Below are 54,253 nucleotides of genomic sequence, written 5' to 3'. Positions count from 1 at the left end.
TAAACATGAAGTTTCCGTTCACCAACGTGGACGATCCCGACGAGACCCCAAATTATTTTCTCGAAAATGATCTTTGGAGTTCAGTTGAAGACTCACTCATTGAACTGGCAGAGATGGATCACAAAAACAACTTTTACCCCAACGTCAGCCCTCTCTTAACCGAGTTTGGCTTACTACAAGAATATTGGAGACTACGAGACTATCTCACCCCCAATTTCGTTGATCCTGACGACATTGATTTTGACGACTAGTTTTTCTATCAACGCACTCAAAACACACTTACGTTAGTAATACCACAAACAGATCCAACAACCGTCGGGAAATCACCTCCCGGACGGGCCAGGTGTTTTCCTGCACCTGGAGAAAACCTCATGTCGAACGCACCTACGCAGTCCGCAAGCTACTACAAGTTCCCTGTCGTTTTGACCCCTGCGGCATGGCTCGAATCGGTACACGTCGAAGAACCACGTCACGACTCTGAAAGTACTAGCCGGTTGGCAGAGGTTGTCATGGCAGCTTACAGGGAATTGCACCTGCAGCCTGATGCCGAACAAATCAATTTCGGTCTGTATCGGTTCCCTCCAAAAGGCGATCGCTTTGAAAGGGTCTGGCTGGATCTCACGCTGCGCCTGGTCGTCGCAACGCCGGGCATGATCTATCTGCACATCGCACTCAAGGACGAAAAATCAGAGTTCTGGCTTTGAGTCCACAACCCACTCCCCAACCCTAAGCCCGACATCGTCGGGCTTTTTTCTCCCAGCGAGTACCAGCCTCGCGGCAGTTACTCGCTGTAGTACGGAGTAACCCATGATCAATATCCCGGGCCAGTTGGCCATCCAGACCATCACCGGTCGCAACGGAGACTTCAACGTCGGGCGCCTCTCAACCTCGATCGGTGAGTTCGTCATCAAAGACGCGCTACTGGAGCAGTACAACAAAGGCAAGTACCGGGGCAATTTCGCGATCACAGGAATTCGGCCTGCGCACTACTCAGCAGGCGGTCGCCTGGTTGTCGAGATACGAGCAGTGCTTGCGGGCATGTCACTTGACGATGTGGACAAGCTGACGATTGAAGACACTGCTCGACTGACCACCAATGAACCGGACCCACTGGACGAAGAGACACCGCGCTCCGGCACAACACAACAGCCTCGAAAACACCGACCGGCCGCACCGGCCACAAGCTTTCAACCATCTGCTGATAACGCGCCATTCGGCATGGAGTCTTCCAGCACGACCGCCAACGACGATGACGCTGGGCTCTTCGGCACCATCTGGCCGCTCGGAAAAACCGTCAGGCTGGACACCACCGTCGATCGTCAGCGCCTGCGCGCCCAATGTACTCGCCTGGGTGAACTGGGCTACGTCCATGACTTCAAGCAGCAAATCTGGAACTGCCAATCTCCGACATAGAGGAAACCTCATGAATAACCGCTACCACGACCCTGATGTATCTGACGCACTCTTGCTGACTTGCTCTGCTCTGCGGGAAGTTGGATTTGACGAAGTGGCTGATCTTTTCCGAGAAGCACTCTTTGAACGTCAACTCGTAGATCCGGCGCTGGAGGCACTGCAAATGCTCGTTAAGAACGCCTCAAACGCTGATGACGGGCAGTTCGCCAATGAAACAGCCTACCGGCTGTATCAAAGACTGAACCGTCAGGGGCTCTCTGCGCAGAAGTCCCAGCACCAAGGAAACACTCCATGAATCCGATCTTCTCTGATCTCGGCGAGCACATCCTGCTGACCGTCGAAGACCAACTGACCAACAACGAAGTGTCCGATGATGGCGAGATGCGCGAGCACTTCATCGAAATCGGGCTGACCGAAGCGCAGGCTGACGCGGCCTTGCAGCTGCGCTCCCTGTATCAGGTCAACCTCTACATGATTGGTCAGTCACCTCTGTTCCAGGGGGACAAGACCACTTACTTTGACCCACACACCCGCTCATTCAAGCGCGATCAATAACCCACCATCCATTCACCCCGAGGGGCAGCATCCTGCCCTTCCAGGGCTGGGCTGCCCTCCGATCAGGAGGCTGCTCAATGTCCACCCCATCACCCACACAGCTGTACCAGGTCGACGAATGTCCTGACCTGTACGTTGATACCTGCGTCTGCGATGAACAGCGCAACCTGGTCTTCTTCTCCGCCTGGGGCCGCGACACGGCCCTGCAGGAGTTCCTGGCCAGGCTGACCCTCGGCTCAGCCGAAAACGGTCTGGATCAGTTCCACATCGTTGTCGACGGCCGGAGCCTTCCGGTCTTTCCCAACACCGAGCTGCTGGAAAAGCGCACCACCCGCCAATTCCGCGGGACGTTATTCGGCAGCCTCTTGCACCTTTGGCTGTTCGACCGGCGCTGCGCTCAACCCGACCGTGCCAATCACTTCGCCTACGCCCTCCTCGAGGACGGCCAGGCACCTCAACAGCAGCTCTGGCCACTGGTCACCGAAACCTGCCCGTTACCCCTGCTCCAGCATTGGCGCGAGCCCGTGCTGGAGGTCCTGAATCAACACGGCATGTTGCAACCGCTGCCCAAAGGCCAGGGCTCGATCAGGGCCTGGCGCCTGTCGCTGAAACTTGACGTGCTCGAACCCGTCCTGGGCGATCTGATTCGCCAAAGACAACTCACCACCGAAGCCCGGGATTAATCCCGGATCACACCTGACTCAAGGAGGCCTGTATGGCTTTGATGTTCCCGCGCCTCGCGCGCAACTTTGCCCGCAATGGCTACTACCCCACCGACGAAATCACCCTGGAGCGAACGCTGCAGGCCCTGGCCCCCTCTCCCACCGGCAGAATGCGGATCTTCGATCCCTGTGCCGGCGAAGGCGTGGCCCTGGCCGAAGCCGCGCATGCCCTCGGGCGTGACAATGTGGAGACCTTCGCTGTCGAATACGACCGAGAGCGTGCCGATCACTCCAGGACACTGTTGAGTCGCGTACTGCACAGCGATCTGATGGACACCATGATCTCGCGCCAGGCCTTCGGCCTGCTCTGGCTCAACCCACCCTATGGGGACCTGGTGGCCGACCACGCTGGTGCTTCGCAGTATCAGGGCAACGGTCGTCGTCGACTGGAGAAAGCCTTCTACCAACGGGCACTTCCCCTGTTGCAGTACGGCGGTGTTCTGGTGTTCATCATTCCGCACTATGTCCTGGACGATGAGCTCTGTGGATGGCTATGCAACCACTTCACTGAACTGCGGATCTATGCTGGATCAGACCCGACCTTCAAGCAGGTGGTGATCTTCGGTATCCGTGTCCGACGCCAGGATCTGGCCCGGCCACGGGAGGTTGCCCAGGTACGCGAACGTCTTCTGACGATCGGCTCTGACCTGCGGAACGCCGAGACGCTCCCGCTCAGTTGGCCATGGGAACCGTATCGGGTGCTGCCGGCAGCGACCGACCTCGAACACTTCTACCGAATGACGCTCGAACCGGACCAGTTCCAGCTGGAGGTCAAACGACTGAAAGGCCTTTGGCCGGACTTCACCTTGCACTTCGGTCAAAACGGAGTCCCAGCCAGACCTCCCGTACGAGCCCTATCACGCTGGCACCTGGCCTTGGCGCTGGCTGCCGGCGCGATATCCGGTGTAGTGCGATCGAAGTCCGGACGAACCCTGGTACTGAAGGGCGACACCTACAAGGATAAGGTCCACAAGACCGAGTTCACCGAGGATGAGGACGGTAACGTTTCTGAGGTACGGATCCTGACCGACCGTTTTGTGCCCATCATTCGGGCATGGGATATGACGCCAGGCTCCTGCAACCACGGGCATGTACTGACCATCAGCTCGTCCCCGAGCACCATGGCCGATCCGGAAATTCCGGCAGTGGCTCCAGCACCTCAAGCCGACTCCGCCTCGTTGTTCCGCCTGGGCCAACTGATACTGAGCAGCTCCGTGCAACACCTCGTGGAGCACGGTGCGCTCAACACTACTTCCTACCTTCGGCGTCATTTGTCGGGCGATTGGGGGGAGTTGAGCGACGACGACCGGAACAGCAACCAACGTGCGCTGAACACAGGCGATCGACTGCTCTCCGCCTATGACATCGACACCGCCGATGAAAACAGGCTCTGGATCATCACCGAGTCAGATCGCAGCGTAACCACCATCCTGCTGCCTTCCGACTACTAACTCCACCATACGCCAACAAGGCGTTTCCTCTACCAACCCGCAGGGTATGCACCATACCCGCCAGGGTGTCGTGCGTGCCCTGTTTCCGCCTCCCGGGAGAAACACCATGAACGACCTGTCCCAGGGCTCTCAAGCCCCTCTTTCATCCCTGACCATCGGCCTGACTGAATTCATTGATGAGTTCGGCGACGAGCTGCTGGACTCCCTCAACCGCTCCAATCCACCGGTTTATGCCGGCAACATAAACGCCAATCGCCAGCTGGTGATGGACGGACTCAAACGCCGTCCATTCCCAGCACAGGCCGATGTCGTGCAAGCGGTCTGCGCGTTACTGCTCGATCGCAACGAACAGGCCGCGATCATCAACGCCGAGATGGGCACCGGGAAAACCATGATGGCCATCGCCGTGGCGGCGGTCATGCACAATGCCGGATACCGCCGAACTTTGGTCATATCACCGCCGCACCTGGTCTACAAATGGCGACGCGAGATCCTCGAAACCTTACCGAACGCGCGTGTCTGGGTGCTCAACGGACCTGACACCCTGGTCAAATTGCTGAAGCTGCGTGACCAACTGGGCGATGCCTATGACGGACGACCGGAATTCTTCATTCTTGGGCGCGTGCGCATGCGGATGGGGTTTCACTGGCGCCTGGCGTGCTGGCCACGTCGGTCTGCCGGCGGACGCCTACTGGCTGGCTGCCCCGATTGCGGCCAGGTCCTGGAGGACCTGGAGGGCAATCTGATCACCCTGGATGAATTTCACCGAGAAGAACGCCGGCGAAGCTGTCCACGCTGCGCCGGCCCGCTCTGGACGCTGATACGCCCCGGGAAAGCGGACACCGGGTCCCGGCGCTCCACCATCCTGAAGTCAATGTGTCGGATCCCGACCATCGGCCCAGTCCGTGCAGAACGGTTGCTGAGCGACTTCGGGGAGGACTTCCTCGCATCGATGCTGATGGATAACGTCAGCGAGTTCATCAACCTTATGGACGCCACGGGCAACTTCATCTTCACCGACCGCCAAGCCAAGCGCATGGAGCGCGCCACTGCCAACATCGAGTTTGGCTTTGGCGAAGGTGGCTATCAACCCACCGAGTTCATCAAACGCTACCTGCCTGATGGTTTTTTCGACCTGCTGGTGGTGGACGAAGGGCATGAGTACAAGAACAGTGGATCGGCCCAGGGCCAGGCCATGGGGGTGTTGGCAGCGAAGGCGCGGAAAACCGTGCTGCTGACCGGCACCTTGATGGGCGGCTACGCCGATGATCTGTTTTACCTCCTGTTCCGGATCCTCACTCGAAGCATGATCGAGGATGGCTACCGACCGAACGCCCGGGGCAGCATGGCTCCGGCGGCCATGTCGTTCATGCGCGATCACGGCGTACTGAAGGATATCTACACCGAGCGGGACAACGAGTCGCACAAAACCGCCAAGGGCAAGAAGCTCTCGGTACGGACGGTAAAGGCCCCGGGCTTCGGCCCGAAAGGCATTCATCGTTTCGTGCTGCCCTACACCGTGTTTCTGAAACTCAAGGATATCGGCGGCAACGTGCTGACGGCGTACCAGGAAGAGTTCGTCGACATCGCCATGTCTGCTGAACAGGCCTCGGCCTATCAGCAACTGGCCGGGAAACTGACCCAGGCGCTTCGCCAGGCTCTGGCGCGGCGAGACACCACGCTGATGGGCGTGGTGCTCAATGTGCTGCTGGCCTGGCCGGACTGCTGCTTCCGACCGGAGATGGTCAAGCACCCGCGCTCCAGGGAAACATTGGCGCTCGTCCCTCCGATTTTCGGAGATGACGATCTGATGCCCAAAGAACAGGCGCTGGTTGAACTGTGCCTAGCGGAGAAAGCCAAAGGTCGCAAGGTACTGGCCTACACCGTCTACAGCGGAACCCGCGACACCACCTCACGCTTGAAACGGTTGCTGGACCAAGCCGGTTTGAAGGTGGCGGTATTGAGGGCTTCAGTTGACACCCAACGGCGCGAGGATTGGATTCTCGACCAGGTTGATCGCGGGATCGACGTGCTGATCACCAACCCGGAGCTGGTGAAGACCGGGCTGGATCTGCTGGACTTTCCGACCATTGTGTTCCTGCAGACGGGGTACAACGTCTACACCCTTCAGCAGGCAGCACGGCGGTCGTGGCGGATCGGGCAGAAGCAGCCCGTTCGGGTGGTATTCTTCGGCTACGCAGGCAGCTCGCAGATTACCTGCCTGCAGTTGATGGCCAAGAAGATCGCGGTGGCTCAAAGCACGTCGGGAGACGTGCCGGAGTCTGGGCTTGATTCGTTGAATCAGGATGGGGATTCGGTTGAGATGGCTCTCGCAAGGCAACTCATTGCTGCATAGCTCATAGCCACCTTCGGGTGGCTATTTTTTGACTATCTTATTAATATGATATCTTCAACTATAGCCCGAGGATACACAATGAAAACAGAACTATTTGAATCCTTGATAACACACCTTGGAAAGACATACCACGACTTAGTAAAGAGTCAACTAATAGAAAAAAACTCTCTTCGCCCCAGTCAATATGAGGATACAGAAACTTTTGAGATCGAATCAATCCTCGGACTCGAACTAGTTTTCTCACCAACGACATACCGTTTTGAAGAGCTATATGTGCGCCTGAGGAATGACACAGGCATTGACCTGCCAACATATACTGATCAACTCCCGGCACCACTTAATTCCATTAGAGAGCGCAAACATGCCCACCAGTTGCTTGGCAGCCCAATCTCGACCTCTGGCCTAACAGAATCTAAGAGCGATTTGTATCAGCTTGACCAAGGACTAAACCCTGCAGTGCAACTGAATCTGCAGTACGGAGTCGATTCAATCCTAAAGGTAATCGTCTTCTCACTGTATGGCGCATAATTCACCCGACCTACCACCCTACCACTAACTGAAATACATATTGTGGGTAGCCCAACACACATTCCAGTTCATCCTTCATGTTTGCCCCACCTTTGCGAAAATGGCTGCAAGAGCCGCGGTCGCCTGCGCGAGCCTGCTGCTGTGTTGCCGCTGACCGAAAACTGACCCAATAGGGGGCAGCTTTGCATCGGCACAGACACATATCAAAAGTCAGCGTTTGTTTGCTTTGGCTAGCACGTGGCTCCGGCGGGTAGGAGGAGCGGATGTTAGGAGGGGAAGGGAGGTGAGCAAACAATGCGGCATCCCATCATTTTTTTTCTGATGCAAAGTGATGTTTGAGTGTAGCCCGCAGGGCCGGGCTCCATCCCCACAGGCTACGAAAAAACACCACTATTTCAAATTGATTGCCTGCTCTATCCAGTCCGCGAGGTTCGCATCAATGTCGTTATAAGCGTCGGCTGCCTTAGGGTTGAAAACCAATGGTTTGACGACCTTGACTCCTATTTTGAATGTTGTCTGGTCGAAAGGGTTGGCGCCTTGAGTTGACTTGCCGGTGTTCGGGCATGAGAGGTTGTGGATATACACCCCCAGCAAAGCCTTGCCATCATCCCAGGCTTTCTTGATTTCATACTGAACCCAAGGGCGCTTGGACGTATCCTTGCCAATCAGTACCACGACGCAGGATTTGCCGCTCATGTTGTCGTTGATCCATTTCTTGATCGACGCATCACCAGCGTTTTTTACCTTTTCCCATTCGTTGACCGTGACTTCGGCGTTACCTTCAATGACCCCCATGTTGCGGATCTGCTGAACGCGCATTACGTCGTTGTCGAAATGGAAGCTGTAAAACACCTTACGTTTGGCCATGCTTATCTCCCTAGACGGTTAAGAATTGCGATGATCTTGCTAACGATCTCTTTGTGTTTTATCTGTGTATCGCAGATCTCTTCGATCAACGGAAGCATCCACTCGACACCTTGAAAGAGAACCGGTTTCTCGGAAATTTTTTTCCACACCGTTTGAGCTGCAAAGCCGGTGGCACCTACCGGGATAATGATGCAGCCCCTTTCTATCGCGATCTCTGCTTCACGAATGACGCCGCTGGCTTCGATGATCTTGCCTTCCACGTCGCGCTTGTTACCAAACACGAAGATGGCAACGCCTGTAAGACCGATCATGCGCTGACGGTACTGCTCCCATAGCTGTTTAAGGTCGGCAGTCTTCGTGGCCACCTGCGGAAATGGCCTCATTATCAATTGGTCTTCAGAGAATTTTTCAGGATTTGCGTAGATCGCTTCCAGCGCCCCATTGATCACAGCACTACCAACGCCCCAGCCAAAGCCATTCACAACACGCAGGTTGTTTTTGACTAGTGAGGCAGAAAGGGTATGTATGAACTCCTGAGCCTCCTGCTGGCCCCAGTCACCGAAGTCTTCGGCGCTACCAGATATGAACACTGTTTTTTTCAGGAAGCGGCTTTCGATTTCCTGCAGGATTGCAGGGACGTCCTCATAGTTGTCAATGAGCAGCGACTGGATGCCGTAACGCTTCAGGTCATCAACGCGAAGCTCCTGCTTCCGACGCTTATAGGCCTTGACTTCGTCGTCATCCTTGGGGTCGATGGGCTCGCGACGAACAAAGCAGTAGTGATTACGTTTGGTGGTAGTGTGGAGGCGGCTGAGGACGTAGTCTAGGTTCGGATCGGTGAAGCTAAACCCGATGAACAGAAAAGTCTTCGAGACAAGATCACCGCTCAAGGCCGTAACGAACGCCTCGTGCGTGCGGTAGTAACGCTCATACTGTTCTTTGTAAAGAACGGCGTCGTTAGGGTGATGGGCATCACCGTGCATCTTGTACACCACCGCATCCCGCTTAGGGCGGGTGGTGTTGAGTTGCGCAACGCTGTGTTTAACATCTGGAATCTTGTAGGCGCGTTTTAGCGCGTCCTCGACGAGAGTATCGTAGTTGGTCGTCCAGTACGTACGGACCGGCAAGCGAGCCAGAATTTCATGGGTTAATGATGGCTCAGCCTGTTCGGAAAATTCCTCGAGAATTTTTCGTGAGAGCTTCGCCGCCCCCTTGAGCTTGTTTACGTGATATTGGGCGAGAGAGATCAGATCATCCTCTTGCTCAATTTTCAGATCAAGCTCGTCGGCGATGTCTCGCAGCAGCTCCTTCCAGTCTACAAAACCGGCGCTCTTGGACATACCTGCACCAGCGAATACTGCGGCGTTGTCCTCACTCAAATCTTTAACAAATTCTTTGATAAACGAATTGATTTCACCTGAAAGCGCCATCTCTACTTCCTTGTGAGGAACATGCTTAAAAAAAAGGGACACAGCCACACACGTCACAGGACACAAGCGTGATACGACCTTTTTCGCTGCTGCTACACCGCTGAAGGCCTGTGCGCGTAGGAATGAGGCAGAAAACCTGTAACGGCCTTTTAGCATCACAGAGACTACCCCTCACCTCCAACTGGGCGCAACTGGCGTTTAGCATTTACGAGGGGCTCTTGTTGTGGTCTTAAAAAACCGTAGGGGCTGGAAAACCTATTTCCTACTGCACCAACTAGAGGGGTTTGAGAGGGTGTCCACGTTTCCGCGCGAGGACGCCCATGAACCTACCACGCCCTACTCGTACCACCCTGATTCTCAGTCTCTGCCTCATCGTCCTGGCAGGCCTGCTGGGCTACGAGCACCATCAACTATCCATACTCAACAACAGCCTGGCCTCTACCGCCGACAAGGATTCGCTCGATGCCATCCTGACGCGACTGGGCAAGGTCGACGAACGACTGGACGCCGTTGACGGCAAGCACCTAGTCTCCAACGATGATTTTCGTTCGGGTCAGCAGGCGCTATCCAACCGCATTGATGCCGTTCAGGCTTTCGCCAAACAAGCGACCGAGACAGCCCAGGACCTCTCTCGCAACGCTGCCTCCGCAGGCGAACTGGTCATGCTCAAGGCCAGTATCGAAACCGTCGACAGTCGCCTCCAGGAGCTGAGCAAGTCCCAGGTCAAGCCATCCCCCGAAGCGGCTCCTAAACCGAAGGCCGTTGCTCGAAAAGCACCTCCAGCGCCAAAGCCCCACTCCAGCGCCATCACGCCACAGACTCCGCCCTTCACCGTGGTCGGCATCGAATACAGGGGCGGTGAACGATTTCTATCCGTAGCGCCACCAGGTAGCACGCAGTTGAGCCAGATCTACTTGATCCGGCCGGGCGATGCCGTGGCGGGCACTGCATGGCGGCTCAACGCCCTGGACGGCACATCCGCGCGCTTCGACGTCGCCGGCACTCCGCAAACCGTAACCGTTGCGCAATAGGACCTCGACATGCATACCTCCATCACTTCCCACAGAAAAATGAATCATCTGGCCGCAATACGGTTCTTTACCGGTTTGGCCTCGCTCGCATTTGCCTATGGATGCCATGCTGCTCCAGCCCCTACAACGTCCACCGTACAGGCCTCCGTCGAGTCCAAGAGCACATCCGAAAGCAGTAACCAGACCGAGCTGGCCCGTGAGTGGGGCCTGACACCTCAGGAGTGGACCCGTTACCAGACCGTGATGGATGGCCCGCGCGGCATTTACTCGCCCGGCCTCGACCCGCTGACAGCTCTCGGTATAGAAGCCACCAGCGCTGAAGAGCGTCGACGATATGCTGAGCTGCAGGTACGGGCAGAGCGCCAGCGGATCGACAAGGAGTTAGCCTACCAGCGGGCCTATGACCAAGCATTCGCACGGCTGTACCCCAGCGAGAAGGTCATCCAGATCTCCTCATCCCCAAAAACGGCTCCTGCTGGTGGCCAACAGGCGCTGAAGAGCGATGGGCGCCTTGCCGTCTTTGTCCAAGACAACTGCACAACCTGTATCGCACGAGTAAAAGATCTCCAGGCACAGAAGCAGGCCTTCGACCTCTATTTCGTCGGCAGCCAGGGCGATGACGAGCGGATTCGTCGCTGGGCGATCCTCGCCGGCGTCGAACCGACCAACGTCCGTAATCGACAGATCACCCTGAATCATGATGCCGGTCGTTGGCTCGGTCTCGGCCTCGGCGGCGATCTTCCTGCAGTAGTTCGCGAGGTGAATGGGCAATGGCAACGACAGTAGCCCGGGCGGCAATGGCCGGCAGTCTGCTGCTGGCCAGCGCACTCGCCAGTGCGTCCGAGATTCCGCCACCGGCCTATCAGCTGATTGCCCGGCCGGCTGGCGTGCCTTCTGAGGTTCTGTACTCGGTTGCACTCCAGGAAAGCGGTACTCGCATCCGTGGCCAGATCGTCCCCTGGCCTTGGACACTGAACGTCGCCGGCGCCGGCTACCGCTTCGCTACCCGGAGCGATGCCTGCCGGGCGCTGATCATTGCCATCCAGACCGCCGGCCCTGCTCGGGTCGACGTCGGTCTGGGGCAAACCAACGTCGGAGCCAACGGACACCGCTATAGCAGCCCCTGTGAGGGGCTCGATCCGTACAAAAACCTCTCCGTAACCGCGCAGATCCTCGCTGAGCAAAAATCCAAAGGCGGCGACTGGATCACTGCGGCCGGGCGCTATCACCGCCCTGCCGGCGGCGAACCGGCAGCACGGTATCGCCGTGAATTTGCCAAACACCTCAGCCGTGTTACCGGCATCAACCTTATGGCGAACAACCCATGATGAAGCGACTGCTGAACCTCACAATTTTGCTATGCCTGACCTCGCCCTTGGCGGCAAATGCGGGCTCTCTGACGGTTGTCGAAGATCGAGGTGGTGTTTCCGCACTGCCCTACTACCAGGATCTGGTGCCAGAACCCGACGCTCAATCCGCCCCCTCACCGAACCCTGGCGTCCGCGGTGCCGGCGCCTTTCCTGTGCGCTCCCCTCAACTGACCCCCGGCGAAGCGCAGGGACGCGTGATCAATGCCCCGGGGCTCCAACCCATGTTTGTTGTGGGTGACGACGAGCGCTCCAAGGCCTGGCTCTCGCAGCGGCACAATCAACTGCAGCAAATGCAGGCCGTGGGACTGGTGGTCAACGTGGAGAGCGCCGAGCGCTTTGCCGAGGTACGCCGCTGGGCAGGTGATCTCCAGGTTGTACCGACGCCGGCAGATGATCTGGCTGGGCGCCTCGGCATCCACCACTACCCATTGCTGATCACTGCCACAGCCATTCAGCAGTAGGAGCGCCTGATGCCACCTCGGACTCTCACCATGGTGATCCGGCAGCCTGAAGATCCCCGGGCCTGCCAACTTCTCCTTGAGCAAGTGGCTCATGTGGTCTGGCTCTACGGTGGCCGCGTGACTTCGACTGAACATGGGGACGCCATCGCGCTCCGTCTGAAGCTTGCCGAGAAGCTCCCAGCCCATGAGGCCGAACAGGCCAGGCAGGAGCTGGCCAACCAGTTCCCTAAACGAATTCGACAACCGTAAGGATGTAGAACCATGGCCAGCACCTTCACCATCGAAGCGCTGCTTAGACCTGCCGTTGAGCTCTACACGGTACTGGTCTGTGTTACTGCGGCCCTACTGTGCGTCTTTGCGCCCTGGGCAATCGCCCTGACGCCTTTGTTCGGGGCGATCGCCGCTGCGGGGTTCCTGATGCTGGGCTACGTCCGTCTGAGACAGGCCCTGCTTGTGCTGCGCTATAGAAGAAACATCCGTCGCCTGCCGCACTACACGATGACAAGCAAAGACATACCGGTCAGCAACGAGCGCCTGTTCATCGGAAAGGGCTTCCGCTGGACGCAGAAACATACCCAGCGATTGATGGACACATATCTGCCCAAATACGCCGAGTATGTAGAACCGACGCATCTGTACCAGTTGGCTCGTCGTATTGAAGAGCGGCTTGAGTTCGCGCCCTTCCCACTCAAGCTGCTGACCAAGGCCACCGCCTGGGATGTTGCGCTGAACCCTGTCCGCCCGCTCCCGCCGGTTGGCGGGTTGCCCCGCCTGCACGGTATTGAACCCTACGAAGCAGACGTCAGCCTGCCTCTGGGTGAGCGTGTCGGGCATTCCCTCGTACTGGGCACAACACGGGTGGGTAAGACCCGTCTCGCCGAGCTGTTCATTACCCAGGACATCAGGCGAACTCGTAGAAGATCCCGACGTCGCGTTCAAATGGGACGTCGCGTACAGCTCGTCCATAGAAGCCAGCGCATTACAAAACAAGACGAAGAGATGAACCTCGACCGCGAGGTGGTGATTGTCTTCGATCCCAAGGGCGATGCCGATCTCCTGAAACGCATGTACATCGAGTGCAAGCGCGCTGGCCGACTGGACGAGTTCTACGTGTTCCACCTCGGATGGCCGGATCACTCTGCGCGCTACAACGCCGTCGGTCGCTTCGGCCGCATTTCCGAGGTTGCGACACGGATCGCGGGTCAGCTCTCGGGCGAAGGTAACTCTGCAGCTTTCCGCGAATTCGCCTGGCGGTTCGTGAACATCATCGCGCGCGCTTTGGTGGCCCTCGGTCGCCGGCCGGACTACGAGCAGATCCGCCAGCACGTAATCAATATCGACGCGTTGTTCGAAGAATACGCCCAGCAATACTTTGCTGAGCACGATCCCAAGGCCTGGGAAACCATTGTTGCGCTTGAGGGCAAGATTGATCGCAAGCAACTCAGCTTCGCAATGAAAGATCGGCCGCTGCGCGTGATTGCGATCGACATGTACGTCACACAAAAGCGCATCGCCGACCCGGTCATGGAAGGCCTGCGCTCAGCAGTTCGGTACGACAAGACGTACTTCGACAAGATCGTCGCGAGTCTGCTACCGCTCTTGGAGAAGCTAACCACGGGTCGTATCGCGGAACTGCTCTCTCCCGATTACATGGACCTGGATGACCCGCGCCCGATCTTCGATTGGATGCAGGTCATCCGCAAACGCGCAGTGGTCTATATCGGCCTGGATGCTCTCTCCGACACCGAGGTGGCCGCTGCCGTGGGCAACTCCATGTTCAGTGACCTTGTGTCGGTCGCTGGCCACATCTACAAATTCGGTATCGACGACGGCCTGCCCGGGGCCAAAAGCGGCAAGGTGGCGATCAACGTCCATGCAGACGAGTTCAACGAGCTCATGGGCGAGGAATTCATTCCTATGATCAACAAGGGCGGCGGTGCCGGCATGCAGGTCACCGCGTATACCCAGACCATGAGCGACATCGAGGCGAAGATCGGCAGCCGCGCGAAAGCTGGCCAGGTGATCGGTAACTTCAACAACTTGTTCATGTTGCGAGTGCGCGAGACCGCAACCGCCGAGCTGCTGACCAATCAGTTGCCGAAAGTTCAGGTGTTCACCAGCACGCTGGCAAGCAGCGCAAATGACGCGATCAACGGGAAGGCAGCATTCACTTCAAATACACACGACCAGGTCCAGAGCGTCAGCGTCCCGATGCTTGAACCCGCGCACATCGTCGGGCTACCCAAGGGGCAATGCTTTGCACTCATGGAAGGTGGCAACCTTTGGAAGATCCGCATGCCGTTGCCGGCGAACGACCCTGACGAGGTTATGCCCAAGGACCTCCAGGCCTTGGTCGAAGGCATGCGCAACAAAGGAGCTGGAACAAATAGCGACTGGTGGCAGGCGCCAGGGTTTCAGTCGCTGAACGAGTCGTTACCCGATGACCTGCTGGACGACTTCCGGCAGATGGCCAACGGCGAGCGAGCCGCATAAGCAAGCAGACGTAGAAACAGGGCACTTTCGGCCCATGGAACCAAACAGGGGAGCGATATGGCAATTTTGAGCGACGCATTACGGGAGCAAGTCGAGGCGCTGGGCTGGAAGGTGCCAAAGGGCGTGGAAATGCGTTTGCACGTTGTGCCTGTTGGGCAACTGCCGGGCCAGCGTGCATCGATCACCGTCATTGCCGAGAAAGGCACTGCTCCTGATTTGAGTTTTCTCCAGGAGCCGGGATTTTCGATCATGGCAAATGACGCGGCGGTGGCCGCTATCCAGTTCGCCCTGGACGATGATGACGGCATGCAGTTCCTGCGGCTTTGGAACGGGGGGGATTTCGATGTGATTCGCCGCGAGTGGCCCGAGGCTCCCGAGGAAGTTTTCATCGGCGCCGATCCGTTGCACAAACCCTCGAAGTAAGCAGGAAAAGCCATGGCCGACATCGCCGAGAAAGCCCAGCAGCAGCAGGAAGGTCAGAAAACCCTCCTGGGCATGTTGTTCTCGTTGCCCTTCCAGTTCATCGGGGTCATGTTCGGCTCCTTGATGGGCGCGATCCTGGTCGAATGGATATGCCTCTACGTGTTCTGGCCAGATGCCGGCTGGCAGCATGCACAGCAGATGTTCGAGCACGAACTGAGCTGGCTGTCCCAGGACTTGCTGCACAGCGTCGTCGTCCAAGAGCCTGGCCGAACCGCAACCTGGCTGGCTCAGCGGGTGTATGACTGGCTGATGGTGAAAACTGGCCTGCAGGACAGCATCAATGCGCTGACACAGTATGCCCGCACCACGTCTGCGCAGAAGGTGGGCTACTTCAACCTCCGCTACGAGATCGGCTGGGCGATGATCAAGTTCCAGGACTACGGCCTCGCAGCGCTTTATACCGTGCTGACCTTCTGCGTTCGCATGGTGATCCTGACGCTCACAATCCCGCTGTTTTTGATGGCAGCATTCACCGGCCTGGTAGACGGGCTGGTCAGGCGAGACCTGCGTAAATTCGGCTCAGGGCGAGAATCCAGCTACCTCTATCACAAAGCACGTGGAACGATTATCCCGATGGCGATTGTGCCGTGGACGATCTACTTGGCCATCCCCGTTAGCATCAGCCCACTGCTGGTCCTGTTGCCGTGCGCCGTCCTCCTGGGCGTGTCCATCTACATCACTGTTTCAAGCTTCAAGAAATACCTTTAGGAGTTGCAAATGCAGTGGACTCAAGAGCAGCATCCCATTATTCATTCGAACAGCGACAAGCTGCTGGTCCAGGCATTTGCAGGTACCGGGAAAACCACCACGCTGGTGGGCTACGCCAATCACCATGCGTCAGTAAAAATGCTGTACCTCTGCTACAACAAATCCGTCGAGCTCGCAGCCAAGGGGCGTTTTCCACGCAACGTCGTCTGCAAGACCGCCCACGGCCTGGCCTACGCGGTCTACGGCAGCCAATACACCGCCAAACAGGCGAATAACCTGCGCCTCACCGATATTGCCCGGGCAATCAACAGCCAGGACTGGGAACTGGTTCGCGACGTGCTCAGCACGCTGAACAACTTCATGGCCAGCGCAGACATGGAACTGAGCAGCGCACACTTCCCCCGATTCCAGGGGCAACGAATGCTGACCAGTGCCCAGCAGCGTTTTCTGACCAGCGCTCTGGGCGTTGCCCAGTCAATCTGGAGCCGGATGATTGACCTGCAGGACACCAGCGTCTCGATCACACACGACGGCTACCTAAAGCTATACCAGTTGAGCCGGCCAGACCTGAGTGAACGCTTTCAGGCAGTGCTCCTGGACGAAGGGCAGGACGTAAACCCAGTGATTGCGGACCTGGTGAAAACGCAACGCATCCGCAAAGTGACGGTTGGAGATCCTCATCAGCAGATCTACCGTTTCCGCGGCGCCGAGGACGCGCTCAACAGCGACTGGATGGCCGGTGCTGAACGCCATTACCTGACCCAGAGCTTCCGCTTCGGCCCCGGGGTTGCCCACGTGGCCAACGTCATCCTCTCTTACAAGGGGGAAACCCGGAAACTGGAGGGCCTTGGCCCCAACACGCGGATCAAGCGTGCCCTGCCGGAGGATCTCCCCCACCGCACCTTCATCCATCGCACTGTCACTGGTGTGATCGAGAACGCGTTACGGCTGGTCACCAGCCAGCCGAAAATCTTTTGGGTCGGGGGAATCGACAGTTACTCGCTACGCGACCTCGAGGACCTGTACTTCTTCAGCCGAGGCAGCAATCAGGAAGTCCAGAATCGGAAACTGTTGCGCGATTACCGGGACTTCGCCCAGTACGAAGAGATCGCGGAAGTCAGCCAGGACAGCGAGATGCTCCGATCGATCAAGATCATCGCGGCTTATCCCGACTTGCCTGAACGCATCCAGACGCTGCGCTCCCGCTCTGTGAGCAACGAGCTGGACGCCACAGTCACGCTGACCACTGGGCACAAGGCCAAGGGCCTCGAATGGGACTTCGTTAGCCTCTATGACGACTTCACCGCTGATCCACTCGCCCCAGATCTCGATCGTGGCCGTCGGGATGATGAACTGAATTTGCTGTATGTGGCCGTTACCCGGGCAATGAAGATCTTGGCATTGAACTCCATGGTGTTGTCGATCCTGCAGAGCTACGTCGATGCTCGTACCACTCCGCAGAAATCCCGCGCATAGCGACCACCTATTTTCGATTGCCCGCGCACCCACCGCGCTGAAAGTCTGTCGACTCCGAACATCGAGGTTGTTGACATGAGCCAGCAGGCATTCGAATACCACTCTGAATTCGCCCCACTTCTCTACCGCGTGAATACCAAAAACTTTCTTTTGTTCAAAACTGAAGAGCCGACAACCGAGCCAGACATCCAGGCCTTTCTGCAAGACCAGGAGCACAAGGAGCGTCTTGCCCGACTGGGCCGCGAGGGCTGGGAGCTGGTCAGCGTCCAGCCAGTGGTCAAGGGGGAAATCAAGATCGGCAACCACAATGCACAAGGGTGGGCGTATGGGATCGCTCTGCCCACCGGCTACCTGCTGTTCTTCAAACGTCTAATCCCCAGCGATTGATGGACTCGACGGAGCCGGAAGAAATCCATAACGAGCCGATTATGGATTTCTTGCGGCGAGCGCCTGGCTGAACCCGGCAAGCTGTTGGTAACAGGAATTACCAGAGCCTAGCCGTGAACCCGTATCAGTCCCTCACTGCACTCACTTACCGCCTTGCCCGAACAGGCCTGATCGCACTGCTTGGCTGCGGCTTGCACGTCCCCCATGCGTCGGCAGCCTCGGCATCCGAACAGGCGAACTTGGAAGTGATGATCCGCCAGTTGAACGCGCTGGAGGACACCGCCCGCCGCAGCGCGGCAGTCGCCGATGAACCAGGAAAGCGCTACTTCTTCGATTATCAGCGCTTCGCCGGTGACATCGAACACATCCGCCACGGCCTGGAAGGCTACTTGACCCCGAGTCGAGCCCAGCCACGCGACCCCGCCGAGATTTCTGGCGATTACACCCTGAAGCAAGGACGTAAACCGTGAGCATGAGCGGAGCCCAAACCACGGCCTTTCTGGCTGCTGGAGGATTCCCTGCGTCTGCCAGCTATATGTTCTTCGTTGGATGTGCCGTGGCCGTAACGTTTCTTTGGGGCGCCTGGGCGATCTACAGCTGCTACCGCGGCTGGGCAACCAACAACCTTGATAAATCCATCGCCGCCGCCTCAGTTGTTCGCATCCTGCTGCTCTGCATGATCATCACTTTTTTCCTACTCAGCTAACCCTATTGGAGTTCAACTATGTCTCGACTCAAACAAACTCTCTATGCCGTTGCAGGGTTGATCACGCTCCCACAACTGGCCCTAGCTGCACTGCCACAAGCACAGCCACCCACCCGTGGCCAAGGCAGCAACCTGATGCAAACAATGCAGAACTATGGTTTTGACGGCTTCATGCTGATCGGCTTGGCCATCCTAGGCGTGATGTTCCTCGGTGTCGCATGGCATGCATTCGGTGTTTATCACGAGATCCACGACGGCAAGAAGAAGTGGCGGGACCTCGGGGCCACCGCCTGCGTCGGGGTAGCGATATTGGGAATAGGTATCTACCTGGTCACCCAAGCCACCAGCATCTTGTAACGGGAGCTGGATATGGCAGACATACTTGATGACGGCACTTTGAGTTTCCTGCCTGTCAGGCTCAACAACCAACCAGTGGTGATGGGTGGCCTCACAGCCGACGAAATGTGGGCAACCGTATTCTTCAGTGGTATTGCCGGTTTCATCCTTGGTATTCCCATTGCGATCCTGACCCATGTTTGGGCACTCATCATCGCTGGAGCTCTCATTGGCGGTGTCCTGGGGCTGACCGTTGCCAGTCGCTTACTACGCAACATCAAGCGCGGTCGGCCAGAGACCTGGGTATATCGCCAGTTCGAACTGAACATCGCCCGACACTTCCCAACCTTGAATGCCTCCCGACTCATCACACGCACAGGCACGTGGACCTGCCATCGCACGGAGGGTGCATGAGCTATCGCAAGAAAGTGGATTCGCAACAGGCTCACATCTATAGCCTACGCCTGGTCATTGGCCTGCAGATCGTGCTCGGTTTGTGGATGGCCTACGGATGGCAGAGCGCACCGCACGACCTGACAATCCACGTCCCGCCTGATCTCCGATCGGGTAGCACCCGTAAATGGTGGGATATCCCGCCTGAGTCGGTGTACTCGTTTGGGCTGTACATCTTTCAGCAGATGAACCGTTGGCCTACGGATGGTGAAACTGACTATGAGGACAACATCGCTCGTCTGACAGGTTATCTGACGCCTAGTTGCAAGGCCTATCTGCAGAAGGACTTCGAGTTGCGCCGCAACAGTGGTGAGTTGCGCAAACGCGAGCGCGGCGTTTTTGAGATCCCTGGCCGTGGTATAGACGACAAGCAAGAGCAACATATTAAGCAGAACAGTTTCAACGACTGGACGATAAACCTCGATATCAGCGCCGATGAGCATTACGGCGGCGAGCTGGTGAAGCGTGCCGTTGCACGTTACCCGCTGCATATCATCCGGTCGGACATCGATCCCGAGAAGAACCCATTCGGCCTGGCCTGGGACTGCTACAGCAGCAACCCGCAACGCATCGAAGCCTCCGCCGAACCAACTCAGGGGGGACGCAAGTGATTATGCGAGCCTTACTGATTGCCGGCGTCCTCATTGCCAGCCTGGCTGGATATGCGCAGGCAGTGGAAATTCTGCGCTGGGAGCGCATCCCACTCGCAGTGCCACTGATAGTCGGCCAAGAACGGATCGTCTTCGTCGATCAGAATGTTCGCGTGGGAATCCCGCGCAGCCTGGCCGACAAACTGCGGGTGCAGAGTACCGGGGGAGCCGTGTATCTACTTGCCAAGGAGCCGATCGAGCCCACCCGCCTGCAACTGCAGAACATGACCTCTGGCGAGATCATGCTGGTCGATATCGCCGCGACAGCGGGAGGCGCAAATCAACCGGTTCTGGAACCGGCCAAGATCGTCGCCGGCGAGAGTCCAGCCACCCGTTATGGACAAGGCAACACCCCGGTCAAGGCTGCAAGCAACCGCACCGCCCTATCTCCTACCGCCAGCGAGCAGGATACGAGCGAGGATCCTCCACCTGCTCGACGTGAGACGCCAATACCCGTGGTGATCACTCGATATGCCGCCCAGATGCTGTACGCCCCACTGCGCACGGTAGAAGCCGTGGAGGGTATATCCCAGGTCAACATCAATCACCGCCTGGATCTCGCCACCCTATTACCCACTCTGCCCGTCGAAGCGACAGCCTTGGGCGCATGGCGGTTGGACGGCTACTGGGTCACGGCAGTGAAACTGCGCAACACCAGTGCGCAGCACCTGACGATGGACCCCAGAGATCTCATGGGTAACTTCGTGACCGCCACCTTCCAACACCCTTACCTGGGAGCAATGGGCGATGCAAGTGATACGACGACGGTCTACCTGGTCACCCGTGGGCATGGGTTAGCAGAGTCGTTGCTGCCATCGGCCGTCGGACAGATCGACCCAAAAGGAGGGCGCCGTGAAGAATAATCCGGTTCTCAAGTACCTGGTCATCCCATTCTCAATTCTCGCCATTATCATCCTGGTCAAGATGTTCAGTGGCGGAAGCTCGAAACAGGAAGGTCCAGTGGGTCCAGCACCGCTGACCCAAGGCCAGGGCAAGACGCTGGGTGTTGACGGGGACACCCCAACTGACACGCTGCGGACAATTGTTGCCGAGAGCAAGCAACTCAAAGCTGAGGTCGCCAAGTCCCTCACGAACAATAATGATTTAAAACAACAAAACGATGAGCTGCAAAGACGCCTGCAAAACATCGACAAGAACATGGACAGCAAGCTGGATAGCGCACGAGAGTCGCTCAAACAGGAGTCGCAGCGACAAAACCAAAGCATCGTGGAAACGTTGCAAAAGCAACTCAACGCACTCAGCAACAAGCAAAACACCGAAGGTACTCCAGGGTCAGACCTGCCCATCGGTTTTGGGGTACAACCAGGTGATGGCCAAAGCTTTCAAGGAACACACAGTCTCGACATCGTCTGGATTGAACCTCAGGACGCAACCCCGGTCGACGTCAGCGGCAAACCGATTCCTGCGGGGTCGAATCAGACTGCGAATGGATTCAACTTCCCCACATCCTTCGGCCCAACCCTGGACCGTGGTCAGAATGCACTGAGCACCGGGGCACAGAACGTGGCGAACGAGATCTCGCCTCAGGATGCCCGCAAGCAGGTCCGCAAAGTCTACACGCTGCCCCAGAACTCAACCTTGATGGGGTCGGTGGCCATGTCTGCATTGATCGGCCGGGTGCCGATTGATGGCACCGTCAACGATCCGTATCCATTCAAGGTGCTGATCGGCCCGGACAACCTGACAGCCAATGGCATCGACCTGCCCGATGTCGCCGGCGCCGTGGCAAGTGGTACCGCCTCTGGCGACTGGACACTCTCTTGCGTGCGCGGGCAGATCCGGAGCCTGACCTTCGTTTTCAACGACGGCACCATCCGCACGCTGCCGGCGCCGCCCGAAGAAACCAATGGCAACCAGAACGGCCAGAGCGGCAACCAGAACAACAGCAATCAGCAATCAATCCAGGGGGGCCTCGGCTGGATCAGCGATGCGTATGGCATTCCCTGCATCAGCGGTGAACGTAAAAGCAACGCCACCCAGTACATCGGCTCTCAAGTCCTGATCACCGCCGCCGGCGCCGGCGCCGCGTCTCTGATCAAGTCGGACCCGAATGGCAGCTCGTTCACGAACACACAAACCGGCGCAGTAGGGACCGTTGGGCTGTCGGGCGGTGAAGCCATGGGCAAGATCATTGGCCAGGGTGTCAACGACGTCTCCAGCTGGGTGAACAAACTCTATGGCCAAGCCTTCGCCGCCGTGTACGTCCAGCCCGGGGCAAAGGTCGCGGTGCATCTGGATCAGCAACTGACCATCGACTACGAACTCAAGGGCCGCAAGGTCAACTACAACACTGGAGCCAGCCATGCCTCTGAAAATCTCGACTGAGTGCTGTCTGAGGGTTTGCGCCTGCATGGTCTTTGTTTTGGCCACTTCAGGGTGCTCCACCAGCAAGGAAGAAATGCTCCCTCACGGGGACAACAACATGATGGATGTCTGGAACCAAGGCAGTAGCGGGTCGGGAGGCAGTGCCGGCAGTCGTCAGTTGCTCGATGCCCGCCAGTCGCTTCGCCGGCCGCTGGAGCCCAGTCAGGTACGTCCGATGGACGACAACGCGACATTCACCCGTACGGCGCAGAACGAGATCTACAGCCAGTTCAAGCGCCTGCCCAATCCAGACCTGGTGATGTACATCTTTCCCCACCTCGCAGGTTCAGACCCTGCCCCCGTACCGGGATACACCACCGTGTTTCCACTTTACCAACGCGTGCAGTACGCCATGCCAGGCGAACGGACGGAGGAATACTGAATGGGGCTGTTCGAACGCTACAAAGCACACCGGGGCCAAAACCGAGTAGAGCCTGGCCTTCAACCGGGTGACACCGGCAGCCATGAGATCCCATTCGCATCCAATCAAGAGGCCGATCACGAGACGCCGGCGACAGAATCGTTCGAAGCCGCAACCGAGCGCTACTTTGAGCGTCTCTCAGCACTAGGCATCCCTTCACCGGATGATTGGCGGAATCCGAAAAAAAAGCCGGCGACAAAAGCTGATGTCACGCGCATGTATGAAGTCGACCCTTCCTTCGTCGATCTGCTGCCCTGGGTCGATTATTTACCCGAAGAAAAGGCCATGCTCCTCGAGGACGGCGTTTCCCGCGCCGCATTCTTCGAGCTGACGCCCATCGGGACCGAAGGCCGAGATCCCGCCTGGTTACGCAAGGCCCGCGATGCCTTAGAGAACGCCTTGCAGGACTCATTCGATGAGCTGGAAACCTCACCGTGGGTCGTGCAACTCTACGCCCAGGACGAGACCAGTTGGGACGATTACCTGCAGCAATTGCACAACTACATTCATCCACGGGCCAGGGGCAGCGCATTTACTGAGCTCTACTTGAAGCTGATGAAACAGCACCTGGAGGCCATTTCCAAACCTGGTGGTCTGTTCGAAGACACAAAGGTCAGTCAGCTCCCCTGGAGAGGCCAGCAGCGCCGCGTGCGACTCGTCGTCTATCGACGCACAAAGGGCAATAACGCAGACGTTCGCGGCCAGGCTCCTGGTCCTTACCTGAAAGTCATTTGCGATCGCCTGGTGGGCGGCCTGGCGAACGCCGGCATCAGGACCAAACGCATGGATGGTCATGCCATCCGCCATTGGCTTATCCACTGGTTCAACCCTCGTCCGGACCATCTTGGCCCCTCAGACGCAGACATTCGTCGGTTCTACGAGACAGTATGCAAAGAGGCCCCCGCGACAGAGGAAGGCGAACTGCCGCTGGCCAGCGGCACAGACTTCTCGCAAAACCTGTGCTACCGCGAACCACTGTCGGACACCGACACGGGGCTCTGGTACTTCGACGGTCTCCCACACCGGGTAGTCATGCTTGATCGATTGAGAGAGCCCCCCAAGACCGGGCACATCACCGGCGAGACCCGCAAGGGTGGGGATGCACTCAATGCGCTGTTCGACAAGATGCCGGAAGACACCATCCTCTGTATCACCCTGATCATCACCCCCCAGGACACACTGGAGAGCCATCTGGAAAATTTGGCGCGCAAGGCCGTCGGTGATACTCAAGCATCGAGCCTGACCCGCGAAGACGTGAAGACCGCACGAGAGTTCCTTGGGCGAAAGCACAAGCTGTACCGGGGCAGCGTAGCCTTCTATCTCCGGGGCCAGGATCACGCTCAACTGCAAGAACGGAGCCTGCAGCTCAGCAACGCCTTACTGGGTGCCGGCATCGAGCCGGTAGACCCAAGCAATGAAGTAGCTCCCTTGAACTCATATCTCAGGTGGCTTCCAGGGAATTTTGACCCCAATGAACGCCGAGCACTTCAGTGGTATACCCAGCTGATGTTTGCCCAGCATATCGCCAACCTGGCGCCGGTATGGGGACGATCGACAGGAACGGGACATCCAGGACTCACCTTTTTCAACCGCGGAGGCGCCCCTCTGACCTTCGACCCGTTGAACAAGCTCGATCGGCAAATGAACGCGCACTTGTTTGTGTTCGGTCCAACCGGTGCCGGCAAATCTGCAAGTCTGAGTAACCTGGTCAACCAACTGATCGCAGTGTATCGGCCACGTCTTATCATCGTGGAGGCAGGTAACAGCTTCGGATTAACCGGTGACTTCGCGCAGCGCCTGGGCCTGACCGTCAATCGCATCAAGCTCTCGCCCGGCTCGGGCGTCAGCCTTGCCCCCTTCGCGGATGCTGCGCGCCTGGTTGAAACACCTGACCAGGTCAAAATCCTCGACGCCGAGGATGTGGACTCCTCGGACGCTCATACGACCGGCCAGGAACAAGATGACAGCGATGATCAACGCGACATTTTGGGTGAACTAGAGATCGCAGCGCGGCTGATGATTACCGGTGGTGAGGAAAAGGAAGACGCTCGTCTAACCCGAGCGGATCGGAGCGCTATCCGCCACTGCATCCTCGCAGCTGCGAAAACCTGTGTGACCTCTGGACGTACGGTTCTGACCCAAGACATTCGCGATGCACTACAGGCGGCCGGTATGGCGGAGGGGATGCCTGAAGCACGCCGGAATCGCATGTTGGAAATGGCCGAGGCCATGGACATGTTCTGCATGGGGTCAGATGGCGAGATATTTAACCGCGCGGGCACACCCTGGCCAGAGGCGGATATCACCATTGTCGACCTGGCCACGTATGCTCGTGAGGGTTACAACGCGCAAATGTCGATCAGCTACATCTCACTGCTGAACTCGGTGAACAACATCGCCGAGCGGGATCAGTTCAAAGGACGCCCTATCGTCATGCTCACCGACGAAGGGCACATCATTACCAAAAACCCGCTACTCGCCCCTTATGCTGTGAAGATCACAAAGATGTGGCGAAAGCTCGGGGCGTGGTTCTGGCTGGCCACGCAGAACGTCGACGACCTACCGCCAGCCGCAGCGCCGATGCTGAACATGATCGAGTGGTGGATCTGCCTGAACATGCCTCCGGATGAAGTGGAGAAAATCGCCAGGTTCCGCGAACTCTCGCCCTCTCAGAAAGCGCTGATGTTGTCGGCTCGCAAAGAGAGCGGCAAATACACCGAAGGCGTGATCCTGTCAAAGTCGATGGAAGTGCTGTTCCGGGCAGTTCCTCCGAGCCTGTACCTCGCTCTGGCAATGACCGAACCTGAAGAGAAAAAACAACGATATGACGTGATGCAGGAGCTGGGTGTCGACGAGTTGGGCGCCGCCATAAAGATCGCTGCCGATCTTGACCGGTTGCGCGGTATCGAGCCCCACATCATCACCTTCCCGGAACAAAAGATGGCCTTGGAGAGCCTGGCATGAGAACACTGAATACCCTGACTCAGAATTTGATTGAAAACCTGACCCAGTTGCTTCAAACGCCTGGGGAGGACGCTCTGCAGTCCCTTAAAGTGTGTGCCCCTGTACTGATCGATCAGTTGGAGCAGGTATTGGTGAGGGCTGTAGACCGACGTGATATCGAATCACAGCTGCGTACCGTCCTGGACGAATGGTTTAGACAACATCCCCAGCCCGAACTGGCGGAGACCTCGCTGATTGAAGCTTTGCGCAGACACGCGTTGCTACCAGCGAAATGCGTCAGGACGCCGGCATGACGCGTCCTAACAAACGTTGGGTGATCTTGGGAGCACTTCTTTCTGGCCTTGTCATTGCGACCTTGGCCTTTTCAGGCTTTGTCACTGCAACCATGACCTTTCTTTCTCATATCCAAGATCAGAGTCTACCCCGGAACCATATCGGACCATGGGTACTCGGCACACCTAATGCGCGGTGGACGATCACCGAATTCGCGGATCTGGAATGCCCCTACTGCAAGACCTACACCCCAAACCTGAAATCATGGGTGCTACAGCAGAAGGACGTGAACCTCCAGTGGCACAACGTGCCGCTGGGGTTTCACGGTTCTGCCGCCGTACACGAGGCACGACGTGCCGAATGCGCCGGTAAGTTGGGTGGATCAGGTGCATTCTGGCAGGCCGTGGATCAAACCTTCGAACGGACACGTAGCAATGGCCAGGGATTCACTGGCCATCTTGACGTCGCCGGTATCGATAGCAGCGAACTGGAGTCCTGCTCGGTCAATGACCTGCAGGTCGCCTTACACATTGACCAGCAAACCAGAGAAGCAGCCTCACTCGGTGTAGAAGCGACCCCAAGCTTGGTAATCAGAGACAACACAACCGGCAAGTCAGTGAAGCTTGAAGGGCCGGCTGATGGAGTTACGCTGTTGTCGGCAATTGATTGGCTGGCAAATAGCAGCGGAGGTTCTACAGTAGAGTCTACTCATTCAAAGTGAATGTGCCCTCCCGGGGCACTTTTCCTTACTTGAACAGGACTACCACGGTACCAATGATGGTTGCGACACCAACTACTGCAGCAACAGCAAAAGAAGCCCACATTGCCCGCTTCTGTGACGCCTGAAGCATGAGTATCTTCATGTCTGTTTGTTGTCGGCTAAGATCGTCGTACTCACGAAAGAGTCGTTCTGCATCATACCGGGTCGTTTGCAGGCGGTGTTCGTCTTGCATTCGTGCTTCTGGGTCACCGTATCCACTGCCAAGCTGGTGCATCACTTTGCCAAGTTCAGAGGCGGCATCACTGGCACCGACCCACTTAGCACGAGCTAGATCGACCTTATTCATCGTTATGATTCCCTTACCGTTTCCATTCAATATCGAATCTTCTGCGCCCTGAATGCCGAGCAACAGACAACTGATGTCATCTCGACTTATTTTTTTATCACCGCGCATACCAATCACTATATCCATGAGGCGCTTTCTGCCCTCCAGAGTCGATGCAGTCGATCCAGCCTGCTCAAAATTTTTTAAGGCTTTAATGACGTCGACCGTGCCGTAGATCACGATCCTGGTTTTCGCATAGGCTGCATCGGCTAAAATCTTTTGTCGAGACTCCTCTGATTTACACAGAGCAGAATTCGATACAGCCGCTAAATACGCAACATACGACTCCGTACGAAGCTGCTCCCTACGTTTTCCATGTTCTCCCAGCAGGTTAAAGATGAACTGCATAATACTACCGCAAATCACACCTGCGATTGGTAACCAAATCACCCAACTGATCCCTGACTCAGGAACAGGCATATTCAATGACTCCCCATTAGTTTTCGCTGAAGCGATAGCCACATTCTGGTACCACCCAAACCCCGAGCAACGAGGCATGGTGTTTCCCTATATATCAGCAGCGTGGATATGTCCTCCTGCCTGCAATTGCTCCAAGTAGCACTCAAGGTTTCCTGAGATTTTTTCTAACACCCTCGGCAAGTATGGCAGCAAATGCGGAAAATCGGAGTGTGCTGGGCCACCATGATAATGACGGCAGTGTACAAGAATGGATTCACGGTCCTCGACAGAGATCTGTCGCATGGGGTCACGGTCGTTGTAATCGTGCAGATTTGATAGGTGGATGAACGCACACCCAAATTTGTATACGGAACCTGTCCAACCTTGCAGTTGTTGTGCAAGATCAACCATCTCATGATCTGTGACACGCCCACGGCCGCTGATGTGCCTCCATTGCGTCCCTTTCACCGATGCTTCAATCAAAGCCATTCGCCTTGAAGGCTCTTGATTAAGCAGGTAGACAACGCGAATCATCGAGTCCAGCTCTTGACGCAGAATGGCGATCATCTGACTAGGAATGTTTGCATTCTCAAGAAGACGCATGGCGCGTTTGTGATCGCTTGATCTACTGAAGACCTGTCTAGTGAAAACAGCAACTGCGTCCATACGTACACCCCCGCCTTTTTGCTATTGCATCGAACTGAACTTCGATCTGGCGGAAAAAAACACCAGGTCGATTATGTAGACCTCGATCTTGGCGCGCGCTCTCATGCCGGCAAGTCGGCCAGGATCACGCGCAGATCCGGCCAGGGGTACTTGGAAAACGCGCGGGTATTCACGCAGACGTCGACGCGCCCGACATCGCCTCGGCGAGCTGGGCGGCCAGGCAGACCACACAGCACACGAGCAGGCCGTCCAGGGCCAGTGGCTGCCCCAGTATCCAGCCCTTCTGTCAGCCGGTGCCAGACTCCGTTAGGGTCACGGCCGCTCATAGGCTGCGCCACTGCGGCCACAGGTCCGAGAGCTGATCCCCAATCTTCTCCAGGCTTTCAGTCGCCAGCGCGCCACCGAAGTGCAGGCCTTGGAGCAATCGCCAGAGCTCCATGGGCGCCCGCGCGTCCGCTTCGCCAATGCGGCGGCACAGCGTGTTCACCAGTTCGCCCAGGAGGTCGCTGTAGTGACCGGAAAAGGCCAGGTATGTGCCCAGGTGAGCGCCCAAGGTATCGGCGCCAGCGGCCAGGTCAGGGGCGTCGTCGTCGATAAAATCCTGCGCCATGGGTGGATCTCCTTTTCTTTGAAATGACCAGCACTGCATCAAACCAACGTGCCGGGTGTTGGTAGTCCAGTGTAGGGGGCTGTGGTTTCCGGGGGCAAACAAAAAGGCCCCCACACCGGGCTCAAGTGTGGGGGCCTCTTTCACATAAGTGGCGTTATTAGAAACGCGGCGGCGGGGCCACTTCGCGCTGAAAGCCACCGCCTTCCGGCAACTGGCTCTTCGGCTTGACCGCTTCAGGCGCGCGGCGCCCGATGGTGTAAATCAAGCCCACGGTCGACGGGTTGACGGCCAACAACTCCCAGCCCTCGTTCAACTTCTTGTTGACGTCAGTCGGGCTGTCTTCGTTCTGGATCTGCACAATGCCTTCAAAGCTCATGGGTAACGCTCCTTGCGGTGAATGAAGGCCGATTGTAACTACAACGGCCATGATGGAGGCCTTTCTGGTCGTTATACGTAGTCCCCACCCTGCCCGCGCTCGGGCCGTGTCCAACTGCGGCGCTTCGCTTCCAGCTCCCCCCCAGCGTCAAACTCAGGTCATGGCTAATCAGCCCTTCCGTTGACAGCGCATCAATCCAGCCCTGGGCAACGGCATATTTAAAGCTCGCCTCCGACTCGCTGGGCGCGGTTTCCACAGCGGTGATGGTCACTCGTGCCCGACTCACTACCTCGGGATTGTCCTGCTCAATTTGGATCAGCGGCATGGTGGAGAGTCCTTTCAACGGGGATTCTTTTGACTATCAAAGAATTTGGCACATGAACCACGTGGCGGTCGATCCTTTTCTCCCTGCCTTTTGAACCATTCGCCGTAAGCAGTTTGGCCTCGAACATAGAATTTGAGCGCTTGCTGTATTTTTGGATCCCCTTTCAAGTCAATGGGCCAACCGTCCAAGTCAAGTAATGTTGCAAAGCGTAAAGCCAGCATTGAGCACCCCCTGCTTGTGAAGAAGCTAAGATATTCAAGCTATGCCTGAGGCCACAAGCCAAAATACAACCTCAACCAAACACCTATTTTTTGCTGCGCCCAATGCCCCTATCCGGTTTCCTGCACCTGAACCCATTTCAGGTACGGCGCCATGACCCGGCATCTATATCTACAACGCAACTCAAGGCGCAGGCTTCTGCCTCTCGCCCTGATGCTCATATCAGCTATTGCACAGGCTGAGACCTGGGTAATCACAGATCGAGGACATCCGGTCACAGCTCCCACGGGAACCCGCATTATCCTCGTGGATGAACAACGACGCCTCGAGGAGCAACTCTCACACGAGCTCCCCGTAGATCCGCACCAGGCGGCGACATCCATTCAACGCTATCTGGCCACCCCGGCGGGGAAGCAGCTCCAGAAAGATCTTGCCAGTGCCCAGCAAGGTGTAACCGATGCTTGGAGTCTGGGAATCAAGAAAATCCCAGCCGTTGTGGTCGACCGTAGCTACGTCGTGTACGGCGAGCCGGATGTGGCAAAAGCAGTGGGGCTGATTGATCGAGCACGGAGCATGCAACGATGAAACGCCATCTGCTCCGGCCGCTATCGCTGGCCATCACCTTCAGCCTGTCCTTTACTGCATCTGCGGCGATCAACACAGCCGCTATCGTCGCATCGACACTCTCCCCCACCTGCCTTGAGTACCAGGTCGTCGGCATCTGTTACTGGTTGCTCTGCACCCCTTTTGGATGCACGGTCAAAACCTCGACGAAAGTCCGCCACTACGTTCCTGATGCCGTGGTGTCCGCCTACTCGAACACAGGAATGAACCCCTGGATCGAGATGTCCCCTCTTGGCTCGCCGAACCCGATGGCCCAGGCCGGCAACGACGGCACCACCAACCACGTTGCTGAAAACAACATCACGAAGTTCAAAGAGGCCGATGTCATCGGCCACCCGGGCGGAGCCACATTCAGCCAGTTCGCCAGCGCCTCAGGCTATGTCTGCAAGGGGGCGACCTTACCGCTCGTGCCCTACTTCCTCAGCACCCTTGACCCCATTGCCTGGCGATACGGAGTACCCGAGTCCGTATACCCCGAAGCACTCATTCCAGGCATGCGTGAAGTCAGCAGCCTCCTCACAGCAAGTAACTGGGGCAATCTCTACCCTCGTAGTGGCTTCCTCCACCAGGTCGACGACTACAAGACCGGCGCAGTCATCGCACAGCGCGCCGGCGATATCACGACTCGGATCGGCCAGGTCCACGTCTACCTGCCAATGCTCGCCCTCCCAATGCCAGGTTACTGGCCGGCAGGACCACTGCTTGAAGGCAATGCCTTAACTGGCAAATGGCAAGAACTGACCCCGACCCTCAACCCCACCTGCGCTACTTTTCCAAGTATCACCCCCAACATCGACTCCCAGGACGGCGGGTATGCCTGGGCACTCTGGCGCCCGTACTCCTGCTGTGAGCGGCGTGGGCAGACCTTTCTCGGCAGCACGGACTTCCTATGAACTCTCGATCGGAGCACGACATGAAACTCACTCCCTGGGCGATCGGACTCGTCTGTAGTCTCGCCTGTGCAGCAGCTTTCGCAGCTGATCCCATCAACGCGTCATCCTCGGGCAGTGTCATCGGTGACGACGTGCTTTACAGCATTGGCGGCGGTAACGCAGTGACAATGGGCAGCGCCGGCAACATGGACAGCATTTCGGTCGGCGGAGGTTGGAACAACAACCTGGTCTGCGGAAACATGAACTTGAGCAACACTCTGGAAAACCAATTGAACGGAGCCACGTCCGGATTCCAGAACATCATGACCTCGGTGCTTTCGAACGCCACCGGCGCCGTAGCCTCTCTGCCGGCACTGATTCTCCAGCGGGCAAACCCCGCGCTCTACAACCTGATCACCAACGGCATTCTGCAGGCTCGACTCGACTTTGACCGCTCCAAAGGTACCTGCCGAGCAATCGGCGAGAAGATGGCGGACATCGCTGGCGGTCAAATGGGCTGGGGGAAAATCGCCGAAGGCCAGGCAATGAGCCAGGCTCTGACGACGAATACCGATGCTGTATCCACCGTTGAGCAAGTCGAAAAGACAGGCGGCAACGATGGTGTCACGTGGGTGGGTGGTGATCGAGCTGGGGGCTCTGGCCAGCAGCCGATCCGTATTGTTGGAGACGTTACAAAGGCGGGTTACAACCTGCTGAACAAACGCGCGGCCAGCGACACATCCTCGATCAGCCAGGACACCTGCAACAACGGCCTGGTGTGCAATGTCTGGTCCTCTCCCCAGGAAGCCAGCACCTTCGCCAATCGTGTCCTGGGCGAGCAGCAACAACAGACCTGTGACAGTTGCCCTAAAACCGTCACCTCCGCCGGCGTGGGTCTCACGCCACTTATCCAGGAAACCTATGACACCAAGTTGAAAGCGCTGCAGGATCTGCTGACAGGTAACAAGGCCATCTCGGTTGAGAATCTTAACGCCGCGAGCAGCGACTCCCTGCCGATCACCCGCGGCGTTGTTGCCGCTTTGAAAGATGAACGTGATCAGGACGTCCTAGCCCGCCGGCTCGCGTCAGAGGTCGCACTCTCCGACGTCTTGGAGAAGGCGCTGGTTCTTCAGCGCACGCTGCTGGCGGGCAGCAAAGAGCCCAATGTTGCGGCCAATGACCTTGCGCTCCAGGCAGTCAACCAGCAGAGCTCATCGCTGCAGCAGGAAATCGGCAATCTGAAGATCGAGCTGGACATGCGGCAGCAGCTCGCGAAGAACTCTCCGATGACCATCATCGAACGCGGCAAGGCACGCGCCGAGAATTCGCGTGGGGTGTTCCAGGGAGATCCGGAGACGGACCGTTTGAACCAGTTGCAGTCACCGGCCAAGAGCCGGTAGTGAGGCATTGACCATGACCGATATTCAGGATTCTGTCATTGCCCCGGCGCACTCGCTCCCCCGTCGGCTCGGCCGCGGCATTTTGATCAGTCTGGCCGTCTTGGTGGCCATGACACTCCTGGTCGTTCTGCTGAATGCTGTGTTTCTTCAACTCTTCGACAACCTGCAGCAGTGGCAAGAATGGCGCTCGAACCATTACTGGTACCTTCTGGCCTGGCGCCTGGTGCTCTATACCGCGCTGACAGTGGCCTGGCTCAAACTCAAGGCTCGCCTACCCGAGTCCGAGCTCCACGTGCGTTTCTTGAGGGTAGAGATCCTGGTGGTTCTGCTGGTATTGCTGATTGAACTGAGCAAAGTACTGCTTCAGCCTGGGGGTGGGCTGTGACCCTGTATACCAATGATTACCTTGAGTACTACCTGACCCTGGTCGGCTGGATCATCAACAACGGCATCTGGGACATGATCCAGGACACGGGACTGTTCGCCCTGCCCTTCGCAATCATCGTGATACGAGAATGGCTCAAGGTCCGCGGTGAAGGGGCAGACGAAGGCAACAAGGGCGTGCTCTCTCTGGCCAGGATCGAGACCAGCATTTATGTCGGATACCTGGTCGTTGCCCTATGCGGAGTTCCTGCTGTGAATGTGAGCTTCGACACGCTGCAATTTGATCAAACCCGGGCACAGCAATGTCAGTACAACCTACCGGCGCCGACAGACACAGGATGGAACACGTCATTCAGCTCGCTGGCCGGCAAGAGCGCGCAAATGCCAGTCTGGTGGGCTTTCATGCATGCGCTGTCCAAGGCATTCACCAACGGTGCCGTCGCTGCGATTCCCTGCGGGACCGACCTGAGGCAGATGCGCATGGAGGTCGACAGCTCTCGCATCAATAATCCCCTGCTTGCCCAGGAGGTCGCGGATTTCACCCATGACTGCTACGGCCCCTCCAGGGCACGGTTGTTCATGCGACAACCGGATCTCGGATCTGCCGCCAGCAAGTCCGATACGCTGCAGGATCTGAGCTGGATCGGCTCGCACTTCTTCCTCAACACGGCGGGCTACTACGACACCGACTACTCCAAGACACCACGAACCTCATGGCCCTACAACGCAACCCGGGATGCAGGACTACCCGAGGTCACGGGCGGCGGCGGATATCCGACCTGCAAGCAATGGTGGTCCGACGGAAGCATTGGCTTGAAAGATCGACTGCAGGCCCAGGTAGATCCAGACCTGATGACAAAATTGCTGGGGTGGGCAAAGTGGCTGTCGTCTGATCAGGTCAACGAGGCAGTCATTCGGCAACTGGTGTCCCCCACCAGTCAGGTCCAAGGCGACGTCTACACCGATTATGGCGGACAGATCGGAGGGACCGTTTGGAATGGTGCTGCTCGTGCAGGGGGAACGTTAGGCGTTGCGCTGGGAGCATTAGGCTATTTCCCAGCAATGGATATGGTTCGCCAAGCACTGCCAATGATTATGGCCTTCTTGAAAATGGCAATGGTGATTTGCATCCCGATAGTCCTGATCATCGGTGCATATCAATTGAAGATAGCCATGACGATGAGTGTCGTCTTCTTCTCACTTATATTCGTCGATTTCTGGTTTCAACTCGCCCGGTGGGTCGACAGCACGATCCTGGACGCACTCTACGGCTCAGGCTCACCGCACCTTAGTTTCGATCCGGTAATGGGATTGAACACAGCTACACAGGACGCAATTCTCAATTTCGTCATGGGAGCAATGTTCATCATTTTACCCCTCTTCTGGATGACAGCCCTAGCATGGGCCGGATTTCAAGCAGGTGGTGTTCTTGATGGGCTATCGCGTGGTTCACAACCAGTGGAAAAAGCCGGAGCTACTGGCGGTTCCATTGGAAAACAAGCTATTGGTTCGGTCGGCGGAAAGAGCTAATAAAAAGGAGGACTTTGTCCTCCTTTTTGTTTTGTATCAATAGTCAGAAATCAAGACGCACATCATCGACTCTGTAATATCCCCAACCTTCAGGTCCATCTCGCCACATTGCCTGTTCTTGGTGATCTTGATGAAGGCTCTCGTTATGATCTTGGCCCCCCCAACACTCAGAGTCAGATGAACTGCGAAGAACAGATGCATCTCCTTTCACAGCCGCCCACAGAATAAGCCCAAAGCTCACCATCGTCATGATCGCGCCAGCAAGCCAGTGAAAGAGTACTGTCGAAAAAAATAGGATTGCAGCAAAAAGCACCAGTCTCTTCGTCCAACGGAGCACCACGTTTTCATCCGCCAGGAAAAACCGCACACCTCGGCCAAGGCCATAGCCCAAGCGGCTTGCAAGTCCCTGAGAGCTCTGTACGGTCATGGTGATGTCTCCTTTGCCCTTTTTCATAGAGGCGTCCTGATATCAGATATACGCCGGATTTGGCGAACTTGCAAGCCTGCTGGCATAATATGCCAACATCGAAAAGCGTCCCTTCCTCCCCCCCACTGGAGCACACCATGGCTACTCGAAATGTCGTCCTAACCGACCACCTGGAACAGGTCGTCAACGACCTGGTGCTCTCTGGTCGTTACCAGAACGCCAGTGAGGTACTGCGCGAAGGCCTCCGTCTCCTGGAGCAGCGCGAAGCGGAAGAAGCCGCCAAAGTAGAAGCCCTGAGACATGCCACCTCGATCGGACTGATGGATCTGGAGCAGGGTCGATTTGTAGAGGTAGATGGTGAAGGCCTGGGCAGGCTGCTGGCAGACATTGGCGAAGCCGCCTCCCTCTCCGTCGCCGAGAAACACTGAGCATGGTGCAGTACCGAATCACCGACACCGCTTTAGCGGACATCACCGATATTCTGAGGCATTCGCAGGTGCAGTTCGGCACAACGGCTCGGCTCAGGTACGGGGAGCTCATCCGCACAGCGATCGAGGACCTGGCTACCGTGCCGAATAGGATCGGTAGCAGTCTGCGTGACGAGATCACTCCCGGCCTGAGAAGCTTTCATCTGTGCCACTCCCGCAAGCGCGCAGCCACATCAAATGGCATGGTGCAAAGGCCTCGGCACGTCATGTTCTTCCGATTGGCCGACGACCAGGTCATTGAGGTTGTTCGGCTGCTACATGACGCAATGGAGGCCAGGCTGCATCTTCCCGAGGACTGATGGGGCAAATGGTCCAAAAGGGAAAGGGTTCTCGAAAAGCGAATGGAATGGTCCACAAGGGTAAAAGCCCTACCTGAAAGGGCTTGAAGCAAAAGGTGTTGACTCTCATGAGCGGTACTCCTTTTTCCCTTTAAACCATCGTTGCTTCATGGGCAGTTCTATGTTGTGGAGCTGCATTGGTAGAGCGCCCACCGACTGTTCCCTGCCATACGTTTTTGGGCAATGAGCACTCTACCAATGCAGCCCTGCGGTGCTGGGCTTGGGCGTTACCGGTTCTTTTTTTCTGTAACGGTGTCGGCGCTCAGTTTTTGCGAGCCAATTCGTGCAGGATCATGCGAGCTACACCTTCAGCGTCACGGCCGCCGCGCGCAGACGTTGACCCGCCTCCATCCATTCTGACCGTCATCCAGTCTGTCGCATCAACACGATATGAACCAGTCACCTCCATCCCATCGACCTGAACCATAATTTTGTTCCAATCTGTAGGCGTGCTTTTATGTTTCATCAGCTGTGATTTCCCTTAACTGTTGGATTCCTGGTGGCTGTCCCACCCCAGCCACCATTCGTTGTGCTTCCAGAAGTGCTCAGCGTAGGGATTGGTATCGTTGCCGGCCGCAGCAGCGGCATAACCCTCGTCGAAAGGGAGCTGCTCGGATACCGACCAGGAATGGATCGACCAACCGTCAACCTCACACTTAGCCTTTACGGCTTCAAAGCTCTCGCCAGAAACCTTATCGACCAGATCTGTGTGCGGCCGGTATACCGGGCCGCTCGCCTCAGTGCGCTTCAGCTCAAGAGATAGCTTGATCATTACTCAATATTTTCCTGCTCGATATGGGGCTGCGAAAAGCGCGCCTCTCCTCCTGCCAAAGCCCGCCAGGCGCGGGCTGATGGTATAGCTGATTTTCCTATCGGCGGCGATTGCCAATCCGGTGTCGGATGCCGGGGCCTGTTCTCGGCTGCGGCTGAAGTGCCTTGATCACTAGGAACAAGGCGAGCATTACGCCACCAGCAAGCACATAGCAGGTAAGTGAGCTAACAGGCAGTATTGAGTCGGGTGCAACCCCAACACCGACGCCAAAGGCTACACAAAGGACATACCAGATTGGATTCATGAGGTGGTCGACCTATGTGCGCGACGTGGTAACCGTATCAGCTCTTGGCTGGCCGCGGCTTGGCCGGGGCCTTCCTCGACGATGCAACCAACTTCTGGTTATCACGCATCGGGTGAAGATCGCCAACACATACGAACTCTCCGGACGTCGGCCTTCCGAACCTCTTGGAAAGCAGCTCGGCTTTACGCTTGCGTTCCAATTTACCGGGCGTGAAGTGGACCTGTAGCCGAGGTTTCCCGGAAAGCATAGGCGTATCCGAAACGAATGCTTTTGGGTCCATATGGAAGCGTTCAGCCAGAGCGAAAGCCATTCTAGGGCTGATCGACCTACCGCCATTGAGAACCTTGGACACCGCGAATTTGTCACCAATTTCGGGCAGATCCGAGCCGGTCAGTTCTAGTGTCTCCATCAAGTCCCTGAGCAGTTGCACCGGTGTGATGGTGGCCTTGATCGCAGCGTTAAACGCTTTGAGCTGTTCGCCTTTCTGTTCGTAAACCAGAATCGCGTCTTCAAGCTCGATAAGGATACGCTCCTCATACTTGTTGAGCTCATGTCCGTCGGTCAGTTCATCAAGCAACACAGTGGCGCGAGCGTAATCCTCTGGCCCCTCGATGCCGTTCACGAATTGACCGCGCAGCTGCTCCAGAAGCATTTGAAGATTTTCGAGCGCGGCGCGCACGCTCTGCGAATTTTCAAGAACAGTGGTCATGGTTTTGTTCCTCTTTTGTTACTGGCGTACCACGCGGTAGCGGTGTCGTAGTCAGCATGGGTGTAGATATGCTTCACGTAGAGCTTTTGCCGTTGGTAGTTGACGCCTGCTATGAGCCTGAGATTGTTCCCGCCAATATCAATCGCTACCCATCCCTCGGCAGCGCGGTGTTTAAATAGGTCGATATTCCTCCCAAAAATACCCTGCAGTTCGTTGTAACTCTCGGGTGCCGCTGCTAACAGCAGTCTGAGACAGCGCTCCAACCCGCTGCGATCGTTGGGGTATCGATCGGCAGCATCCTCAAACTTCTGCTTGATTAATACGTCCATGGGCATTCCTAACCTTTAGAGCCAATTATACGCCAGTTGTCTTTTTTGACAACCACACACCGTCAGTCCCGCAGTGGAGCCTTGAACGGCTCTGCGAACCGGACCAGCTGTCAGTAGCGTCTCCGCTCTTCGTGGAGCTGGAGGTAAACGGTTGACAGTAACGGATGCAACGTTGGATCAGGTGTTTGAATTGCCCAGGGCGGAGCAAAGTAGCGCGGCGGGTGGTCATGCGGCCTCTCTGTCAGGATTACACGGGAATCGTGCTAGATCTGGAGAGAGTCAGGTAGAGGCCTCCTGACAAGGGTATCCGGCAAGCCCCACCTGGTGCTCACGGAAAGTCGTTATCCACACAGTTCCGACCGTCGCGCCTATAGATATCATTCAGCCACCATAAATACTATTCGACGCTGATAATGCTTTCCCATTGAGCAAAACCCACCAGATAGAGGAAAAGCCCGCCCCATGAATCTTTCGTGGAGTTGGCCATGTTCTCAATCTTCCGGCGCGGCAAAGCTCAAGCTACCGCGGCCCCCTCCCCTAGCGGCTACATACAACCCGCCCAAGGCCTGGAGCTACTTGCGACCCCTCGTCGCCAAAAACTGCTGGAAAACATCTGGCAGCGCGCCTCGTTATCACGCCAGCAGTTTGTCGAGCTTTACCGACGTCCACTTGAACGCTACGCGGAATTGGTCCAGCAGCTCCCTGCTTCGGAAAACCACCACCACGCGCACCCCGGCGGCATGCTTGATCACGGGCTGGAAATCGTCGCCTATGCCTTGAAGATCCGGCAAACCTACCTACTGCCGATCGGCGCACCACCGGAGTCGCAATCGGCACAGGCCGAAGCCTGGACTGCGGCGGCGGCATATGGGGCACTTATTCACGACCTGGGGAAAATCGCCGTTGATGTTCACATCGAGCTGCAGGGAGGAACGACCTGGCACCCGTGGCATGGTCCCATCACCCGCCCCTACCGATTCCGCTATGTGAAGGGACGCAATTACCAGCTCCACGGCGCAGCAGCCGCGCTGATCTACGCACAGGTGCTCACACCCGACATCCTGGACTGGCTCAGCGGCTTTCCCGAAGCGTGGTCGCAGTTGATCTTCATCTTGTCCGGCCAATACGAGAACGCCGGCATTCTGGGTGAAATCGTAGTGCAGGCCGACCGGGCATCAGTTGCCCAGGAGCTCGGCGGCAATCCTGCTCGAGCACTGGTCGCGCCCAAGCAATCCCTGCAACGGCAATTGGCGGATGGCCTGCGGTATCTGGTACGCGACAAATTCAAGCTGAACCAGCCTGACGGGCCTTCAGATGGATGGCTGGCTCAGGACGCCTTATGGCTGGTCAGCAAACCCATAGCCGATCAGCTACGAGCCTATCTGCTTACACAGGGTGTCGATGGTGTCCCCACCTCGAATGCGCCGTTCTTCAACATGCTCCAGGATCAGGGAGTCATCCAGACCAATGCCCAAGACAAGGCAATCTGGAGGGCTACGATCGACAACGGGAATGGCTGGCGCAACACATTCACCTTACTCAAGCTCTCGCCGGCACTGATCTGGAATGATGCGAATGACCGCCCCCCGGTTTATTCGGGCACCCTGGAAGTTGATGCTGGCTCAACCACCGAGGAACCACAGGAGGTCAAACAATCCCTCGAGCCGGGCCTGCCAGAAAGCAACAGCACTGGTCCAGCGCTCCACAATACAAACGTTTCAGCCCCTGTACTAAAGCCTTCAGCCCCCACCACCAATGATCCTGCTGAAATTGACGCGCTTATGGCCCTCCTGGGTAATATCACAGCGCCACTAGAAGGCCACCCAGAGGATCCATTCTCGGCGGCACAGACCGCACCTTCGAAACTGGAAGAAATCCAGCCAATCGAGCCTTCAGTCGCGGGAAGTGAACCTGTAGCGAGCACCGAAGATATGGCTCCGATGCCGAGCCATAAGATCGAGCTGGGTCAGGGATTTGTTGAATGGTTAAGGAATGGCCTCGTCTCCCGGCGAATCATCATCAACGACACAAAGGCACTTGTGCATACCGTGACGGGAACCGCAATGTTGGTAACACCAGGAATTTTCAAGCGTTTCGTACAGGAGTTCCCTGCCATCGAAGCACAGGCAAAGGCCCAAAAAGTGGAAGCTTGGCAACTGGTGCAGCGAAGCTTTGAAAAACTGAAACTTCATCGAAAGACAGACAAGAGCCTCAATATCTGGACCTGCAACGTCATCGGTCCGCGCAGTACAAAGAAGCTCAAGGGATACTTGCTGATCGATCCCCTGACCGTGTTCAACGAATTGCCCTTCGACAATGTGAGCTTGAGTCTGATCTCTGGATCAGCGGAGGGCTCTGAATGACCGCTCCACTGGAACTGGCCAAGGATTACATCTTCACTCACGACCTGAGGGAGTCGAGCGGAAAAATCTACCTGGCGTCCACCCGAGCGTTGCTCAGGTATTTCGGTACAGAGATCGCGGCGGAAGACATCGATCACCGCGGCGTTCTTGGATGCCGAAGGGCGCTTCTGGAGAACGGCCTGTCGAAGCAGAGCTGGAACACCTACTCCAACCATCTGCGCACTGTCTGGGGTTATGCCCTGGAACAGGGTTTACTAACCCATACGACGACCAACCCGTTCAAGAAAACCGCGGTGATTCCGCCGAAGCGACCGAGCAAGACGATCGCCCGTGACGCGATAAAGATTGCGCGTGATTGGCTCAAGGCAATGGTTTCGGAAGAGCGCTGCTCGAAAAAACGCAGCAAAGTCACCCCAGCCTGGTTCTGGCTCGCTGCCTTCGAGATGTTCTACTACACGGGCATCCGACTGAACGCGCTGCTGACGCTTCGCTACCAGGACATCGACTGGCTCAACAAACTGATTCGGGTAGAGGCCGATACGGAGAAGACACACCGCGAATTCTCCATACCGATCATGGCGGGCCTGGAACCGCACATAAGACGCTTGCTGGATGCCGCCGATGAAATCGGATTCGCTCCCAGCGATCAGTTGTTCAACGTCAACCGGTTCTCCAGACACTATCGATCCAAGGTCATGAATATCGACCAAGTAGAGGGCATGTATCGCAAGCTGACGACGGCGCTTGGGGTGCGCATGACCCCGCACCGGTTCAGGCATACCCTGGCCACCGATCTGATGAGGCAGCCAGAGCGCAATATCCACCTGACCAAGAACCTGCTGAACCATTCGAATATCGCGACCACCTTGAGTTACATCGAAGTTGATTACGATCACATGCGCGCCGTACTTCATGAGCGCAGCCTGGTCCAGGGAGCAATTGCGTTCGAAAGACGCGTCGACGAACACATTCCCGCCTCCCCGGCCAATACCTTGCCCGATCCTGGCGAGCCACCGCTCACGCTCATACCCCACATACCGGAGGTCCCACCGGCGCCGGCGGCAATTGAGGTGGTCGGGGCAACCCCCTCCCTACTGCTACCGCCTGAATCACCGCCAGTCCCCAAACTGCTGACTCAAGTCGCCAGCATCAGTTCAGAACGATATTCACTGGAGCAGGCCATTCTCCCAGTCGGTACCGGCCTCAGTCACGAGCTCACATGGGATGGTCCAGGCACCTGGTGGGAGGATCTCGGCATACCCCAGCCCCCATCCATGGATGAGGGGTCTGAGTCGTCCGTGTTGTTCACGCTGATGATCAGCAGAGTGGGTATCAAGAGCTACAGCTGGGGCTGATGCAGCCCATTGCTGGATCGCTGTAGCAGCTGATAGGCATGAGAACCGGCACTGCCTGTCCGGACGTAAGCGGCTGCCTAAAATTCAACAAATACGCGTCAGGAATAGTCTTTCAGACCCTTAGGAAATATCCCGGCGTGCTCAGAGATTCTGCAGGGCAGACAAGCTGCAGATTGACAAAACGCTCTAGCCTCGCTCCTGCAAGTCGAGTGTTCCATATTGACATCACGTCAACTCGTAACTAATGTTCGAGCCAGACGGCTGCATGTCTACGAAGATATCAGTGCATCACACACCTTGTAGACCCGCTCGTTCCGCCTTGTTGCAGGCAAAAAAAAACCGGAAGACCTCACTTTCGTGGGCATTCCGGATTTTCTTCTACAACAAATATGGTGGGTCGTGTGGGATTCGAACCTACGACCAATTGGTTAAAAGCCAACTGCTCTACCAACTGAGCTAACGACCCGCTGTGTGGTGGCGCGTATAATACTGATTTCTAACGGTAATTCAACACTTTAAATGAAAAAAATCAAAAATAACGTGTCGGATCACTGATTCCGGCCGCTGCGAAGCCTTCAGCACGTAGCCGGCAGCTGTCACATTTCCCACATGCAAAGCCGTTAGCATCCGCTTGATAGCAGGATACGGTCAGCGAATAGTCGACCCCGAGCTTGATTCCGGCCTGGACGATATCGCCCTTGCTGAGGTTCTGCAGCGGTGCCTGGATGCGGAAACCATTGCCCTCGACACCGGCTTTGGTCGCCAGGTTGGCCAGGGTTTCGAAAGCCTCGACGAACTCGGGACGGCAATCCGGGTAACCGGAATAGTCCACGGCGTTGACGCCGATAAAGATGTCACGGGCTCCGAGCACCTCGGCCCACCCCAGGGCGAGCGACAGGAACACCGTGTTGCGTGCCGGCACGTAGGTCACCGGAATGCCTTCGCTCGGCGCCTCGGGCACGTCGATGCTGCTGTCGGTCAGGGCCGAACCGCCGATGCCGTTGAGGTTCAGGCCGATAACCTTGTGCTCGATGACCCCGAGGTCACACGCCACCCGCTCGGCCGCCTGCAGCTCGGCACGGTGCCGCTGGCCGTAGTCGAAGCTCAGGGTGTAGCAGCTATAGCCCTCGGCACGCGCCATGGCCACCACGGTGGCCGAGTCCAGACCGCCGGAGAGAAGGATTACCGCTTTCTTGTCAGTGCTTGCTTGGGTGGTCATATCAGCGCCCCGGCTCGTCATTCCATAGGTATTTGTGCAACTGCATCTGCAGGCGCACCGGCAGGTTGTCCGCGACGATCCAGTCGGCCAGCTCACGGGCCGGCAGATCGTGGTGGCTCGGCGAGAACAGCACTTCGCCGGCACGTTTTTCCAGACCGTACTGAATCAGTTTGGACACCGCCCAGTCATAGTCCTCCCGCGAGCAGATCACAAACTTGACCTGGTCGTTGGGGGTCAGCAGCTCGATGTTCTCGTAGCGATTGCGGTGCGATTCCTTCGAGCCCGGCGTCTTCAGATCGAGCACGCGACTGACCCGGGTGTCCACCGCAGAGATATCCAACGCACCACTGGTTTCCAGGGACACGCTGTAACCAGCGTCACAGAGCTGCTTGAGCAAGGGAATGGCATTGGGCTGGGCCAGCGGTTCGCCACCGGTCACGCAGACATAACGCGGACGGTAATCGGCCACCTGGGTCAGCAGGCTGTCCAGGGTCATGAGTGTGCCGCCGCTGAAGGCGTAGGCACTGTCGCAGTACTGGCAGCGCAACGGGCAACCAGTCAGGCGCACAAAAACGGTGGGCAGCCCAGCCGTCCGCGTTTCACCCTGCAACGAGTAAAAAACTTCGGTGATTCTCAATGTGTCTTGCATAGTCGCCACGGGCGTAACAGCTAAACAGGCCGTCCGCCTCAGTCAGGCACCGCCATGAACCTGCAATCGCACAGTCCAGGACAGCGTGTTTCATAAAAAAGGGCGTGAATTCTAACGAAAAAACCCGCGACAAGCGCGGGTTTCTTCAAGCAGGCCGTCGGCCGTCACATGCGCTGCAGATCGCGCTGTGCCAACTGCGCGGCGGAAGTCCCGGGATATTGGGAAACCACCTGCTGCAGAATGCCCTTGACCTTGTCGGTATGACCCAGGCGACGCTCGACATCCGCCAGCTTGTACAGCGAATCCGGCACCTTGGCGTGCTTGGGATACAGCTGGCTGACCTTGGCAAACGCCTGGCCGGCACCTTGCAGATCGCCCTTGGCCAGGTTCACCTCGCCCAACCAGTATTGCGCGTTACCGGCGTACTGGCTATTGGGGTACTTGCGCAGGAAGGCGCTGAACGCCTGGCTGGCCTTGTCGAAGTCCTTGGCCTTGATCAGGTCGAAGGCTGCATCGTAGTAGAGTTTTTCCTTGGCCGGATCACCCGGCTCGCTGCTGGCCGCGGGGGCCTGGGCAGCGGGTGCAGCACCGGCGGCGGCATTGACATTGCCACCGGTTGAAGAATTATCAGGAGCCGCAGCCGCCGGAGCGCCGCCACTGCCTATGCGCCGATCAAGATCCTGGTATCGCTCCAGGTTTTCCTGCTTCATGCGCGCAATATCGTTTTGCAGAACCTCGATCACGCCTTGTTGCTGCGCGAGTTGCTCCTGCATGCGTTGCAATTGGTTGAACAGCTCGCCCTGTGCCGAGACAGGGGCCGAAACCCCTCCCCCGGCATAGGCGCCGTTCGTACCGTAACCCGCAGGCGGATAACTCCCACCGTTACCGGAGTTGTCATCGACCACAGGAACCGCAGCCCACGCCGCAAGCGGCATCAGGCTGAGAGCCAGAACAGTTACAGCACGACGGCACGTTCGCATGACGAATTACTTACGCAGTTCGACGCGACGGTTTTGAGCCCAGGACTGCTCGTCATGGCCAGTAGCTACTGGACGCTCTTTACCGTAGGAAACCAGTTCCAGCTGACCTGGAGCAACACCTTGCAGTACCAGGTAGCGTTGAACGGCTTTCGCACGACGCTCGCCCAGTGCCATGTTGTACTCGCGAGTACCACGTTCGTCGGTGTTACCTTCCAGAACGACTTTAGCGCCGCTAGCTTTCAGGTCCTTGGCGTGAACGTCCAGGGAGCGCATGGCTTCTGGCTTCAGGTCCGAGCTGTCGTATTCGAAGTAGAAAGTGGTGATAGCGCGCAGAGCAGCTTCTTCGCTCAGGGAGCCGTCGACTGCACCAGTGTTAGCGCCGTAACCAGCGTTTGGGTCTACAGCGCCTTGACCGGCATTGTCGCCGCCTTTGGACGAGCAACCTACAGCTACAGCCATGGCCAGAGCCAGCGCAGCAAATTTACCAAACTTCAGCATTTCCATCGTAAAACTCCTAATGAACCCCAGTGTGTTAAGCAAAATCGTAAAGCGCCGCGTCAGTTCAGGTAAGGGGACCAGGAAGGTTCTCTGACTTCGCCTTGAGCGGTAGGAAGCGGGAGCCTTACGCGTCCATTAATGGACACGAGCATCAAGACTCCCCGGCCCTGCTGGGCGGTGGCGTAGATTACCATGGTGCCGTTGGGCGCGACAGTGGCTGACTCATCAAGGTTGGTGTCTGTCAGTATTTTTACTGTCCCACGTTGCAAATCCTGAGCCGCGACTCGGAAATTGGTGAAGCCGTCCTGGCGGTGAATCATCACCAGGGTCTTTTCATCCGCCGACAATTTCGGGTTGGCATTGTAGTTGCCGATGAAGGTCACGCGCTCCGCACCACCGCCATTGACGTTGGTTTTGTAGATCTGTGGCTTGCCGCCACGATCGGAGGTGAAGTAGATGGTCGAACCATCCTTACCCCAGAACGGTTCGGTATTGATGCCCGGGCCGCTGGTGACGCGACTCATCTGGCGCGTGGCCATGTTCATCACGTAGATGTCCGGGTTGCCGTCCTTGGACAGCACGAACGCCAGGCGGTTACCGTCCGGCGACCAGGCCGGCGCACCGTTGAGGCCTTCGAAGTTGGTGATCTGCTCACGGCGACCGGTATCGATGTGCTGGACGAAGATGCGCGGACGCTTCTGTTCGAACGACACATAGGCGATGCGCTTGCCATCCGGTGCGAAACGCGGCGACAGGATCGGCTCGCGCGATTGCAGCAGGGTCACCGCGCGGGCACCGTCATAGTCCGAGCGTTGCAGGGTGTAACGGGTGTTGTTCACCGAGAAACGCTCAGCCGTGACATAAAGCATGCGCGTGGAGAACGCACCCTTGATACCGGTGAGCTTTTCGAACGACTGGTCGGAGATGTAGTGCGACATGTCGCGCAACTGATCGACCGTGCCCGACACGCTGCCGGTCAGCACTTGCTGCTCGGTGGAGACGTTGAACAGCGCGTACTGCACCTGCAGGCGACCGCCGGCCGGAACAATGCTGCCGACCATGATGTACTGGGCGCCCAGGGCCTTCCAGTCACGGTAGATGACTTCGCTGGCCTGGGTCGGCAGGCTGATCATGTTCTGTTTCGGAATCGGCGAGTAGTAACCGGAGTTACGCAGGTCGTCGCCGATGATCTGGGCCATGTCGTCCGGCAGGACGCTACCGCCCTGCCAGCCGAAGGGAACGACCGCGATGGGCGTGGCCCGATCGCTGCCGCTGGTGACCAGAATGTTCTTTTCATCCGCCATCGCCATCCCTGCCAGGCAGCAGATCACGACAAGCATTGTTCGAAGAAGGTTTCTCACAAGGCTAGATCCTCAGGTGTGAATGTCATCTTGAAGGAACGATAGGGCGCAAAGTCGCTCGGTTTCATTCCCTGCATTTCCGTCAAACGACCAATATTCTTGACCGCAGCTACCGCCGAGGCGTCAAACGGGCCGTCGCCACTGGACTTGGCTACCGAGACCGTGGTCACCGTACCGTCCGGCAACATGCCGATTTGCAGCACCACCGTCATACCTTTGCGTGCCGAAGGAGGACGTGCCCAACCTTCCGCTGCCCGCGAACGAATCAGATCGTCAAAGCTGCCCGCCGTTTCATCACCCTGCTCATCAGCCAGGGCCTGTTGGCGTTGCGGCGTGTCGGAAAGCAGATCTGCCAGGGCCTGGGCCTTTTTATCTTCGGCGGATTTACGCGCCGCATCCTGCGACTTCTTCTTCGCGGCATCGGCAGCGGCTTTCTTCTTCGCGTCTTCGGCGATTTTCTTCTTCGCCTCGTCAGCTTCGGATTTTTTCTTCGCGTCTTCGGCGGCTTTCTTCTTGGCGTCTTCGACGATTTTCTTCTTCGCGTCTTCAGCGGCCTGCTTGGCCTCTTCTTCAGCGGCCTTCTTGGCTTCGTCGTCGGCTTTCTTCTTGGCTATATCAGCCAGTTCCTTTTTCGCTTCGGCAGCCTTTTTCGCGTCGTCGGCTTTCTTGGCCTCATCGGCCTTTTTCGCCTCATCCGCGGCTTTCTTGGCTTCGTCGGCCTTTTTCGCGTCGTCGGCCTTTTGAGCCGCTTCCTCTTTCTTTTGTTCCGCAGCCTTTATCGCTTCCTGCTCGACCTTCTTCTGTTCCATCTGTTCGACTTCGGTCTGACGCGCAGCGGATTTCTTCGCCTCACCCGCAATCTTCTGATTGGTCTGGGTGGTCGCCTGACTTTTCGATTTCAGCTGATACAGGGTCGCCTGGACAATCGGCTTGGCTTCCGGCAGATCCGGCGTCATGGCAAAGCTGACGAACAGCATGCCAAAGATCAGGATATGCAGGCCGATCGCCCAGACCCAGGGCCAGAAGTAGCTTTCCGAAGCGGACGGCTCTCGCTGTTGGTGCATCAGGGGGCCTCGGTAATCAAGCCAACATTACCGACGCCGGCCTTCTGCAGACCGCCCATGGCACCCATGACGGAGCCATAGTCGACGGTCTTGTCACCGCGAATGAACACCTGGGTACGCTTGCCGCCTTCGGTGCCGGCACGGATGATCTTGGTCACCGCGTCGGTCATCTGCGGCAGGGTCATGGCCCTGTCCTGCTGTTTTTCGGTATCGACTTCGCTGCCAAGGTTCCAGTAGTAGGTCTTGTCAGCCTTGATCGAAATGGTCAGGACCTGGGTGTTGTTGTCCTGCGGCAAGGCTTCGCTGGAAACCTTGGGCAGATCAACCTTCACGCCCTGATTGAGCATCGGCGCGGTCACCATGAAGATAACCAGCAGCACCAACATCACGTCGATGTAGGGCACCACGTTCATCTCGGCGACCGGCTTGCGTTTGTGGCGAACTCGGGCCATGGGGATTTACCTGCTCACTCTTCGCTGGTGTGCACTTTACGGTGCAGGATCGCCTGGAACTCATCGGCGAAGGTGTAGTAACGGCTGATCAGGGTCTCGCCACGGGCCGCGAAGCGGTTGTAGGCGATAACCGCCGGAATCGCCGCGAACAGGCCGATGGCGGTAGCCACCAGTGCTTCGGAAATGCCCGGGGCCACGGTGGCCAGGGTTGCCTGCTGGGCGGTAGCCAGGCCACGGAAGGAGTTCATGATCCCCCAGACGGTACCGAACAGGCCGATGTACGGGCTGACGGAACCGACGGTGGCGAGGAACGGCAGGCTCTGCTCGAGTTTTTCTTCTTCACGGGAGATGGCCACGCGCATGGCACGGGACACGCCTTCCATGACCGCTTCCGGATCGACGCCCGGTTGCTGGCGCAAACGGGAGAACTCCTTGAAACCGGCACGGAAGATCTGCTCCACACCCGAGTCCGGGTCCGGGTTGCTGCCGGCCTGACGGTAGAGCTTGGACAGGTCGATACCCGACCAGAAGCGCTCCTCGAAGCTCTCCAGGGCGCGGCGGCCGGCGCGCAGCAGGTTGCTGCGTTGAAAAATCATGACCCATGAGGTGACCGAGGCGGCCAACAGGATCAGCATGACCAATTGCACCACGATGCTGGCATTGCTGACCAAGCTCCACATGGAGGAATGGTCGACGACGTTAGCTTCCACGCTTTATCTCCTGCTCTAAGTGAGTACCCGCGCCGCTTGTGTCGGCAAAGGCCGAACGCAAGGCTTCTGGAATGGCCCGGGGTTTTAAACTATCGGCGCGCACACAGGCCACCAGGAACCGCCCTTCACAGAGCAGCGTTTCATCATCAGCCCGCCTGACCTGCTGCTTGAAGCGCAGGCTCGCACGGTTCAGCTCAATCACCTCGGCGCTGATCAGCAGTTCGTCGTCCAACCGCGCCGGCGCGTGGTAACGCGCTTCGCTGGAATGCACGACGAACAACAGGTTCTCCCCTGCCAGCGACGATTGGGCAAAGCCCAATGCCCGTAGCCGCTCGGTTCGAGCCCGCTCCATGAACTTAAGGTAATTGACGTAATACACGATGCCGCCGGCATCGGTGTCCTCGTAATAAACGCGACAGCGATGTGCGAACGACTGAACCCCGTTTTGCGCGCGCATACTCTAGTGCTTACTCCTCAGGTTGCCAATCCGGCCAGGCAACTGTTTTTCATCCTTCGACGACTTTTTGCATGAAGATTCGTGACACGTGCCCTTCGGACAACGCAAACCGCGAATAAATCAGCCCCGATTCCGCTTTTACTCGTCCAACGCATCCAGAAACTCGTCTACCACGGGCATTTCACCCAAGCGCGACGGAATATTCAATCCGAAGTGCAGATAGGCATGCCGGGTCACCACCCGTCCACGGGGGGTGCGCATGATGTAGCCCTGCTGGATCAGGTAGGGTTCGAGCACATCTTCAATGGTGTGCCGCTCCTCGCTGATCGCCGCCGCCAGGCTGTCCACGCCGACCGGACCGCCGTCGAACTTCTCGATCATGGTCAGCAGCAGGCGCCGGTCCTGGTGATCGAAACCGTGTTCATCGACATCCAGCAAGTTCAACGCCAGGTCCGCCACGGCCTTGGTGATATGGCCCTTGGCCCGCACCTCGGCGAAATCCCGCACCCGGCGCAACAGGCGGTTGGCAATCCGCGGCGTGCCCCGGGCCCGTCGAGCGATCTCGAACGCGCCTTCCGGGTCCAGCGGCAAGCCGAGAATCCCCGCCGAACGGGTGACAATGGTCGCCAGGTCCGCGGTGCTATAGAACTCAAGACGCTGGACGATACCGAAGCGGTCACGTAACGGATTGGTCAACATGCCCGCGCGGGTGGTGGCGCCGACCAGGGTGAAGGGTGGCAGATCAAGCTTGATCGAGCGCGCCGCCGGCCCTTCGCCAATCATGATATCGAGCTGGAAGTCTTCCATCGCCGGGTACAGGACTTCCTCGACCACGGGCGACAGGCGGTGAATTTCATCGATAAACAGCACATCGTGGGGTTCAAGGTTGGTCAGCAGCGCCGCCAGGTCGCCGGCGCGCTCCAGCACCGGCCCCGAGGTGCTCTTGATCGACACGCCCATTTCCTGGGCGATGATATTGGCCAGGGTGGTCTTGCCCAGGCCCGGCGGGCCGAAGATCAGGGTGTGGTCAAGGGACTCGCCACGCCCGCGTGCCGCCTGGATAAACAGCTCCATCTGCTCCTTGACCGTCGGCTGGCCGATGTACTCGGCCAGGCTCAACGGCCGAATGGCGCGATCCTGGACTTCCTCGCGGTCACGCCCGCCGGAGGCGGTAATCAAACGGTCGGCTTCAATCACTTAGATCATTCCCTTCAGGGCGCGACGAATCATGTCTTCGCTGCTCAGGCCTTTGTCTTTGATGGCCGACACCGCCTTGCTCGCTTCCTGGGGCTTGTAGCCCAGGGAAATCAGCGCACTGACCGCATCGCTTTCAGCACTGGCCACCGGCTGCGCCGGGGCACCGTCCGGCTGGTTGGGCACCAGGGCAAACATGCTCGGCACGGTTTCCCAGGCCTTGAAGCGGTCCTTGAGTTCCACCAGCAGGCGCTCGGCGGTCTTCTTGCCAACGCCGGGCACCCGCACCAGCGCCGAGGTGTCCTGGGCCTGCACGCAGCGCACCAGTTCATCGACCTCCAGGCTCGACATCAACGCCAGGGCCAGCTTCGGCCCGACACCGTTGAGGCGGATCAACTCGCGAAAAAAGTCGCGCTCGCGCCTGCCGATGAAGCCATAGAGTAACTGGGCATCCTCGCGCACGACCAAATGGGTGTGCAGGGTCAGCGGCTCGCCGACCGACGGCAGGCGGTAAAGCGTGGTCATCGGCACCTCCAGCTCGTAGCCGAGGCCATTCACATCAAGGATGAGATGCGGCGGCTGTTTTTCAGCCAGAGTGCCGCGCAAACGTCCAATCACGTATCAGATCCTTATTTCTGGCCAGACCAGTGGCTGACGACTCGGAACGATAGCGCACTACCTTATCCGGCGTGGCGCTATCGGCAAGCAAAATTGTTTGAGGCGATGATGCTATCAGAGACGCAGGCGACCGCCACGGGAACGTGCCGCACCCAGGCCATGGGGCAAGAGACTGGAGCGGGTATGTGCATGGCACAGGGCAATCGCCAGGGCATCGGAGGCGTCGACTTGCGGTTTGGTGGTGAGCTTGAGCAGGTGCATGACCATCATCATCACCTGTTCCTTGTTGGCGCCGCCGGTACCGGCCACGGCCTGCTTGACCTGGGTCGCGGTGTACTCGGCGATCTCGAGGTTTTCCTCGGCGCCGGCGACGATGGCCGCGCCCCGCGCCTGACCGAGCTTGAGCGCCGAGTCGGCGTTTTTTGCCATGAACACCTTTTCGATGCCCATGGTCACCGGCCCGTAGGTCTGGATCACTTCGCGCACGCTGCGATAGACGATCTGCAAGCGCTCATGCAGTTCGCCACTGCCGGTGCGGATGCAGCCCGAGGCGACGTAAACGCAGCCACGGCCGGTATCGCGCACCACACCATAACCGGTGATGCGCGAACCGGGGTCGATACCAAGAATTAAAGTCATAACGCCTACGTTTGGGTCAGCCGAGCTGCTCGGCTACCGATTCGGGAATATCGGCATTGGAGTAGACGTTCTGCACGTCGTCCAGGTCCTCGAGCATATCGATCAGCTTGAGGACCTTTTCCGCGCCCTCCAGATCGAGTTCGGCGCTGGTGGTCGGCAACATGACGATTTCCGCATCCGCCGCCTTGAATCCTGCCGCATCCAGGGCGTTACGCACCGTATAGAAGCCGGCAAACGAGGTGAACACGTCCATCGAACCGTCCTCGTGGGTAACCACGTCATCGGCGTCGGCTTCCATCGCCGCTTCCATCAGCGCGTCTTCATCGATGCCCGGGGCGAAGGACAGTTGCCCCTTGCGCTCGAACAGATAGGCCACGGAGCCGTCGGTCCCCAGGTTGCCGCCACACTTGCTGAACGCGTGACGCACGGCTGCCGCGGTACGGTTGCGGTTGTCGGTCATGCATTCAACCATCACCGCCACGCCACCGGGGCCGTAGCCTTCGTAGCTGAGTTCGACCATATCGTCGGTGTCGGCCGCACCGGCACCGCGGGCCACCGCGCGATCGATGATATCGCGGCTCATGTTTGCGCCGAGGGCCTTGTCCAGCGCCAGACGCAGGCGTGGGTTGGAGCCTGGATCACCACCGCCCTGACGAGCGGCAACGGTCAGCTCACGAATCCACTTGGTGAAGATCTTGCCCTTCTTGGCATCCTGACGTTCTTTGCGGTGCTTGATGTTCGCCCACTTGGAATGACCTGCCATAACTCGCTCCGAATTCTCTTTGTGCTCTTTGAAACGTTGCCCGCCCTGCCCGGTGGCAGCGGCCGGCAATAAAAAGTCTCGACCTTGAAAAAAGGCGCATCCAGTGGATGCGCCCTCGGGTCCGTCTTACTCTGCCTTGGGGGCTTCGCGCAGGCGGATATGCAGCTCGCGCAGTGCCTTGGCGTCCACCAGCCCTGGCGCCTGGGTCATGACACAGGCCGCGCTCTGGGTTTTCGGGAACGCGATCACTTCGCGAATCGACTGGGCGCCGGTCATCAGCATCACCAGGCGGTCAAGGCCGAAGGCCAGGCCACCGTGGGGCGGAGCACCGTATTTCAGCGCGTCGAGCAGGAAGCCGAACTTCTCTTCCTGTTCCGCTTCGCTGATACCCAGCAGACGGAACACCGCCTGTTGCATTTCCTTGCGATGGATACGGATCGAACCGCCACCCAGCTCGGTGCCGTTCAGAACCATGTCGTAGGCGCGGGACAAAGCGGTGGCCGGGTTGGCCGCCAGTTCTTCCGGCGAGCACTTCGGCGCGGTGAACGGGTGGTGCAAGGCGGTGAAGCTGCCGTCTTCGTTCTCTTCGAACATCGGGAAGTCGACGACCCACATCGGTGCCCACTCGCAGGTGAGCAGTTCGAGGTCATGACCGACCTTGATCCGCAGCGCGCCCAGGGCTTCGCTGACGATCTTGGACTTGTCGGCACCGAAGAAGACGATGTCGCCGTCGACCGCACCGACGCGATCGAGGATCACGTTGAGGTTGGCCTCGGGAATGTTCTTGACGATCGGCGACTGCAGGCCTTCAACACCCTTGGCGCGTTCGTTGACCTTGATGTACGCCAGGCCCTTGGCACCGTAGATGCCGACGAACTTGGTGTACTCGTCGATCTTGCTGCGCGGCATGCTCGCCGCGCCCGGGACGCGCAAGGCGGCCACACGGCATTTCGGGTCGTTGGCCGGGCCGCTGAACACCTTGAACTCAACGTCCTTGAGCTGGTCGGCAACGTCCACCAGTTCCAGCGGGATACGCAGGTCCGGCTTGTCGGAGCCGTAACGGCGCATGGCCTCGTCCCAGGTCATGTGCGGGAACTCACCGAACTCCAGACCCAGCACTTCCTTGAACAGGTTGCGGATCATGCCTTCGGTCAGGCCCATGATGTCTTTTTCATCGAGGAAGCTGGTCTCGATGTCGATCTGGGTGAATTCCGGCTGGCGGTCGGCCCGCAGGTCTTCGTCGCGGAAGCACTTGGCGATCTGGTAGTAACGGTCGAAGCCGGCCACCATCAGCAGTTGCTTGAACAGCTGCGGCGATTGCGGCAGGGCGAAGAAGCTGCCGGCGTGGGTGCGGCTCGGCACCAGGTAGTCACGAGCGCCTTCGGGAGTCGCACGGGTCAGGATCGGCGTCTCGACGTCGAGGAAGCCGTTTTCGTCCAGGTAACGACGGATGCTGGTGGTCATGCGCGAACGCAGACGCAGCTTGTCGAGCATTTCCGGACGACGCAGGTCGATAAAACGATAACGCAGGCGGGTTTCTTCGCCGACGTCGGAGTATTCGTTGAGCGGGAACGGCGGGGTTTCCGCTTCGTTCAGCACTTCCAGCTCGTAACCCAGCACTTCGATGGCACCGGACGCCATGTTGGCATTGCCGGCACCGGCCGGACGCAGGCGGACCTTGCCGGTGATCTTGACCACGTACTCGCTGCGCACGCGATCGGCGGCGGCGAAAGTGTCGGCGCGATCAGGGTCGAAGACCACCTGGGCCAGACCTTCGCGGTCACGGATATCGAGGAAAATCACCCCGCCATGGTCGCGACGACGGTGGACCCATCCGCAAAGGGTGACTTCCTGGCCTTCCAGGCTCTCGTTCAGTTGGCCGCAATAATGGCTGCGCATCATGGTCGTGGTTCGCTTCTAGTCATTCGATTTCGGTGGAGGTCTTGTCTTGGCAACGCGACAAGCGCCCGCTCGTGTCGCTTATTTCAGTCGGCTTTATCGCCACCTGCCAGGTTTTTCTTGCTGCCGGTCTTGAAATCCGTCTCGTACCAGCCGCTACCGCTGAGGCGGAAACCCGGCATGGAGAGCATTTTCTTCAATTGCGGTGCCTGGCAGGCCGGGCAGTCGACCAGCG

General features: G+C 57.7%; 66 protein-coding genes and 1 tRNA gene (2 of these 67 running past the window's edge). 39 read left to right on the top strand and 28 right to left on the bottom strand.

The features are described 5' to 3' along the window. The 9 genes from M5C71_RS11300 to M5C71_RS11260 form a co-directional block, all read left to right on the top strand. A protein-coding gene (locus M5C71_RS11300; RefSeq protein WP_248767854.1) for a hypothetical protein crosses the window boundary here: on the top strand, positions 1-251 show its 3' portion. 79 nt of this gene lie to the left of the window's left edge; the window shows 251 of its 330 coding nt (coding positions 80-330); its start codon lies off the left edge, out of view; its stop codon occupies positions 249-251. Between the two features lie 120 nt (positions 252-371). Further along, positions 372-704 carry a hypothetical protein gene (locus tag M5C71_RS11295; protein WP_248767853.1) on the top strand — a complete coding sequence of 111 codons (333 nt, stop codon included), beginning with the start codon at positions 372-374 and terminating at the stop codon, positions 702-704. A 103-nt stretch (positions 705-807) separates the two neighbouring features. Further along, the gene (locus M5C71_RS11290; protein ID WP_248767852.1) at positions 808-1,413 is read left to right on the top strand and encodes a DUF3275 family protein; all 606 of its coding nucleotides are present in this window, start codon (positions 808-810) and stop codon (positions 1,411-1,413) included. A gap of 10 nt (positions 1,414-1,423) precedes the next feature. Next, positions 1,424-1,708 carry a hypothetical protein gene (locus M5C71_RS11285; protein WP_248767851.1) on the top strand — a complete coding sequence of 95 codons (285 nt, stop codon included), beginning with the start codon at positions 1,424-1,426 and terminating at the stop codon, positions 1,706-1,708. Next, positions 1,705-1,968, top strand: a complete 264-nt coding sequence (locus M5C71_RS11280) for a hypothetical protein (RefSeq protein WP_248767850.1) — start codon at positions 1,705-1,707, stop codon at positions 1,966-1,968. Before M5C71_RS11285 ends, M5C71_RS11280 begins: the two co-directional genes overlap by 4 nt. A 77-nt stretch (positions 1,969-2,045) precedes the next feature. Next, complete coding sequence (locus tag M5C71_RS11275) at positions 2,046-2,651, top strand: hypothetical protein (RefSeq protein ID WP_248767849.1); 606 nt, start codon at positions 2,046-2,048, stop codon at positions 2,649-2,651. 32 nt (positions 2,652-2,683) lie between these two features. Next, the gene (locus tag M5C71_RS11270) at positions 2,684-4,141 is read left to right on the top strand and encodes a DUF6094 domain-containing protein (protein WP_248767848.1); all 1,458 of its coding nucleotides are present in this window, start codon (positions 2,684-2,686) and stop codon (positions 4,139-4,141) included. 106 nt (positions 4,142-4,247) lie between these two features. Beyond that, on the top strand, positions 4,248-6,497 hold the full coding sequence (locus tag M5C71_RS11265; RefSeq protein WP_248767847.1) for a DEAD/DEAH box helicase: 2,250 nt from the start codon (positions 4,248-4,250) through the stop codon (positions 6,495-6,497). Positions 6,498-6,575: 78 nt separating this feature from the next. Beyond that, on the top strand, positions 6,576-7,025 hold the full coding sequence (locus M5C71_RS11260; RefSeq protein WP_248767846.1) for a DUF6392 family protein: 450 nt from the start codon (positions 6,576-6,578) through the stop codon (positions 7,023-7,025). Positions 7,026-7,415: 390 nt separating this feature from the next. Here the strand turns inward: M5C71_RS11260 and M5C71_RS11255 are convergent, their stop codons facing one another. Together M5C71_RS11255 and M5C71_RS11250 are read right to left on the bottom strand one after the other, a co-directional pair. Beyond that, complete coding sequence (locus M5C71_RS11255; RefSeq protein ID WP_248767845.1) at positions 7,416-7,892, bottom strand: TIR domain-containing protein; 477 nt, start codon at positions 7,890-7,892, stop codon at positions 7,416-7,418. A gap of 2 nt (positions 7,893-7,894) precedes the next feature. After that, positions 7,895-9,322, bottom strand: coding sequence for an SIR2 family protein (locus M5C71_RS11250; RefSeq protein WP_248767844.1), 1,428 nt, complete (start codon positions 9,320-9,322; stop codon positions 7,895-7,897). Positions 9,323-9,642: 320 nt separating this feature from the next. Here M5C71_RS11250 and M5C71_RS11245 point away from each other — a divergent pair, with 320 nt between their 5' ends. The 21 genes from M5C71_RS11245 to M5C71_RS11145 all read left to right on the top strand — a co-directional run bounded on the left by M5C71_RS11245 (position 9,643) and on the right by M5C71_RS11145 (position 26,640). Continuing rightward, positions 9,643-10,353: a methyl-accepting chemotaxis protein gene (locus M5C71_RS11245; protein WP_248767843.1), complete on the top strand. Its 711-nt coding sequence runs from the start codon at positions 9,643-9,645 to the stop codon at positions 10,351-10,353. 9 nt (positions 10,354-10,362) lie between these two features. Then, positions 10,363-11,139, top strand: a complete 777-nt coding sequence (locus tag M5C71_RS11240; protein WP_248767842.1) for a TIGR03759 family integrating conjugative element protein — start codon at positions 10,363-10,365, stop codon at positions 11,137-11,139. Next, entirely contained in the window at positions 11,124-11,681 is a 558-nt protein-coding gene (locus tag M5C71_RS11235) for a lytic transglycosylase domain-containing protein (protein ID WP_177099909.1), read from the top strand. Before M5C71_RS11240 ends, M5C71_RS11235 begins: the two co-directional genes overlap by 16 nt. After that, a complete protein-coding gene (locus tag M5C71_RS11230; protein ID WP_248767933.1) occupies positions 11,681-12,184 on the top strand; it encodes an integrating conjugative element protein in 504 nt (167 codons plus the stop codon). Before M5C71_RS11235 ends, M5C71_RS11230 begins: the two co-directional genes overlap by 1 nt. Positions 12,185-12,193: 9 nt before the next feature. Further along, positions 12,194-12,433, top strand: a complete 240-nt coding sequence (locus tag M5C71_RS11225; protein WP_177099907.1) for a hypothetical protein — start codon at positions 12,194-12,196, stop codon at positions 12,431-12,433. Between the two features lie 12 nt (positions 12,434-12,445). Beyond that, positions 12,446-14,677, top strand: a complete 2,232-nt coding sequence (traD, locus tag M5C71_RS11220) for a type IV conjugative transfer system coupling protein TraD (RefSeq protein WP_248767841.1) — start codon at positions 12,446-12,448, stop codon at positions 14,675-14,677. Positions 14,678-14,734: 57 nt separating this feature from the next. Then, positions 14,735-15,100, top strand: a complete 366-nt coding sequence (locus M5C71_RS11215; protein ID WP_248767840.1) for a hypothetical protein — start codon at positions 14,735-14,737, stop codon at positions 15,098-15,100. Between the two features lie 12 nt (positions 15,101-15,112). After that, on the top strand, positions 15,113-15,868 hold the full coding sequence (locus M5C71_RS11210; protein ID WP_248767839.1) for a TIGR03747 family integrating conjugative element membrane protein: 756 nt from the start codon (positions 15,113-15,115) through the stop codon (positions 15,866-15,868). A gap of 9 nt (positions 15,869-15,877) precedes the next feature. Next, entirely contained in the window at positions 15,878-17,344 is a 1,467-nt protein-coding gene (locus M5C71_RS11205; protein WP_248767838.1) for a UvrD-helicase domain-containing protein, read from the top strand. Positions 17,345-17,419: 75 nt separating this feature from the next. Then, positions 17,420-17,731: a hypothetical protein gene (locus M5C71_RS11200; protein WP_017124248.1), complete on the top strand. Its 312-nt coding sequence runs from the start codon at positions 17,420-17,422 to the stop codon at positions 17,729-17,731. Positions 17,732-17,898: 167 nt separating this feature from the next. Continuing rightward, on the top strand, positions 17,899-18,201 hold the full coding sequence (locus M5C71_RS11195) for an RAQPRD family integrative conjugative element protein (RefSeq protein WP_218179635.1): 303 nt from the start codon (positions 17,899-17,901) through the stop codon (positions 18,199-18,201). Continuing rightward, a complete protein-coding gene (locus M5C71_RS11190; protein ID WP_248767837.1) occupies positions 18,198-18,437 on the top strand; it encodes a TIGR03758 family integrating conjugative element protein in 240 nt (79 codons plus the stop codon). Before M5C71_RS11195 ends, M5C71_RS11190 begins: the two co-directional genes overlap by 4 nt. 18 nt (positions 18,438-18,455) lie before the next feature. Then, positions 18,456-18,794 carry a TIGR03745 family integrating conjugative element membrane protein gene (locus M5C71_RS11185; protein WP_177099885.1) on the top strand — a complete coding sequence of 113 codons (339 nt, stop codon included), beginning with the start codon at positions 18,456-18,458 and terminating at the stop codon, positions 18,792-18,794. 12 nt (positions 18,795-18,806) lie between these two features. Further along, positions 18,807-19,187, top strand: coding sequence for a TIGR03750 family conjugal transfer protein (locus tag M5C71_RS11180; RefSeq protein WP_248767836.1), 381 nt, complete (start codon positions 18,807-18,809; stop codon positions 19,185-19,187). Further along, the gene (locus tag M5C71_RS11175; RefSeq protein WP_248767835.1) at positions 19,184-19,837 is read left to right on the top strand and encodes a PFL_4703 family integrating conjugative element protein; all 654 of its coding nucleotides are present in this window, start codon (positions 19,184-19,186) and stop codon (positions 19,835-19,837) included. Before M5C71_RS11180 ends, M5C71_RS11175 begins: the two co-directional genes overlap by 4 nt. Positions 19,838-19,839: 2 nt before the next feature. Then, complete coding sequence (locus M5C71_RS11170) at positions 19,840-20,739, top strand: TIGR03749 family integrating conjugative element protein (RefSeq protein WP_248767932.1); 900 nt, start codon at positions 19,840-19,842, stop codon at positions 20,737-20,739. Then, positions 20,729-22,222, top strand: a complete 1,494-nt coding sequence (locus M5C71_RS11165; RefSeq protein WP_248767834.1) for a TIGR03752 family integrating conjugative element protein — start codon at positions 20,729-20,731, stop codon at positions 22,220-22,222. The genes M5C71_RS11170 and M5C71_RS11165 overlap by 11 nt, the downstream gene beginning before the upstream one ends. A gap of 25 nt (positions 22,223-22,247) precedes the next feature. Then, positions 22,248-22,643 (top strand): TIGR03751 family conjugal transfer lipoprotein, encoded by a 396-nt coding sequence (locus tag M5C71_RS11160; protein WP_248767833.1) that lies wholly within the window; start codon positions 22,248-22,250, stop codon positions 22,641-22,643. Continuing rightward, positions 22,644-25,646: a conjugative transfer ATPase gene (locus tag M5C71_RS11155; RefSeq protein WP_248767832.1), complete on the top strand. Its 3,003-nt coding sequence runs from the start codon at positions 22,644-22,646 to the stop codon at positions 25,644-25,646. Next, on the top strand, positions 25,643-25,939 hold the full coding sequence (locus M5C71_RS11150; RefSeq protein ID WP_248767831.1) for a hypothetical protein: 297 nt from the start codon (positions 25,643-25,645) through the stop codon (positions 25,937-25,939). Before M5C71_RS11155 ends, M5C71_RS11150 begins: the two co-directional genes overlap by 4 nt. Beyond that, positions 25,936-26,640: a DsbA family protein gene (locus tag M5C71_RS11145; RefSeq protein ID WP_248767830.1), complete on the top strand. Its 705-nt coding sequence runs from the start codon at positions 25,936-25,938 to the stop codon at positions 26,638-26,640. Before M5C71_RS11150 ends, M5C71_RS11145 begins: the two co-directional genes overlap by 4 nt. A 25-nt stretch (positions 26,641-26,665) precedes the next feature. On the opposite strand, the gene M5C71_RS11140 is transcribed toward M5C71_RS11145, so the two are convergent. The 5 genes from M5C71_RS11140 to M5C71_RS11120 form a co-directional block, all read right to left on the bottom strand. Further along, positions 26,666-27,445, bottom strand: coding sequence for a hypothetical protein (locus M5C71_RS11140; RefSeq protein ID WP_248767829.1), 780 nt, complete (start codon positions 27,443-27,445; stop codon positions 26,666-26,668). Positions 27,446-27,532: 87 nt separating this feature from the next. After that, on the bottom strand, positions 27,533-28,090 hold the full coding sequence (locus tag M5C71_RS11135; RefSeq protein ID WP_248767828.1) for a hypothetical protein: 558 nt from the start codon (positions 28,088-28,090) through the stop codon (positions 27,533-27,535). A gap of 322 nt (positions 28,091-28,412) precedes the next feature. After that, positions 28,413-28,700 carry a hypothetical protein gene (locus M5C71_RS11130; RefSeq protein WP_248767827.1) on the bottom strand — a complete coding sequence of 96 codons (288 nt, stop codon included), beginning with the start codon at positions 28,698-28,700 and terminating at the stop codon, positions 28,413-28,415. A gap of 157 nt (positions 28,701-28,857) precedes the next feature. Beyond that, positions 28,858-29,076: a hypothetical protein gene (locus M5C71_RS11125; RefSeq protein ID WP_248767826.1), complete on the bottom strand. Its 219-nt coding sequence runs from the start codon at positions 29,074-29,076 to the stop codon at positions 28,858-28,860. Continuing rightward, positions 29,066-29,401 carry a hypothetical protein gene (locus M5C71_RS11120; RefSeq protein WP_248767825.1) on the bottom strand — a complete coding sequence of 112 codons (336 nt, stop codon included), beginning with the start codon at positions 29,399-29,401 and terminating at the stop codon, positions 29,066-29,068. Before M5C71_RS11120 ends, M5C71_RS11125 begins: the two co-directional genes overlap by 11 nt. Before the next feature lie 372 nt (positions 29,402-29,773). Between M5C71_RS11120 and M5C71_RS11115 the strand changes: the two genes are divergently transcribed. From M5C71_RS11115 to M5C71_RS11095, 5 genes are read left to right on the top strand one after another with little or no spacing between them, the layout of a single operon-like run. Continuing rightward, positions 29,774-30,205: a TIGR03757 family integrating conjugative element protein gene (locus M5C71_RS11115; RefSeq protein WP_248767824.1), complete on the top strand. Its 432-nt coding sequence runs from the start codon at positions 29,774-29,776 to the stop codon at positions 30,203-30,205. Further along, positions 30,202-31,137 carry a TIGR03756 family integrating conjugative element protein gene (locus M5C71_RS11110; RefSeq protein WP_248767823.1) on the top strand — a complete coding sequence of 312 codons (936 nt, stop codon included), beginning with the start codon at positions 30,202-30,204 and terminating at the stop codon, positions 31,135-31,137. The genes M5C71_RS11115 and M5C71_RS11110 overlap by 4 nt, the downstream gene beginning before the upstream one ends. A 20-nt stretch (positions 31,138-31,157) precedes the next feature. Continuing rightward, positions 31,158-32,516, top strand: coding sequence for an integrating conjugative element protein (locus M5C71_RS11105; protein ID WP_248767822.1), 1,359 nt, complete (start codon positions 31,158-31,160; stop codon positions 32,514-32,516). A 13-nt stretch (positions 32,517-32,529) separates the two neighbouring features. Continuing rightward, positions 32,530-32,901, top strand: a complete 372-nt coding sequence (locus tag M5C71_RS11100) for a hypothetical protein (protein WP_248767821.1) — start codon at positions 32,530-32,532, stop codon at positions 32,899-32,901. Continuing rightward, on the top strand, positions 32,898-34,430 hold the full coding sequence (locus M5C71_RS11095; protein ID WP_248767820.1) for a conjugal transfer protein TraG N-terminal domain-containing protein: 1,533 nt from the start codon (positions 32,898-32,900) through the stop codon (positions 34,428-34,430). The genes M5C71_RS11100 and M5C71_RS11095 overlap by 4 nt, the downstream gene beginning before the upstream one ends. A gap of 43 nt (positions 34,431-34,473) precedes the next feature. Here M5C71_RS11095 and M5C71_RS11090 read toward each other — a convergent pair whose 3' ends face one another. Continuing rightward, positions 34,474-34,884, bottom strand: coding sequence for a DUF3742 family protein (locus tag M5C71_RS11090; protein ID WP_248767819.1), 411 nt, complete (start codon positions 34,882-34,884; stop codon positions 34,474-34,476). Positions 34,885-34,994: 110 nt separating this feature from the next. Between M5C71_RS11090 and M5C71_RS11085 the strand changes: the two genes are divergently transcribed. Next, complete coding sequence (locus tag M5C71_RS11085) at positions 34,995-35,285, top strand: type II toxin-antitoxin system ParD family antitoxin (protein WP_248767818.1); 291 nt, start codon at positions 34,995-34,997, stop codon at positions 35,283-35,285. Positions 35,286-35,287: 2 nt separating this feature from the next. Continuing rightward, on the top strand, positions 35,288-35,644 hold the full coding sequence (locus tag M5C71_RS11080; protein ID WP_248767817.1) for a type II toxin-antitoxin system RelE/ParE family toxin: 357 nt from the start codon (positions 35,288-35,290) through the stop codon (positions 35,642-35,644). Between the two features lie 301 nt (positions 35,645-35,945). Here M5C71_RS11080 and M5C71_RS11075 read toward each other — a convergent pair whose 3' ends face one another. The 4 genes from M5C71_RS11075 to M5C71_RS11060 all read right to left on the bottom strand — a co-directional run bounded on the left by M5C71_RS11075 (position 35,946) and on the right by M5C71_RS11060 (position 37,797). Next, entirely contained in the window at positions 35,946-36,149 is a 204-nt protein-coding gene (locus M5C71_RS11075) for a hypothetical protein (protein ID WP_177099851.1), read from the bottom strand. A 15-nt stretch (positions 36,150-36,164) separates the two neighbouring features. Further along, positions 36,165-36,455 (bottom strand): hypothetical protein, encoded by a 291-nt coding sequence (locus tag M5C71_RS11070; RefSeq protein ID WP_177099850.1) that lies wholly within the window; start codon positions 36,453-36,455, stop codon positions 36,165-36,167. A 341-nt stretch (positions 36,456-36,796) separates the two neighbouring features. Next, positions 36,797-37,468: a transcriptional regulator gene (locus M5C71_RS11065; protein ID WP_248767816.1), complete on the bottom strand. Its 672-nt coding sequence runs from the start codon at positions 37,466-37,468 to the stop codon at positions 36,797-36,799. Beyond that, positions 37,465-37,797 carry a type II toxin-antitoxin system HigB family toxin gene (locus M5C71_RS11060; RefSeq protein ID WP_177099848.1) on the bottom strand — a complete coding sequence of 111 codons (333 nt, stop codon included), beginning with the start codon at positions 37,795-37,797 and terminating at the stop codon, positions 37,465-37,467. The genes M5C71_RS11065 and M5C71_RS11060 overlap by 4 nt, the downstream gene beginning before the upstream one ends. A gap of 485 nt (positions 37,798-38,282) precedes the next feature. On the opposite strand from M5C71_RS11060, the gene mobH reads away from it, so the two are divergent. Together mobH and M5C71_RS11050 are read left to right on the top strand one after the other, a co-directional pair. Continuing rightward, on the top strand, positions 38,283-40,160 hold the full coding sequence (mobH, locus tag M5C71_RS11055) for a MobH family relaxase (protein ID WP_248767815.1): 1,878 nt from the start codon (positions 38,283-38,285) through the stop codon (positions 40,158-40,160). Then, positions 40,157-41,515 carry a site-specific integrase gene (locus tag M5C71_RS11050; protein WP_248767814.1) on the top strand — a complete coding sequence of 453 codons (1,359 nt, stop codon included), beginning with the start codon at positions 40,157-40,159 and terminating at the stop codon, positions 41,513-41,515. The genes mobH and M5C71_RS11050 overlap by 4 nt, the downstream gene beginning before the upstream one ends. Positions 41,516-41,905: 390 nt before the next feature. On the opposite strand, the gene M5C71_RS11045 is transcribed toward M5C71_RS11050, so the two are convergent. The 16 genes from M5C71_RS11045 to M5C71_RS10970 form a co-directional block, all read right to left on the bottom strand. Next, positions 41,906-41,981: transfer RNA gene (locus M5C71_RS11045), tRNA-Lys, on the bottom strand. Positions 41,982-42,044: 63 nt separating this feature from the next. Then, positions 42,045-42,734 (bottom strand): 7-cyano-7-deazaguanine synthase QueC, encoded by a 690-nt coding sequence (queC, locus tag M5C71_RS11040; protein WP_248767813.1) that lies wholly within the window; start codon positions 42,732-42,734, stop codon positions 42,045-42,047. A 1-nt stretch (position 42,735) separates the two neighbouring features. Beyond that, on the bottom strand, positions 42,736-43,383 hold the full coding sequence (gene queE / locus M5C71_RS11035; RefSeq protein ID WP_100938837.1) for a 7-carboxy-7-deazaguanine synthase QueE: 648 nt from the start codon (positions 43,381-43,383) through the stop codon (positions 42,736-42,738). Positions 43,384-43,547: 164 nt separating this feature from the next. Further along, positions 43,548-44,363, bottom strand: a complete 816-nt coding sequence (gene ybgF / locus M5C71_RS11030) for a tol-pal system protein YbgF (protein WP_103499431.1) — start codon at positions 44,361-44,363, stop codon at positions 43,548-43,550. 6 nt (positions 44,364-44,369) lie between these two features. Further along, the gene (gene pal, locus M5C71_RS11025) at positions 44,370-44,867 is read right to left on the bottom strand and encodes a peptidoglycan-associated lipoprotein Pal (RefSeq protein WP_100938835.1); all 498 of its coding nucleotides are present in this window, start codon (positions 44,865-44,867) and stop codon (positions 44,370-44,372) included. Positions 44,868-44,920: 53 nt separating this feature from the next. After that, positions 44,921-46,201 (bottom strand): Tol-Pal system beta propeller repeat protein TolB, encoded by a 1,281-nt coding sequence (tolB, locus tag M5C71_RS11020; RefSeq protein ID WP_248745268.1) that lies wholly within the window; start codon positions 46,199-46,201, stop codon positions 44,921-44,923. A gap of 17 nt (positions 46,202-46,218) precedes the next feature. After that, a complete protein-coding gene (gene tolA / locus M5C71_RS11015; RefSeq protein ID WP_248745076.1) occupies positions 46,219-47,286 on the bottom strand; it encodes a cell envelope integrity protein TolA in 1,068 nt (355 codons plus the stop codon). Further along, complete coding sequence (gene tolR / locus M5C71_RS11010; RefSeq protein WP_103499434.1) at positions 47,286-47,738, bottom strand: protein TolR; 453 nt, start codon at positions 47,736-47,738, stop codon at positions 47,286-47,288. Before tolR ends, tolA begins: the two co-directional genes overlap by 1 nt. Before the next feature lie 14 nt (positions 47,739-47,752). Next, positions 47,753-48,448 carry a protein TolQ gene (gene tolQ / locus M5C71_RS11005; protein WP_100938831.1) on the bottom strand — a complete coding sequence of 232 codons (696 nt, stop codon included), beginning with the start codon at positions 48,446-48,448 and terminating at the stop codon, positions 47,753-47,755. After that, positions 48,438-48,905, bottom strand: coding sequence for a tol-pal system-associated acyl-CoA thioesterase (ybgC, locus tag M5C71_RS11000; RefSeq protein WP_103499435.1), 468 nt, complete (start codon positions 48,903-48,905; stop codon positions 48,438-48,440). The genes tolQ and ybgC overlap by 11 nt, the downstream gene beginning before the upstream one ends. A 138-nt stretch (positions 48,906-49,043) precedes the next feature. Beyond that, on the bottom strand, positions 49,044-50,102 hold the full coding sequence (gene ruvB, locus M5C71_RS10995; RefSeq protein ID WP_100938829.1) for a Holliday junction branch migration DNA helicase RuvB: 1,059 nt from the start codon (positions 50,100-50,102) through the stop codon (positions 49,044-49,046). Beyond that, positions 50,103-50,717, bottom strand: a complete 615-nt coding sequence (gene ruvA / locus M5C71_RS10990; RefSeq protein ID WP_100938828.1) for a Holliday junction branch migration protein RuvA — start codon at positions 50,715-50,717, stop codon at positions 50,103-50,105. Between the two features lie 114 nt (positions 50,718-50,831). Further along, the gene (ruvC, locus tag M5C71_RS10985) at positions 50,832-51,356 is read right to left on the bottom strand and encodes a crossover junction endodeoxyribonuclease RuvC (RefSeq protein WP_152738165.1); all 525 of its coding nucleotides are present in this window, start codon (positions 51,354-51,356) and stop codon (positions 50,832-50,834) included. A gap of 16 nt (positions 51,357-51,372) precedes the next feature. Further along, entirely contained in the window at positions 51,373-52,119 is a 747-nt protein-coding gene (locus M5C71_RS10980; protein WP_100938826.1) for a YebC/PmpR family DNA-binding transcriptional regulator, read from the bottom strand. A 126-nt stretch (positions 52,120-52,245) separates the two neighbouring features. After that, entirely contained in the window at positions 52,246-54,021 is a 1,776-nt protein-coding gene (aspS, locus tag M5C71_RS10975; protein WP_103499438.1) for an aspartate--tRNA ligase, read from the bottom strand. Between the two features lie 83 nt (positions 54,022-54,104). Next, positions 54,105-54,253, bottom strand: the 3' portion of a protein-coding gene (locus tag M5C71_RS10970) for a zinc ribbon domain-containing protein (RefSeq protein WP_100938824.1). The gene runs 73 nt beyond the window's last position; the window shows 149 of its 222 coding nt (coding positions 74-222); its start codon lies beyond the right edge, outside the window; it ends in the stop codon at positions 54,105-54,107.

Source organism: Pseudomonas sp. MWU12-2345 (genome assembly GCF_023242385.1).
Classification (GTDB): Bacteria; Pseudomonadota; Gammaproteobacteria; order Pseudomonadales; family Pseudomonadaceae; genus Aquipseudomonas; species Aquipseudomonas gingeri_D.
This window is presented reverse-complemented; position numbering and strand designations above follow the sequence as displayed.

Excerpts from the sequence above, each read along its gene's own strand:
- M5C71_RS11170 (WP_248767932.1), top strand. The coding sequence starts at position 19,840 with ATGCGAGCCTTACTGATTGCCGGCGTCCTCATTGCCAGCCTGGCTGGA.
- M5C71_RS11075 (WP_177099851.1), bottom strand. The coding sequence starts at position 36,149 with ATGAAACATAAAAGCACGCCTACAGATTGGAACAAAATTATGGTTCAG.
- traD (WP_248767841.1), top strand. The coding sequence starts at position 12,446 with ATGGCCAGCACCTTCACCATCGAAGCGCTGCTTAGACCTGCCGTTGAG.
- M5C71_RS11115 (WP_248767824.1), top strand. The coding sequence starts at position 29,774 with ATGACCCGGCATCTATATCTACAACGCAACTCAAGGCGCAGGCTTCTG.
- tolB (WP_248745268.1), bottom strand. The coding sequence starts at position 46,201 with ATGCTTGTCGTGATCTGCTGCCTGGCAGGGATGGCGATGGCGGATGAA.
- M5C71_RS11210 (WP_248767839.1), top strand. The coding sequence starts at position 15,113 with ATGGCCGACATCGCCGAGAAAGCCCAGCAGCAGCAGGAAGGTCAGAAA.
- M5C71_RS11275 (WP_248767849.1), top strand. The coding sequence starts at position 2,046 with ATGTCCACCCCATCACCCACACAGCTGTACCAGGTCGACGAATGTCCT.
- M5C71_RS11175 (WP_248767835.1), top strand. The coding sequence starts at position 19,184 with ATGAGCTATCGCAAGAAAGTGGATTCGCAACAGGCTCACATCTATAGC.
- M5C71_RS11295 (WP_248767853.1), top strand. The coding sequence starts at position 372 with ATGTCGAACGCACCTACGCAGTCCGCAAGCTACTACAAGTTCCCTGTC.
- M5C71_RS11230 (WP_248767933.1), top strand. The coding sequence starts at position 11,681 with ATGAAGCGACTGCTGAACCTCACAATTTTGCTATGCCTGACCTCGCCC.
- M5C71_RS11105 (WP_248767822.1), top strand. The coding sequence starts at position 31,158 with ATGAAACTCACTCCCTGGGCGATCGGACTCGTCTGTAGTCTCGCCTGT.
- M5C71_RS11120 (WP_248767825.1), bottom strand. The coding sequence starts at position 29,401 with ATGCCGCTGATCCAAATTGAGCAGGACAATCCCGAGGTAGTGAGTCGG.
- M5C71_RS11185 (WP_177099885.1), top strand. The coding sequence starts at position 18,456 with ATGTCTCGACTCAAACAAACTCTCTATGCCGTTGCAGGGTTGATCACG.
- M5C71_RS11280 (WP_248767850.1), top strand. The coding sequence starts at position 1,705 with ATGAATCCGATCTTCTCTGATCTCGGCGAGCACATCCTGCTGACCGTC.
- M5C71_RS11080 (WP_248767817.1), top strand. The coding sequence starts at position 35,288 with ATGGTGCAGTACCGAATCACCGACACCGCTTTAGCGGACATCACCGAT.
- M5C71_RS11050 (WP_248767814.1), top strand. The coding sequence starts at position 40,157 with ATGACCGCTCCACTGGAACTGGCCAAGGATTACATCTTCACTCACGAC.
- queE (WP_100938837.1), bottom strand. The coding sequence starts at position 43,383 with ATGCAAGACACATTGAGAATCACCGAAGTTTTTTACTCGTTGCAGGGT.
- M5C71_RS11145 (WP_248767830.1), top strand. The coding sequence starts at position 25,936 with ATGACGCGTCCTAACAAACGTTGGGTGATCTTGGGAGCACTTCTTTCT.
- queC (WP_248767813.1), bottom strand. The coding sequence starts at position 42,734 with ATGACCACCCAAGCAAGCACTGACAAGAAAGCGGTAATCCTTCTCTCC.
- M5C71_RS11255 (WP_248767845.1), bottom strand. The coding sequence starts at position 7,892 with ATGGCCAAACGTAAGGTGTTTTACAGCTTCCATTTCGACAACGACGTA.
- M5C71_RS11290 (WP_248767852.1), top strand. The coding sequence starts at position 808 with ATGATCAATATCCCGGGCCAGTTGGCCATCCAGACCATCACCGGTCGC.
- pal (WP_100938835.1), bottom strand. The coding sequence starts at position 44,867 with ATGGAAATGCTGAAGTTTGGTAAATTTGCTGCGCTGGCTCTGGCCATG.
- tolA (WP_248745076.1), bottom strand. The coding sequence starts at position 47,286 with ATGCACCAACAGCGAGAGCCGTCCGCTTCGGAAAGCTACTTCTGGCCC.
- M5C71_RS11070 (WP_177099850.1), bottom strand. The coding sequence starts at position 36,455 with ATGATCAAGCTATCTCTTGAGCTGAAGCGCACTGAGGCGAGCGGCCCG.
- M5C71_RS11065 (WP_248767816.1), bottom strand. The coding sequence starts at position 37,468 with ATGACCACTGTTCTTGAAAATTCGCAGAGCGTGCGCGCCGCGCTCGAA.
- M5C71_RS10980 (WP_100938826.1), bottom strand. The coding sequence starts at position 52,119 with ATGGCAGGTCATTCCAAGTGGGCGAACATCAAGCACCGCAAAGAACGT.
- M5C71_RS11140 (WP_248767829.1), bottom strand. The coding sequence starts at position 27,445 with ATGCCTGTTCCTGAGTCAGGGATCAGTTGGGTGATTTGGTTACCAATC.
- mobH (WP_248767815.1), top strand. The coding sequence starts at position 38,283 with ATGTTCTCAATCTTCCGGCGCGGCAAAGCTCAAGCTACCGCGGCCCCC.
- M5C71_RS11135 (WP_248767828.1), bottom strand. The coding sequence starts at position 28,090 with ATGGACGCAGTTGCTGTTTTCACTAGACAGGTCTTCAGTAGATCAAGC.
- M5C71_RS11160 (WP_248767833.1), top strand. The coding sequence starts at position 22,248 with ATGGTCTTTGTTTTGGCCACTTCAGGGTGCTCCACCAGCAAGGAAGAA.
- M5C71_RS11085 (WP_248767818.1), top strand. The coding sequence starts at position 34,995 with ATGGCTACTCGAAATGTCGTCCTAACCGACCACCTGGAACAGGTCGTC.
- M5C71_RS11060 (WP_177099848.1), bottom strand. The coding sequence starts at position 37,797 with ATGGACGTATTAATCAAGCAGAAGTTTGAGGATGCTGCCGATCGATAC.
- M5C71_RS11155 (WP_248767832.1), top strand. The coding sequence starts at position 22,644 with ATGGGGCTGTTCGAACGCTACAAAGCACACCGGGGCCAAAACCGAGTA.
- M5C71_RS11240 (WP_248767842.1), top strand. The coding sequence starts at position 10,363 with ATGCATACCTCCATCACTTCCCACAGAAAAATGAATCATCTGGCCGCA.
- M5C71_RS11090 (WP_248767819.1), bottom strand. The coding sequence starts at position 34,884 with ATGAAAAAGGGCAAAGGAGACATCACCATGACCGTACAGAGCTCTCAG.
- M5C71_RS11265 (WP_248767847.1), top strand. The coding sequence starts at position 4,248 with ATGAACGACCTGTCCCAGGGCTCTCAAGCCCCTCTTTCATCCCTGACC.
- ybgC (WP_103499435.1), bottom strand. The coding sequence starts at position 48,905 with ATGCGCGCGCAAAACGGGGTTCAGTCGTTCGCACATCGCTGTCGCGTT.
- M5C71_RS11180 (WP_248767836.1), top strand. The coding sequence starts at position 18,807 with ATGGCAGACATACTTGATGACGGCACTTTGAGTTTCCTGCCTGTCAGG.
- M5C71_RS11250 (WP_248767844.1), bottom strand. The coding sequence starts at position 9,322 with ATGGCGCTTTCAGGTGAAATCAATTCGTTTATCAAAGAATTTGTTAAA.
- M5C71_RS11205 (WP_248767838.1), top strand. The coding sequence starts at position 15,878 with ATGCAGTGGACTCAAGAGCAGCATCCCATTATTCATTCGAACAGCGAC.
- M5C71_RS11125 (WP_248767826.1), bottom strand. The coding sequence starts at position 29,076 with ATGAGCTTTGAAGGCATTGTGCAGATCCAGAACGAAGACAGCCCGACT.
- M5C71_RS11270 (WP_248767848.1), top strand. The coding sequence starts at position 2,684 with ATGGCTTTGATGTTCCCGCGCCTCGCGCGCAACTTTGCCCGCAATGGC.
- M5C71_RS11200 (WP_017124248.1), top strand. The coding sequence starts at position 17,420 with ATGAGCCAGCAGGCATTCGAATACCACTCTGAATTCGCCCCACTTCTC.
- aspS (WP_103499438.1), bottom strand. The coding sequence starts at position 54,021 with ATGATGCGCAGCCATTATTGCGGCCAACTGAACGAGAGCCTGGAAGGC.
- M5C71_RS11285 (WP_248767851.1), top strand. The coding sequence starts at position 1,424 with ATGAATAACCGCTACCACGACCCTGATGTATCTGACGCACTCTTGCTG.
- M5C71_RS11245 (WP_248767843.1), top strand. The coding sequence starts at position 9,643 with ATGAACCTACCACGCCCTACTCGTACCACCCTGATTCTCAGTCTCTGC.
- ruvC (WP_152738165.1), bottom strand. The coding sequence starts at position 51,356 with ATGACTTTAATTCTTGGTATCGACCCCGGTTCGCGCATCACCGGTTAT.
- M5C71_RS11260 (WP_248767846.1), top strand. The coding sequence starts at position 6,576 with ATGAAAACAGAACTATTTGAATCCTTGATAACACACCTTGGAAAGACA.
- M5C71_RS11215 (WP_248767840.1), top strand. The coding sequence starts at position 14,735 with ATGGCAATTTTGAGCGACGCATTACGGGAGCAAGTCGAGGCGCTGGGC.
- M5C71_RS11100 (WP_248767821.1), top strand. The coding sequence starts at position 32,530 with ATGACCGATATTCAGGATTCTGTCATTGCCCCGGCGCACTCGCTCCCC.
- M5C71_RS11225 (WP_177099907.1), top strand. The coding sequence starts at position 12,194 with ATGCCACCTCGGACTCTCACCATGGTGATCCGGCAGCCTGAAGATCCC.
- M5C71_RS11235 (WP_177099909.1), top strand. The coding sequence starts at position 11,124 with ATGGCAACGACAGTAGCCCGGGCGGCAATGGCCGGCAGTCTGCTGCTG.
- tolR (WP_103499434.1), bottom strand. The coding sequence starts at position 47,738 with ATGGCCCGAGTTCGCCACAAACGCAAGCCGGTCGCCGAGATGAACGTG.
- ybgF (WP_103499431.1), bottom strand. The coding sequence starts at position 44,363 with ATGCGAACGTGCCGTCGTGCTGTAACTGTTCTGGCTCTCAGCCTGATG.
- M5C71_RS11150 (WP_248767831.1), top strand. The coding sequence starts at position 25,643 with ATGAGAACACTGAATACCCTGACTCAGAATTTGATTGAAAACCTGACC.
- M5C71_RS11110 (WP_248767823.1), top strand. The coding sequence starts at position 30,202 with ATGAAACGCCATCTGCTCCGGCCGCTATCGCTGGCCATCACCTTCAGC.
- M5C71_RS11130 (WP_248767827.1), bottom strand. The coding sequence starts at position 28,700 with ATGGCGCAGGATTTTATCGACGACGACGCCCCTGACCTGGCCGCTGGC.